Raw genomic sequence first — 57,671 nt, forward strand, 5'->3', positions numbered from 1 at the left:
AAAGGTCTTTGGGCTGTTTCGAATCAAGAGCCACGAGTGCGGTGCTTGCGCAGGCAGGTCCCGCAGTGGGCATCCTGCCCACGGCGGGACCCGGCGCACGTCCATGTGCGCCGCCCTTCGGGTGTCCCTGGTCTCGCGAGTTACTAGCTGCGCCCAGCAACGGCAACTGCAACTGCAACTGCAACTGCAACTGCAACTGCAATAGCAACAGCTTCAGCCTGCCTCCGCGCCCCTTCGCAAAATAAACTCATGATCGTGAGTACCACCCACGATGAACTCGTACTCACCCACCCGCTCAAACCCATAACGCGCATAAAACCGCTGCGCGCCGAAATTCTCCGACCACACCCCGATCCACAGCGTGCGCGGCCCATCGCGCAGCAACCATTCCAGCACCGTCTCGAACAAGCGCGCGCCCCAGCCGCCGTTCTGCGCCTCGCGCAGCAGGTACAGGCGCTTCAGCTCGCCGTCGCCCGGCGCCACCTGCGGATGCGGCAGGCCGCAGGGGCCCGCGGCGGCGTGGCCGACGACGACGCCGTCGCGCTCCAGCAGGAAGATCGCGTAGTCCGGATGCGACAGGATGATCGCCTGCTTCTCGATCGAATAACTGTCGCGCAGGAAAAACTCCAGATCCTCCGGCGGATACAGGGCACCGAAGGTCTCCACGAACGTGCGCGTGGCGATATCGGCCACGGTCGCGGCGTCGGCGACGCCGGCGCGGCGGATCGAAAACTGCGGGGTTTCGCTGCTCATAAGGCCTCGCATGGAACGAAATTCATCGACATGCCAACGGATCGGATCGAAACCGATCCCCCCAAATGCATCGACCCGGCGCGAAGCCGGGTCGATGCGCCGATCAAGCTCGGATCAAGCCTACCTCAGGCCGGATCTTTCTTCGGCCGCACCATCACATGCACTTCCGCCAGCTGCGCGTCCGGGATCATTGAGGGCGCGCCGGTCATCAGGCACTGCGCGGTGGTGGTCTTCGGGAACGCGATCACGTCGCGGATCGATTCGGTCCCGGCCATCAGCGCGGCGATGCGGTCGATGCCGAAGGCGATGCCGCCGTGCGGCGGCGCGCCGTACTTCAGCGCGTCGAGCAGGAAGCCGAACTTCGCCTCGGCCTCCTCCGCACCGATGCCGAGCAGATCGAACACTGCCGACTGCATCTGCGGACGATGGATGCGGATCGAACCGCCGCCGATCTCGTTACCGTTGAGCACCATGTCGTAGCCGCGCGACACCGCGGTCTTGGCGTTGGCGCGCAGGTCGGCGATGTCGTCCACCGCCGGCGCGGTGAAGGGGTGATGCAGGGCCACAAAGCGCTGCGCCTCTTCGTCCCATTCGAACATCGGGAAGTCGGTGACCCACAGCGGCTTCCAGCCGTCGCCGACCAAATTCAGATCCTTGCCCAACTTCAAGCGCAGCGCGCCCATGAAGTCGCTCGCGGTCTTGTAGTCGGCCGCGCCGAAGAAGATCGCATCGCCGCTCTGCGCGCCGGTGGCTTCGACGATCTTCGCCAGCGTCGCGTCGTCGAGGAACTTCGCGATCGGCGAGTTGATGCCGTCGCGGCCCTTGCCGGCGTCTTCGATCTTCATCCACGCCAGGCCCTTGGCGCCGTACTTGGCCGCGTGCGCGCCGGCTTCGTCGATCTGCTTGCGCGAGAACGCGCCCGCGCCCGGCGCGCGCAGCGCGATCACGCGGCCGTCGACATGGTTGGCCCAATCGGTGAAGACCTTGAATTCGCAGGTCTTGACCAGTTCGGCGATATCGACGAATTCCAGGTCGATGCGCAGGTCGGGCTTGTCCGAACCGTAGCGGCGCATCGCTTCGGCATAGGTCATGCGCGGGAACTGCGCGTCGAGTTCGACGTCGATGCTTTCCTTGAACACGACCCGGATCATGTCCTCGACCGTGTCCTGCACGTCGCGCTCGGACACCCAGGCGAACTCCATGTCGAGCTGGGTGAATTCGAGCTGGCGGTCGGCGCGCAGCGCTTCGTCGCGGAAGCAGCGCGCGATCTGGTAGTAACGGTCGAAGCCGGCCACCATCAGGATCTGCTTGAACAACTGCGGCGACTGCGGCAGCGCGTAGAACTCGCCCGGATGCATGCGCGCCGGAACCAGGAAGTCGCGCGCACCTTCGGGCGTGGCCTTGGTCAGGATCGGGGTTTCGATGTCCTGGAAACCGCGCGCGTCGAGCCAGCGACGCAGCGACTGCACCAGACGGATGCGGGTGCGCATCATCTTCTGCATTTCCGGGCGACGCAGGTCGAGGTAGCGATAGGTCAGACGGGTTTCCTCGCCGGCGTTCTCGTGGGCATGGAACGGCAGCGGCTCGGCCTTGTTGAGCACTTCGATCGACGTCGGCAGCACTTCGACCTTGCCGCTGCGGATCTTGTCGTTGGCCGCGCCGCGCGCGCGCACGGTGCCGGTGACGCGCACGCAGCTTTCCACGCTCAGGTCGCTGGCGGTCTTGAACAGGTCGGCCATGTCCGAATCGACCACGATCTGCACCACGCCTTCGTGATCTCGCAGATCGGTGAACACCACGTGGCTTTGGACGCGATTGGTGTTGACCCAGCCGCACAAGGTGACGGTCTGGCCGATCAGCGCCTCATCGACGAGGCCGCAGAAGTGGGTACGCATGGAAGCTCCGATAGGTGGATCTGTGAATCGTGGGGGATGCAGCAGGCTGATGGACCGGGCCGCGGCGGGTGGCCGGGCCGGATCGCCTCACCGGCCGGGGGCCGGGACCGGACATTCTAGAGCACCGGCAGCGCACCGGGGGTTCGGCCGATTTTGTAGGAGGGCCTTCAGGCCCGAGGCTTTCGGCTCCGATCGCCGCAGCGGATGGAAAAGCGTCGGGCCTGAAGGCCCTCCCACAAAAGACCTCGGCGGTCTCGCGGCCCTGGCGGCGTTTTGCGGAGAATGGCGGGAAACAAGGACCGGTCGCCCCAAAGCCGTCATTCCCGCGAACGACGAACTTGAAGGGATGTCGCTCAAAGGCAGGCCGAGCTGCCCCAAAACAGAAAAGGCGCCTTCCGGCGCCCTTTTTGAATCACATCGATGATTCAGCAGCGAAGGCTCAAGCCGCCCCGCCGCCCGCGGCCGGCTTGCTCGCCGGGGCCGATTCGGCCTTTTTCTCGGGCTTGCTGTCGGCCTTCTTCTCGGCCGGCTTGCTGTCGCCGCCGGAGGCCGCGGACGAACCGCCCGAGCTGCCCTCGCCAGCCAGATTGCGCTTCTTGTCGCCGTCCTTCTTGAAATCGGTCTCGTACCAGCCGCCGCCGGCCAGGCGGAACTGCGGCGCGGTCAGCTGGCGGCCGACCTTCTCGGCGCCGCATTCGGGGCACAGGGTCGGGTCGGCGTCGGACAGCTTCTGCAGGCGGTCGAAGCTGTGGCCGCAGGCGCTGCACTGGAAGGCGTAGATGGGCATGGCGATGGCTGTGTTCGGAACGACAGAGTGGGACAGTTTGGGGGCGGATCGGGCCGATGCAAGCGCTGTGGGGGCGTGGGCATCGCGGTTCGGGGGTTGCGCGCCCTCATCCGCCCCTTCGGGGCACCTTCTCCCGCAAGCGGGAGAAGGGAACAGCGGGGCCTTTTTCGCTCATCAAGCCGCGTCGTACAGCGCCATCCACTCCGCCTCGGCCTTGACCAGTTCGGCCGCGACCCGCTCGCGCTGCTTGGCCAGTTCGGCGGCGTTGTCGCCGCCGCCGGCGTACTTGGTCGGGTCGGCCAGATCCATGTCCAGCGTGTGCAGCCTGGATTCCAGCTCGGCCATGCGCTTTTCGGCTTCGGCCAGCTTGTGCGGATTGGCCTTGCGCGCGCCCTTGCCGGCCGGTGCCGCCTTGCCGGCGGCGGTGGCCTGCGCGGCGGCCTTGGCCGCGGCCGCGCCCTTGCCGTCGTTGCTGTTGTCGCGCGTGCGCAGCCACACCGCGTAGGCGTCGAGGTCGCCGTCGAACGGCTGCGCCACGCCATCGGCCACGCGCCAGAAGGTTTCGCAGACCAGGCCGATGAGGTGGCGGTCGTGCGAGACCAGCACGATCGCGCCGTCGAAATCCGACAACGCTTCGGCCAGCGCTTCGCGCACGTCCAGGTCCAAGTGGTTGGTCGGTTCGTCGAGCAACAGCACGTTCGGCTTGCGCCAGGCGATCATCGCCAGGGCCAGGCGCGCGCGTTCGCCGCCGGAGAAACCATCGACCGATTCGAAGGCGCGGTCGCCGGGGAAATTCCACTTGCCGAGGAAGTCGCGCAGTTGCTGCGTCGACACGCCCGGCGCGATCTCGGCCAGATGGTCGATGGGGCTTACGCCCTCGTGCAGCGATTCGACCGTGTGCTGGGCGAAGTAGCCGATGCGCAGGTCCGGATGGCCGCCGCGCTCGCCGGTCAGCAGCTCCAGCTCGCCGACCAGCGATTTCACCAGCGTGGATTTACCCGCGCCGTTGGGACCGAGCAGGGCGATGCGGTCGCCGGCTTCGAGGATGAAGCTGACATCGTCGAGGACGACATGATCGCCGTAGCCGCAATCGGCGTGGATCAGGCGCAGCAGCGCGTGCGGCAGCTTGGCCGGGGCGGGGAATTCGATGCGCAGCGCGCGTTCCTGCCGCACCGCCTCGGTGCCGACCATCTTGGCCAGGCGCTTGACCCGCGACTGCGCCTGCTTGGCCTTGGCCGCGCTGGCGCTGAAGCGGTCGATGAAGCTCTGCAGATGGGCGCGCTCGGCCTGCTGCTTTTCGTGGGTGATCTGCTGCAGGCGCAGGTGTTCGGCGCGCTGGCGCTCGAAGGCGGTGTAGTCGCCGGTGTAGAGCTTGGCCTTGCCGTCGTGCAGATGCAGGGTGTGGGTGGTGACTTCGTCGAGGAACTCGCGGTCGTGCGAGATCAGCAGCAAGGTGCCCGGGTATTTCAGCAGCCATTGCTCCAGCCACAGCACCGCGTCGAGGTCCAGGTGGTTGGTCGGTTCGTCGAGCAGCAGCAGGTCCGACGGCGTCATCAGCGCGCGCGCCAGGTTCAGGCGCACGCGCCAGCCGCCGGAGAATTCCTTGACCGCGCGCTCGTGGGTGTCGGCGCTGAAGCCCAGGCCGTGCAGCAGCTTGCCGGCGCGCGCGGTGGCGTCGTAGCCGCCCAGTTCCTCGAGCTGGTGGTGGGCCTCGGCGACCGCCTCCCAGTCCTCGCGCTCGACCGCTTCGCGCTCGGCGACGATGACCTTGTAGACGTTGGCGTCGCCGGACAGGACGAAGTCCAGCGCCGCGTCGTCCAGGGCCGGGGTTTCCTGCGCCACGCTGGCGATGCGCACCCGGTTGGGCACGTCGATATCGCCGCGGTCGGCCTCGACTTCGCCCTGGATCGCCGCGAACAGCGAGGACTTGCCGGTGCCGTTACGGCCGATCACGCCCACCCGCCAGCCGGCGTGCAGGGTCAGGTCTACGTTGGACAGCAGCAGGCGTTCGCCGCGCCGCATGGCGAAATCACGGAAAGAAATCATGCGGATATGGTCGCATGACTGATCGGTATTTGCTCATGAGGACAAGTTCGGCCGCGGCCGGGGCGGCCGTCGAATAATCGGAACGTCGGCCTCAGACCGCCCCCACGCGTCAACGAGCTCGCCTCCCGCGGTAAAGCGCCCCTCGCGCCGGCCGCGGCGGCGGCGCTCGCCCTGACGTCCCCCGTTCGACCGCCCGGAGTGTCCATGTCCCGCCGCCTGTCCCTGCTCAGCACCGCCGTATCGATCGCCCTCGCCAGCTCGCCCGCCTGGGCCCAGGACGCCGCCGCCCCCGCGGCCCCGGCCTCGAATCCGACCAACCTCGACACCCTGATCGTCACCGGCACCCGCGTGTCCGACCGCACCGTGGCCGAGTCCACCGCGCCGATCGACATCATCACCCCGCAGACCCTGGAGTCCACCGGCACGGTCGAGCTGGCCACCGCCCTGGCCCGCGCCCTGCCCTCGCTGAATTTCCCGCGCCCGGCCATCACCGACGCCACCGACGCGGTGCGCCCGGCGCAGCTGCGCGGATTGGCCCCGGACCAGGTGCTGGTGCTGGTCAACGGCAAGCGCCGCCACACCACGTCCCTGATCAACCTCAACGACAGCATCGGCCGCGGCTCCTCGCCGGTGGATCTCAACGCGATCCCCATCGCCGCGATCGAGCGCGTGGAAGTGCTGCGCGACGGCGCCTCGGCGCAGTACGGCTCCGATGCGATCGCCGGCGTCATCAACATCGTGCTGAAAGGTTCCGGCGAAGGCGGCAGCATCGCCGCGCGCTACGGCCAATTCAGCGCCGGCGACGGCAAGCAGTACCAGTTGTCCGGCGACGCCGGCTTCAAGCTCGGCGAGAACGGCAGCGTGCATCTGTCGGCGCAGGGCGGGCATAGCGACAACACCGACCGCGCGCGGCCGTACCTGGGCCCGGTCACGCCGACCAGCAATCCGCCGGGCAAGGTCGTGCATCGTTACGGCGATCCGGAAATCGATCAGGCCGCGGTGGCCTATAACGCCCAGTACAAGGCCGCCGAGGGCGTGGAGTTCTATTCCTTCGGCACCGCCAGCCGCCGCCGCGCGATTTCCAACGGCTATTTCCGCGCGCCCGGCAACGCGAACAACATCCTGTCGGTGTACCCCAACGGCTTCCTGCCGCAGATCGACAACCTCAGCAAGGACCGCGCCTTGGTGCTGGGCCTGCGCGGCCAGACCGGCGGCGGCTGGAATCTCGACCTGAGCTACAACTACGGCCAGAACCAGCTCGATTTCGACGTGCGCAACAGCTTGAATCGCACCCTGGGCGTCGCCTCGCCGCACGATTTCTATATCGGCGCGCTGGAAGTCACCCAGAACGTGCTCAACGCCGATTTCAACAAGGCCTTCGACGTGGGCTGGCTGAAGTACCCGCTGACCTTCGCCTTCGGCGCGGAATGGCGCGGCGAGAAATTCAACCAGAGCGCGGGCGAACTCGCCTCCTACGTGGCCGGCCCCGAACCCGGCGCGCCGGGCGCGCAGGTGTTTCCCGGCTTCACCCCGTCCGACGCCAGCCGCCGCGACCGCCACAGCTATTCGTTCTACGCCGACGTGGAAACCGACGTGACCGACAAGCTCTCGCTCGGCGCCGCCGCGCGTTACGAGAGCTACAGCGACTTCGGCGAAACCACCTCCGGCAAGCTGTCGGCGCGCTACGCCTTCAGCGACAAGGTCGCGTTGCGCGGCACGGTCTCGACCGGTTTCCGCGCGCCCTCGCTGCAGCAGCAGTTCTATCAGTCCACGCAGACGGTGATCGTGCTCGGCGATCCCAACCCGTTCCAGGTCCGCACCTTCGCCGTGGACGATCCGGCCGCGATCGCGCTCGGCGCCGAGCCGCTCAAGGCCGAGGAATCCACCAACATCGGCCTGGGCCTGGTGCTGCAGCCGGTGGAAGGCCTGTACATCACCGTCGATGCCTATCAGGTGGACGTGGACGACCGCATCATCCTCTCGGAAAACCTGCGCGGCCCGGCGGTGGCGAGCTTCCTGGAAGCGCGCGGCTATCCGGGCATCAACGGCGGGCGTTACTTCACCAACGCGGTGGATACCCGCACGCGCGGCATCGACATCGTCGGCAGCTACAAGTGGACGCTCGGCGACGGCACGCTGGATCTCACCGGCGGCTACAACCACAACAAGACCACGCTGGAACGCATCGCCGCCAATCCGCCGGAACTCACCGCCGGCGGCCTGAACCTGCAGCGCATCGGCCGGGTCGAACAAGGCCGCATCACCCAGGGCGCGCCGCGCGACAAGTTCTTCCTCGGCGGCAGCTGGAACACCGGGCCGTGGCGCTTCGACGCCACCGCGACGCGCTACGGCGAGTTCCACAGCTTCAACGACGATCCCAGCGGCGTGCGCGACCAGACCTACGCGGCGAAGTGGACGCTGGACCTGGCCGCCACCTACGCCATCGACGGTTGGGAGTTCACCGTCGGCGGCGACAACGTGCTCAACGAATACCCGGACGAATCCATTTACGCCAACAGCGAGAGCGGGCAGTTGCCGTACAGCGGCAATTCGCCGTTCGGGTTCAACGGTGCGTTCGCTTATGCGAAGGTCGGGTACAAGTGGTGAGGGATCGCGGCTAAGCGATCGAAACGCGAACGAATCAGGGCCGCCCAGTGCGGCCCTGATTCGTTTTTGCATGGGCCGCATCGCTCCAACGCCCGGCCACGAGGTCTTGTGTGAGAGGGAGACTTTTGTGGGAGGGAGCTTTAGCCCCGATGCTTTTGTTTCAGATCACCGCGCCGGATCGAAAAGCATCGGGGCTAAAGCTCCCTCCCACAAAAGACCTCGTTGCGCCGTTCCCGCGCCCTGCACACCGCCGCGGCTAGGATTTCGCGCAAACCGGTCGCTGCGCGCGCGATCGACGATGCGGGACTGAACCGGGATTCATCCAGACAGTGTCTGCCTGCAGTCCCCGCGGCCGGTCGCGGACGAAATGCGGCGCAGCCTGCCGGCCAGCATGAAGTCGTCGCACCAGGCCCGCGCCGGCCTCCGGATTTTCAACAAAAATCCCGCAGAAACAATCGCTTGCGATCGCCCGACAAACGAGAAAGACTTGCATCGGGCGCCCCCAGCACACATTCTCTAAGGACCAGACCACAGGAGATCCGATGCACCACACGTCCCTGATCGCGATCCTGGTAGCCGGCTTCGTCCTGGCCTTCATCTTCGGAATGATCGCGCAACGCCTGCGGCTGTCGCCGCTGGTGGGCTACCTCATCGCCGGCATCATCGCCGGTCCCTTCACGCCGGGTTTCGTCGGCGATCAAACCCTCGCGCCGCAGTTGGCCGAAATCGGCGTCATCTTGCTGATGTTCGGCGTCGGCCTGCATTTCTCGCTCGGCGATCTGCTCGAGGTCAAAGCCATCGCCTTGCCCGGCGCGATCCTGCAGATCGCGGTGGCCACCGCGTTGGGTTGGGGCATGGCGTGGTACCTGGGCTGGTCGCACGGGGCCGGACTGGTGTTCGGGTTGGCCTTGTCGGTCGCCAGTACCGTGGTGCTGTTGCGGGCGCTGGAAGAACGGCGGCTGGTGGAAACCGCCAAGGGCCGCATCGCGGTCGGCTGGCTGATCGTGGAAGACCTGGCGATGGTGCTGGCGCTGGTGCTGCTGCCGGCGTTGTCGGGACTGCTCAAGGGCGAGGACACCGAAGGCTCGGCGATCTGGAGCCAGTTGTTCGTCACCCTGGCCAAGGTCGGCGCCTTCGTCGCCTTCATGCTGATCGTCGGACGGCGGGTGATTCCGTGGATTCTCGAACGCGTCGCCGGCACCGGTTCGCGCGAGTTGTTCACCCTGTGCGTGCTGGCGATCGCGCTGGGCGTGGCGTTCGGCTCGGCCGAGCTGTTCGGGGTGTCGTTCGCGCTGGGCGCGTTCTTCGCCGGGATGATGCTCAACGAATCCGAATTCAGCCATCAGGCCGCCAACGAGACCCTGCCGCTGCGCGACGCGTTCGCGGTGCTGTTCTTCGTCTCGGTCGGCATGCTGTTCAATCCGATGATCCTGATCGAGGAGCCGCTGGAAGTGCTGGCGGTGTTCGCGATCATCGTCTTCGGCAAGTCGGCCGCCGCCTACGCGCTGGTGCGCGCGTTCGGCAAGCCCAATTCGACCGCGCTGATGATCTCGGCCAGCCTGGCGCAGATCGGCGAGTTCTCCTTCATCCTCGCCACCCTCGGCATCGAGCTGAAGATCCTGCCCAAGGAAGGCCAGGACCTGATCCTGGCCGGCGCGCTGATGTCGATCGTGGTCAATCCGCTGCTGTTCGCCTGGCTCGACCGCAAGCAGGCGCGCGACGCGGCCGCGCTGCAGGAAGCGCAGACCGATGCGGTGATCGCGCCGGTGCCGGCCGATATCGACAAGCACGTGATCCTGATCGGCTACGGCCGCGTCGGCAGCGAGCTGGCGCGCCTGCTGACCGAGCACAGCGTGCCGCTGGTGGTCATCGACGGCGAAGACAGCCTGATCGCCAAGGCGCGCGCGGCCGGCTTGCCGGCGATCCTGGGCAACGCGGTCAACGAGCGCGTGCTGCGCGAAGCCGTGCCCGAGCGCGCGACCACGGTGATGCTGGCGATCCCGCAGGCGCTGGAGGCCGGCGAGATCATCGCCAAGCTGCGCGAGATCAATCCGGCGCTGAGCATCGTCGCGCGCGCGCACAGCGACAACGAAGTGCGTCATCTCATCCAGCACGGCGCCGACGGCGCGGTGATGGCCGAGCGCGAATTGGCGCACAGTCTGGCCGAGATGGTGCTGGCCGCGCCGGTGTACCGCGGCGACCGTCGTCTGCCGCCATCGACGGCCTTGGTCTGAGCGCGCTAGGCTGATCCCGTCTTTCTGGAAACCCGCACGGCCATGAGCGCAATCGACACCTCCGAATCCGAATCCTCCGGCACCGAAAACACCGACGCCGACGCCGCACCGGAAAACCCCGCGCCGCAACTCAGCGCGACCGAGGCCCGCATCATCGGCAGCCTGATCGAAAAGGAAGCGACCACGCCGGACGCGTATCCACTGACCCTCAACGCCATCGTCACCGCGTGCAATCAAAAGACTTCGCGCGAGCCGATCACGGCGCTGGAACAAGGCGAGGTCGCCAACGCGCTGCGCCGGCTGGAACCGCGCGGCTGGGTGAAGTCGCAGCACGCCTCGCGCGCGGAGCGCTATTCGCACCGCGCCGGCGCGGTGCTGGACGTGACCCGTCCGCAGAGCATGCTGATCGCGCTGCTGATGCTGCGCGGCCCACAGACCACGCACGAGCTGCTGGTGCGCAGCGAGCGCATGGCCAAGTTCGAATCGGCCGGCGACGTGCAGTACGCGCTGGAGCGGCTGGCGCAGCATTCGCCGCCGCTGGTGCGGCTGCTCGGCCGCCAGCCCGGGCAACGCGAAGATCGCTACGGCCATCTGCTGTGCGGCGAGCCGGTGTGGAACGGCAGCGTCTCGGGCGGTTCGGAGGACGGCGGCGCATCGCCGGCGGCGCAATCGGCGCTGATCGGGCGCATCGAGGCGCTGGAGGCGAAGGTCGCCGAGCTGGAAGCGCGGTTGGAAGCGGCCGGGGCCTGAGTTTCGTCGCGAGGATGGGTGCGGTCGCGGTTACGAATTCGCCGCGTTGCGGGTGATGGGCTTGAACGCGCCCTTGGCGCGTTCGCGCGAGGCGTCGATGCCGGCGTCGTTATCGGCCTGCGCGGGCGGCGCAGTCGCGGCGGCGGGACGGTCCTTCACGGCGGGCATGGGCGGGCGCCTCGCGGCATGGGAGGGGATCGGTCGCCAGCGTCGCAGGCGCGGGCCCGGCCGGCGGTTCCTATCTTGCGCTTTCGCCGTCGGCCTTACTGCGCCAAGGCCCAGGCGACCAGCACGCCGGCTTCGGTCAACTCGGTCAAGGCGCCGCAGGTGTCGCCGGTCATGCCCTGCAGGCGGCGCATGCAGGCGCGGCGCCACAGCGCGAACAGCGCCAGCGCCACCAGCAACGCCAGACCGCCGCGCCAACCAGCGAGCGCGCACGCCGCGGCGCTGACCAACAAGGCGGCGATGCACGCCATGCGCGGCGCATCGACCAAGGCCTGCCCCAACCCGCCGCTGCGCACATAGGGCGTGGTCACGAACGCCAGAGTCAGCGCCGCGCGCGCCAGCATCGGCGCCAACAGCAGCGCCGCCCACGCCGGCGCCGGCAGGCTCGCCAGCGCGGCGAATTTCAGCAGCAGCGCCAGCACCACGGCGACCACGCCGATCGGGCCGCTGCGCGGGTCTTTCATGATCGTCAGAGTGCGCTCGCGCCGTTGCGCCTCGTCGCTGCCCATGCCGCCGACCCAGGCGTCGGCGCTGTCGGCCAGGCCGTCCAGGTGCAAGGCGCCGGTCAACAGCACCCACAGCGTCAGCGACAACGCCGCCGCCAACAGCGGCGGGCGGGTCTGCAGCAGCCAGGCCAGCGCGCACAGCAAGGCGCCGATCAACAACCCGGCCAGCGGATACCAGACCAGCGAACGCGTCTGCGCGCGCGGATCGGCGAACACCCGCGCCGGCACCGGAATCCGGGTGAGGAACCCGATCGCGGCCAGCAGCGCGCGCATCAGCCGCCGACCGGATCGGCCTGAGCCAGCGCGGCCTCGCTTTCGCGCGCCGGCTTCGGCGGCCAGTTCAGCGCATGCAGCGAGGCATGCGCGACATCGATATTGAGCAGGTCGGTGTAACGCCGTCCCGCCGCCAGACAGCGCAGCAGCCGGATCGCCCCGCCGTGGGTCACCACCAGCACGCGCTGGCCGGGATAGCCGCGCACGATGTCATCCGCGGCCGCGGTCAGGCGCGCGGCGAAATCGGCGAAGCGTTCCGCGCCCGGCGGCGGATGCGCGACCGGATCGGCCCAGAACCGCGCCAGCGCGTCGCCCTCTTCTGCGGCGATCGCGTCCACCGGTTTGCCCTGCCATTGGCCGAAGTGATACTCGCGCAGACGCGGCTCCAGGCTCAGCGGCAGGCCGCGCACCTGCGACAGCTCCTGCGCGAACGCCGCGCAACGCTGCAGCGGCGAGCTGACGATGGCGTCCCAGTCGCGGCCGAGCACGGCGTCGCGCATCTGCCGCCAGCCCAGTTCCAGCAGGCTGTCGTCGAGTTGGCCGCGGTAGCTGCGATGGCCGGTGTCGCCGTGGCGCAGCAGATCGATGGGGGCGGCGCTTGAGCTCATCGCGGCATCGTTCCTTGTGCGCGGTCGGCGATCGTGGGCCACGATGATGCCTGCTCGGCGTCCGCTCGGGAATGGGACCGCGAGCGCACTTGCGCAGGTCCATACACTTGCCCTTCGCGGCGCCGCCGAGGGTTCACGCGCTCGCGCCGGCCGAGACGCCGGCCTGGGCGAAGGTCGCCATGCCGTTGTGCAGATCGCAGGCCAGCCGCAGCAGCGGCACCGCCACCGCCGCCCCGCTGGCTTCGCCCAGGCGAAGTTGCAGATCCAGCAGCGGCTGCGCCTGCAGAGCGTCGAGCACCGCGGCGTGGCCGCGCTCGTGCGAGCGGTGCGCGTACAGCAGCCAATCGCGGCAATCCGGATTGAGCCGCAGCGCGGTCAGCGCGGCGACCGAGGCGATGAAGCCATCGACCAGCACCGGCAACCCGGCCTGCGCCGCGGCCACATACGCGCCGGCCAGCGCGGCAATTTCGAAACCACCCAGGCGGCGCAGGCGTTCCCAGTCGTCGCCGGCGCCGGCGTGCAACGCCAGCGCGCGTTCGATCACCGTGACCTTATGCGCGATGCCGGCCGCATCCAGGCCGGTGCCGGCGCCGGCCAGGTCGGCCGGCGCGCGTTGCAGCAGCGCACAGGCCAGCGCCGCCGCCGAGGTGGTATTGGCGATGCCCATCTCGCCGCCGATGAACACCTGCGCGCCGGCGTCCAGCGCCGCGCGCACGCTGGCCGCGCCGGCCGCGAGCGCAGCCTGCAACTGCGCCTCGCTCATCGCCGGCCCTGCGCAGAAGTTGTCCGTGCTCGGCGCGATGATGGCGCGATGCACGCCGGCCACCGGGCCCGGATCGTTGACCGTGCCCAGGTTGACCACGTCCAGATTCGCGCCGAGGCTGCGCGCGAGCACGCTGATCGCGGCGCCGCCGCTGGCGAAGTTGCGCACCATCTCGCCGGTGACCGCCTGCGGAAACGCCGACACGCCTTCGGCGGCGACACCGTGATCGGCGGCGAACACGCTGATCCACACCCGCTGCGCCGACGGCGTCGGCGTGCGCTGCAACCCTGCCAACCGCACCGCCAGCGCTTCCAGCGCGCCCAGCGATCCCGGCGGCTTGGTCAGCTGCTGCTGCCGCGCCAGCGCCTGCGCGCGGATGTCCGCGTCCGGGCGCATGCACTCGCCCCGCCACCACTTGCCTTGCTCGTTCAAATCCACGTCTCCTTCGATCGCCGTACTCACAACGCGGGCCCTTTCAACACCAGCGGCAAACCCGCCGCGACGAAGACCACCCGCTCGCACACCTGCCCCAGCGCCTGATGCAGGCGCCCGGCTTCATCGACATAGCGCCGGGTCAACTCGCCCATCGGGATCACGCCCAGGCCGACTTCGTTGCTGACCAACAGCACCGTGCCGTCCAGCCCCGGCAAGGCCGACAACAAGGCGTAGCGTTCGCGCTCCCACACGCCTTCATCCGCCGCGCCAAGCAGATTGCTGAGCCACAGCGTCAGGCAGTCCACCAACAGGCAGCGCCCCGGCGCGGCTTGCGCGCGCAAAGTCTCGGCCAGGGCGAACGGCTCTTCGATGCAGGCCCAGTGCACCGGCCGGCGCGCGCGGTGATGGGCGATGCGTTCGCTCATCTCCCCGTCCAGCGCCTGCGCGGTGGCGATATAGACCACCTCATCGAACGACGACGCCAGCCGTTCGGCCAACGCGCTCTTGCCCGAACGCGCGCCGCCGATAATCAGACTGTGCATGCGCCCGGCTCCAATCCGAACAACCTCGCCAATGCCTCGGTATCCAGATGCGCTTGCACCGCATCGGCCAGCCGTTCGATGCTGGCCTCGCGCAGACCGCGCAGATCCAGCGCCTGCGCCTGCTCCAACCCGGCCCAGCGCAACAACGCGGCCAGGGCCTGCGGTTCGTCGAACACGCCATGCAGATAGGTGCCGAGGATCTGGCCGTCGGCCGAAATCGCGCCGTCGCGGCGGCCGTCTTCCAGATGCACCGCCGGCCGCTCCAGCGCGGCGCCGGTGCTGATGCCGCAATGGATTTCGTAACCGCCGACCGCCGCCTCGCCGAACGCGAGCCGGCCGCGCACGTTGCGCAGTTGCTTGTGCGCGTCCAGGGTGGTCTCCAGATCGAACCAGCCCAGGCCGGTGCTGGAACCGGCTTCGCCTTCGATGCCGAGCGGATCGTGCACGGCGCGGCCGAGCATCTGCCATCCGCCGCAGATGCCGATCAGCTTGCCGCCGTAGCGCAGATGACGGGAAATCGCCGAGGGCCAACCCTGCCGGCGCAGCCAGTCCAGATCGGCGCGGGTGGATTTCGACCCGGGCAGCACGATCAGATCGCACACCGGCGGGGTTTCGCCCGGGCCGACGAACACGCACTCGACCTGCGGATGCGCGCGCAGCGCATCGAAGTCGTTGTGATTGCTGATCCGCGGCAAGGCCGGCACGGCCACGCGCAACCGCGCGCCCTGCTTGCTCTGGTCGGCGCGCGGCAAGGCGTCCTCGGCCTCCAGGTGCAGGCCGTGCAGATACGGCAATACGCCCAGCACCGCCTTGCCGGTTTCGCGCTGCAGCCAGTCCAGCCCGGGTTGCAGCAGGCCGATGTCGCCGCGAAAGCGGTTGATGACGAAGCCTTTCACGCGCGCGCGTTCGCTCTCGGACAACAGCGCCAGGGTGCCGACCAGATGCGCGAACACGCCGCCGCGGTCGATGTCGGCGATCAGCAGCACCGGGCAATCCACCGCTTCGGCATAGCCCATGTTGGCGATGTCGTTGGCGCGCAGATTGATCTCGGCCGGGCTGCCGGCGCCTTCGACCACCACCGCGTCGAACAGATCGGTGAGGCGCTGATGCGAGATCAACACCGCTTCCATCGCCACGCGCTTGTAGTCGTGGTAATCGCGCGCGTCCAGATTGGCCACGGCGCGGCCGTGCACGATCACCTGCGCGCCGGTGTCGCTGTTGGGCTTGAGCAGGATCGGATTGAAATCGGTATGCGGCGCGAGCCCGGCCGCCTGCGCCTGCACCGCCTGGGCGCGGCCGATCTCGCCGCCGTCCTCGGTCACCGCCGAATTCAGCGCCATGTTCTGCGGCTTGAACGGCGCGACCGCGACGCCGCGGCGCCGCAGCCATCGGCACAGGGCCGTGACCAGCGCGCTCTTGCCCGCATCCGAGGTGCAGCCTTGCACCATCACTACCCGCGCCGTCATGTATCGCTCCCGTCGTGATCGCGCATCGTCGCATCCGCGCGGATTTGCGCCAGCGCCTCGTCCAACCGCAGCCATTCGTGTTCCGCGCCCGGCAGACCGAAACGCAGGCTCGGCGGGTGTTCGAACAGGCGGGTCAGGATGCCGCGCTCGGCCAGGGCCTGATGCCATTGCGGCGCGCGGCGGTCGCGCCGCCACTGGAAGAACGCGCTGCCGCCGCTGGGCGCCAGCCCGTGCGCGCTCAGCAACCGCGCCAGTCGCGCGCCTTGCTCCAGCAGTTGCGCGCGCATCGACGCCTGCCAGTCGCGATCGGCCAGGGCATGACGCAGGGCGTACCGCGCCGGCCCGGTCAACGTCCACGGGCCGAGCCGATCGCGCAATGATTCGAGCAGGGCCGGCGCGGCGCAGACGAAGCCGGCGCGGGCGCCGGCCAGGCCGAAGAATTTTCCGACCGAGCGCAACACGATCAGGCCTTCGCGCGCGCTGTCCGCGCACAGGCTGCGCTCGGGCTTGGCGTCGATGAAGGCTTCGTCGATCAACAGCCAGCCGCCGCGCGCGGCCAGTCCGGCGTGCAAGGCCAGCAGCGCGTCGCGTTCGAAAGCATCGCCGCCGGGATTGTTCGGATGGATCAGCACGATGACTTCGAACGCATCGGCCTGCGCGAACAACTCCGCCGCCGAATGCGTCGTCACCCGATGCCCGGCGCGCCGCCACGCATGCGCATGCTCGGCGTAGCCGGGCGCGAGCATGCCCACGCGCGAGGGCGCGCGCAGTTCGGGCAAGGCCTGGATCGCCGCCTGCGAACCGGCGACCGCGAGCAGATCGCCGGCGCCGTAGTAATCGCGCGCGACATCGAGCAAGCCGTCGTCGTCTTCCGGCAAGCGATGCCAGGCGCGCGCGGGAATCGCCGGCACCGGCCAGGCGCTCGGATTGATGCCGGTGGACAGGTCCAGCCAATCCTGCGCGGGAATGCCGTAGCGCTGCGCCGCGCGCAGCAGGCGGCCGCCGTGTTCAAGCATGAAGGTCGCCTCCGCGTGCGAACCGTTGCAGTCGTGTGGTGCCGACGCGGCCGGCCTCATGCATCCGCATACAGCCACCAGCCGAAGGCGAGCAATAGAAATCCGCACAGCCAGTACGCGGTGCCGCGCACCACCAGACTCAGCGCGCGCATGATCGAATCCGCATCCGGCGCCGCGCCCTCGCCCAACAGCGGCCGCGATTCCCACACGCCGTGATACGGCGCATCGCCGCCCAGCCGCACCCGCAGCGCGCCCGCGCCGGCGGCCATCACCGGGCCCGCGTTCGGGCTGTCCCAGGCGCGCGCCTGGGTGCGCCAGCAACGCAGCGCGCTGCCGGTGTGGCCGAGCGCGGCGTAGGTCATCGCGGTCAAACGCGCGGGAATCCAGTTGAGCGCGTCGTCGATGCGCGCCGCCGCCCAGCCGAAGCGTCGATAGCGCGCGGTGCGATAACCCCACATCGCATCCAAAGTGTTCGCCAGCCGATACAGCACCGCGCCGGCCGGGCCGAGCACGGCGAACCAGAACAACGCCGCGAACACCGCGTCGCTGCCGTTCTCCAGCACCGATTCGGTCGCCGCCGCGGCCACGCGCTCGGCGTCGAGCGCTTGCGTATCGCGGCTGACGATGCGCCCGACCGCTGCGCGCGCGGCCGCCAGATCGCCGGCGGCCAGCGCGGCGGCGACCGGCGTGGCGTGCTCGCTCAGGCTGCGCAGGCCGATGGCGAAATACAGGGCCGCGGCGGCACAGGCGCAACCGGCCCACGGCGACCATTCAAGCAATTGCCGCTGCAACCACCACACCGCGGCGCTGAGCGGCACCACCGCGAGCAACCAGGCCATCACGCCGCGCACGTGGCTGTCGCGATGCAGGATCGATTCGATCGCCCGCGCCAGCCGTCCGAACGCCACCAGCGGATGCGCGCGCCGCGGCTCGCCCAGCAGCGCATCCAGCAGCACGCCGGCCAGCATCGCCAGGGCCAGCGGCATGAGATTCATGGCAGAAACAGTGACAGGGCCGCGGCAGGGTTGGACGGAAAATAGAAGTGAACGAAGCTCGCGGTCAGGCGCTTGCGCCGATACACTGCTTCGCGGCTGGGGCCGCCGTTGGGGTTGCTCGAATCGGCGATCGCCTCGGCCTGGATTTCGGCGCGCGCGTAGTGGAAGGTATGTCCGCGCAGTTCGCCTTCGGCCAGCGTCACCGCCTGCAAGCCCAGCGCCGCCAGACGCGGCTGGATCGTCGCGCTGCCGCGCAGCAGACCGGCCATCGCGGCGCTGGCGCCGTCGCGGTCCTGCAAAGTGTCGAGCGCGTACAACAGGCCGCCGCATTCGGCCAGCACGGGCTTGCCGGCATCGACGTGCGCGTGCAGTGCGTCGCGCAGGCCGTGATTGGCCGACAGCGCCGCCAGATGCAGTTCCGGATAACCACCGGGCAACCAGACCGCATCGCATTCGGGCAGGCCGTCGCCGGCGATCGGCGAGAAGAACGTCAGCTCGGCGCCGGCGGCGCGCAGCAGCTCAAGATTCGCCGGGTACAAAAAACACATGGCCGCGTCGCGCGCGATCGCGATGCGGCGGCCGGCGAGCGCGCGTTCCACCGCGGCTTGCGCGGCCGGCGCGAACGTCACCGGCGGCGGCAATTCGATATCGGCATGCTCGGCCCAGGCATCGGCGAGCGCGTCCAGGCGCGCGTCGATATCGCCCAGTTCGCCGACCGCGACCAGACCCAGGTGACGCTCCGGCAACGCCAGCGCGGGATCGCGCGGCAACGCGCCGAGCCAGCGCAGATCGGCGGGCAGACTCTCGCGCAGCAGTTGCGCGTGATAAGCGCTGCCGATGCGGTTGGCGGCGACACCGTACACGCGCACGCCGTCGCGATAACGCGCCAGGCCGGTGGCGAGCGCGCCGAAGGTCTGCGCCATCGCCGAACCGTCGATCACCGCCAGCACCGGCACGCCGAGTCGCTCGGCCAGATCGGCGCTGGACGGCGTGCCGTCGAACAAACCCATCACCCCTTCGATCAGGATCAGATCGGCCTCGCCCGCGGCCGCGTGCAGACGCGCGCGCACGTCGGCTTCGCCGCACATCCACAGATCCAGTTGCTGCACGCGATGGCCGCTGGCGCGTTCGAGCACCATCGGATCGAGAAAATCCGGCCCGGTCTTGAACACCCGCACGCGCCGGCCCTGGCGCGCATGCCAGCGCGCGATCGCGGCGGTGACGCTGGTCTTGCCTTGGCCGGAGGCCGGGGCGGAGACGAGCAGCGCGGGGCAATCTACGGGAATCGGGAATGGGGAATCGGGAATCGGAACGGCAAAAGCCTGCGTCGTCTTGGCTGTTGCGATTCCCGATTCCCCATTCCCGATTCCCGCCATCACAACTCAATCCCCTGCTGCGCCTTGATCCCGGCCTTGAACGCATGCTTGATCACGCGCATCTCGGTGACGGTGTCGGCCGCTTCGATCAAGGCATCGGGCGCGCCGCGGCCGGTGATGACCACGTGCTGGCGCGGCGGCCGCGCCGCGACCGCGGCCAGCACGTCGTCGAGGGCGACATAGCGGTGGGCCAGGGCGATGTTGAGTTCGTCCAGCAGGACGAAGTCGTAGGCTTCGTCGCTCATCATCCTGGCCGAGATCGCCCACGCCGCCTGCGCCGCGGCGATGTCGCGCTGCTTGTCCTGGGTCTCCCAGGTGAAACCCTCGCCCATCACGTGGTAATCGAGTTCCTCGAAACGGCGGAAGAAGGCTTCTTCCCCGGTCGAAAAACTGCCCTTGATGAACTGCACCACGCCGCACTTGAAGCCGTGGCCGAGCGAACGGGCGAGCATGCCGAAACCGGAGGAACTCTTGCCCTTGCCGTTACCGGTGTTGACCACCAGCACGCCGCGCTCGATGGTCGCCTTGGCGATCTTGCGATCGATCAGCTCCTTCTTGCGCTGCATGCGCTCGCGGTGTTTTTCCTCGCTCAGGCCGGCATAGCCGGCGCGGTCCGCGGCCTGCGCGTCGTCGCCGGGCGCGCTCATGCCGCCGCTCCGAAGCGATCGCGGGCATCGACCAGACGCGCGACCGCGTAGACCGCGAAACCCACGCCGACATAACCGGCCAACGTGCCCAGAGTGCGCGGGTAGTACTGCGGGATGCGATCGATGAAGCCGGCCAGCGAGGCGTCCGGATAGCGTCCGGAGAGGAAATAGAAACCGCCCTTGGAGATCAGGTACGCCACCACCGAAGTCGCCAGCAGCACCAGCACCAGTCGCGGCACGCTGCGCCAATGATCGTGATGCATGCGCGCATAGAAGCGTCCGCCCATCCACAGCGCGCCGTAGGCCAACGCCAGCGCCCAGTACGCCGGCGACAGGCACCAGTCGGTGACCCGGCCCAGCGCCAGGCTGGCCAGGTCCAGCAGCGAGGACAACACGAACAAGGCCGGAAACACCCAGCCCGGCCGCAGCATCGCCCCGGCCAGGAAGAACACCGTCCACGACGCGCTGGGCAGGGCGTCCACGGTGGCGAAATGCTGGCCGCGCGTGCAGATCATCAACACGGCCAACAGCGCGGCGGTGGCGATCTGCGCGTTGCGCGAGCGCAAGGGCAGGACCGCATCGCTGGGGGCAAGCAGGATCGACATGTTCGAACTCCCGAATCGACTGGCAAAACCGATAAGCGTCACCGCGGGCGGTCAGACCCGGGTGCGCGACTGCGCCGCGTGCGCCGGCGCGAAGCGCGCGATCAGCGCATGCACCAGGAACCCGCTGGCGATGTAGATCATGGTGGTGCGCACGAACAGCGGCCCCCATCGCCACAGGCGCGCCAGATATTCATCGAGGTTCGGATGCGGATAACGGCCGCCGAACCAGTAGAAGGCGCCGTTGGAAATCAGGAACGACACGGTCGCCGCGACCAGCGCCAGGCCCAGCCCGATCGCCACCGCGCGCCCGTTCGCGGCCATGCGCGGCGCGTACATCCGCCCGGCGTACCACAGCACCGCGTAGGCCAGCAGCAAGGACGCGTACGACGGCGTCACGCAGTAGTGCTGGTAGAAGCTCAGGCCGCGGCCGGTGATGGCGACGTAGTCGATCGCCACCGCCAACAGCATGAAACCGGCGAACAGCGCATGCCGGCGCAGATATACGCCGCCGAGGAAGAACACCGCCATCGACGCGTCGGGCAGGTGCAGCGCGCTGCCGAAGTGATGGAAGCGCGTGGCGATCATCAGCGTCAGCAAGATCGCGACGATGCTGGTTTTCACGGGCACGGACAGGTCGTTCATCTCAGGCTCTCGGTCGAAGCCGGCCGCGCGGACGCGGCCGGGGTGGCGCGGTGGCATCAGCGAAGGGGACGGTAACGCAGCGTCAGCAGATAGTTGCGGCCGGGCTGATTGTAGAAGGCCGCGGTTTCGTAGTGCCGGTCGAACAGGTTATTGGCCGAAAACTGCAAGCTCCAGGCCGCGTCGAAGGCATAGCTCAGGCGCAGGTCGGTCAGAGCATAGCCGCCCAGGCTGCGGGCGTTGGCCAGGTCGTCGTAGCGCTGGCCGGCGGCGTAGACGCTGGCGCCGAACGATACGGCGCGGGCGGCGCCCAGCTCGAAGCGGCGGTCCAGGTCGATGCGCGCGCTGCGGCGCGCGCGGCGCGGCAGGTAGTGGTCGTTGTAGCTGCTGCGGCTGTCGTTGCGCGGGTCCAGCCAAGTCGCGCTGGCGCGCAGGTCCCACTCGGCCAGGCGCGTGTCGAGCGCCGCTTCCAGGCCGCGGATGCGCGCGCGATCAACGTTGCCGGGCACGCCGCGCGATGCGTCGTAGGCGATCAGATCGTCGATCCGGGTCTGGTAGGCGTTGAGCGACCACACCTGCCGGCGCTCCCCGCCGAAGCTGCCGCGCAGCCCGAGCTCGAAACTGCGCGAGGTTTCCGGCGAAAGCTCCGGATTGCCGTAACCGGGGAAGTACAGCTCGTTGAAGGTCGGCGCCTTGAACGCGGTGCCGTAGCTGGCGGTCAGGCGCAGCGATTCGGCGAAATCCCAGCCCCACAGCACGCTGCCGGTGGTTTCCCCGCCGAACTGGCTGTCGTCGTCGCGGCGCAGGCTGGCCTGCAGCGCATGCGCGCCGAAGTCGCGCTGCCATTGGCCGAAGGCGCCGCGCAGGATGCGATGGTCGCGCGCATAGCGAGTGTTGCTTTCGATCTCGTCGCGCTGCCAGTCGAAGCCGGCGCTCAGCAGATTCTGTCCGAGGCTGAAATCGCCCTGCACCGAACCCAGTTGGCGACGCGTATCGAAGGTGCTCGAATACTTGCCGTTCTTGTAGTTGTCGCTCAGATCCGCGCTGCGCCCGGCGTTGAGGGCGATGCTGACGCGGTCGCTGGGCGTGTAGCGCAGCTTGGCGCCGGCCACTTGCTGCACCGCGTCGGTCTGATTGTTCTGGCTGCCGTCGTAGAGGTTGTTGCTCTGGGCGCGGAACACGCGCGCCTCGGCGTCCCACTGTTCGTTGAAGCGGTAGCCGCCCTGCACGGTCAGCGAACTGTTGCGGTAACCATCGCGATCGGGCGAATAGGTGAAGCAGCCCGCGCCGCCCGGCGAGGGCTTGCCGCGGCAGGCGTTGATGCCGTCGGTGTCTTCGTGCGCGGCGTTGATCGAATACCAGCCGCGCTCGCCCTTGCCGGCGACGCCGGCGGAGCCGCGATGGGTCTGGTTGCTGCCCAGCGACAGGCTGAAGTTCGGCGCGAACGCGCCTTGTGGGCGGCGGGTGAAAATCTGCACGACGCCGCCGATGGCTTCGGAGCCGTACAGGCTGGAGAACGGCCCGCGCACGATTTCCACGCGTTCGATCTGCTCGACCGGAATGTCCTGCAGCGAAGCCCCGCCGCTGGTGGCCGAGCCGAGCTTGATGCCGTCTATCAGCACCAGCACGTGATCGGATTCGGTGCCGCGCAGGAACAGCGAGGTGGATTTGCCCGCGCCGCCGTGATTGGCCAGCGATGCGCCCGGCGTGCCGCGCAGCAGGTCCGGCAGCGAGGCCGGCTGCAGGCGTTCGATGTCGGCGCGATCGATCACCGTCACCGCGGCCAGGGTCGCGTCCTGGGTCTGGGCGGTGCGGCTGGCGGTGACCACGACCTGATCGATATCGACGGCGGTATCGGCGCTGGCGCCGAAGGCGGCGCCGGCCAGGGCGGCGCACAAAGCGGGATTGAGGACAAGCCGCGCGGGGCGCGACGCAAATGCAACGGCAACTACAGACGCAATCACTGGCAGGTCTCCACGGCCGCGCCTCACCCGCGCGGTCCAGACTAGGTCGAGACACACGAAGAGCGGCAAGGGAGGCAGGCGCGAGCGCAGGATTCCCCAGACACGGCCCTCCGCCTGTCGGTTCGCGCTCCGGGCCGGTCTCCGGGCTCGCGAGCGGAAGCGATCGGCACGAACACCGACCGCGGTTCCCGCAACGCGCCTTCCCGTGCATCAGCACAGTGGCCAAGAGCGTTGCGTTGACTCGCCTACCGTTGCGGGGGCAGCTCCGGCTTGAGCGTTCGGCATGAGCCGCGCGCCACCGGATTCCCGTTTCAATCGCCCGACTGTGTCGGCGATCACCTTGAGCGCGGGCATCTTAACAGTGCCGGCCGGTGGCGGCGCCAGGGCATGGGCCGCTCAGGGGCGCATGCCCGGCCCCTCAGGCACATTTCAGACGCGTCTGATTCATTCGCGGGCGCGGTCCGTGGAGCATGCACTCATCCGCCGCGACCCAATCCCGCCCATGAACGCCACCGACTTGCGCCTGAGCCCCGCCCCGAGCGTCCGCAGCCTGATCCTCGGCGCGCAGTCGGGTATCGGCCGCGCCCTGTCGGCACGCCTGTCGCGCCGCCGCGGCCAGCTGACCCTGGCCTGCGCCGATCTGCGGCAGCTGGACGCCACCGCCGACACGCTGCGTCCGCTGGCCAAGTCCAGCATCGACACCTATCAGGCGCAGTTGGACGACGCCGACAGCTTGCGCCGCCTGTTCGAACGCGCCGGCCAGATCGACCACCTGATCATCGCCGCCAGCGCCCCGGCGCCGGCCGGCCCCCTGGCCGAACTGGACCTCGATCAGGCGCGGCAAGCGTTCGAACGCAAACTGTGGGGTTCGATCCAGGCCGTGCAGCTGGCCCTGCCCTATCTCAGCGGCCACGGCAGCGTGACCCTGACCAGCGGCATCGTCGCGCGCAAGGCCACGCCCGGCGCGCTCGCCCGCACCGTGATCAACGCCGCGCTGGAAGCCAGCGTCAAAGTGCTGGCGCGCGAACTGGCGCCGCTGCGCGTCAACGCCATCAGCCCGGGCCTGACCGACAGCGACGGCTACCACGGCATGGAATCGTTCGCGCGCATGTCGGCGCTGGCGCGCGCCGGCGAGAAACTGCCGGTCGGCCGCATCGGCCGCACGGACGAAATCGCTTCGGCCTATCTGTTCGCGATCGACAACGCCTACGTCACCGGCACGGTGATCGACGTCGATGGGGGCGCGTTGATCGCCTGAGCCGCCCCGCGGCGCATGTCGCCGCACCCTCTTCCGGACGCCGGGATCGCGATTGATGCGACCCGGCGTTTTTTTTGGGTCGGGATATTGGGGACTCGGGACTCGGGACTCGGGACTCGCGAAAAGCGTAGCGCGGCGATCGGGTTCCCTCGCGGCGGATCTGTCTGAGGCTCGACGGTCGCGGTGAGGTCGTCCACTCCAAGTCTCGGCCGAGTCCCGAGTCCCGAGTCCCGAGTCCCGAGTCCCGAGAGCCAAAAGTGCGGCGTTTACCACTTTTTGGCTACTTGCGTTAGGCACAGCTTGGCCGCTTTATTGACCCGCTTGTTATAAGCGTGTTAAACCCGATTGCCATCGATGTCACCCCCACCAGGAGTCTTCATGCACGCCAGTCGCAAGCTCACCGGACCCCTTCACCCACTGGCCCTGGGCCTGCTGATCGCATTCGCCGCGCCCGCCGCCTTCGCTCAGGACGCCGCGGCTCCGCAAGGCGATCCCAAGACGCTGGATCAGGTCATCGTGACCGGCACCCGCGTGTCCGACCGCACCGTCGCCGAATCGACCGCGCCGATCGACATCATCACGCCGGAAACGCTCGAAGCCAGCGGCACGGTCGAACTGGCCACCGCGCTGGCGCGTGCCCTGCCCTCGCTGAACTTCCCGCGCCCGGCCATCACCGACGGCACCGACGCGGTGCGCCCGGCGCAGTTGCGCGGGCTCGCGCCCGATCAAGTGCTGGTGCTGGTCAACGGCAAGCGCCGTCACACCACCGCGCTGATCAACCTCAACGGCAGCCAGGGCCGCGGCTCCTCGCCGGTGGACCTCAACGCCATTCCGATCGCCTCGATCGAGCGCGTGGAAGTGCTGCGCGACGGCGCCTCGGCGCAGTACGGCTCCGACGCCATCGCCGGTGTGGTCAACATCGTGCTCAAGGGCAGCGATTCGGGCGGCAGCATCGCCGCGCGCTACGGCCAGTACAGCGCCGGCGACGGCGAGCAGTACCAGTTGTCGGGCGATGTCGGCCTCAAGCTCGGCGAAAACGGCAAGGTGCATCTGGCCGCGCAAGGCGGACATCAGGACCAGACCAACCGCGCGCGCCCGTTCCAGGGCGTGGTCGAACAGCGCTACGGCGATCCCGAGATCGACAGCGGCGCGGTGTCGTACAACGGCGAATACAAGCCGACCGACTACCTGACCTTCTATTCCTTCGGCAGCTACAGCAAGCGCGACGTGCTTTCCAACGGCTATTTCCGCTTCGCCGGCGATGCGCGCAACATCCCGTCGATCTATCCGAACGGTTTCCTGCCGCAGATCCACAACATCAGCAAGGACCGCGCCGCGGTGGTCGGCCTGCGCACCGAGACCGCCGGCGGCACCCAGATCGACTTCAGCTACAACTACGGCCACAACGGCCTGACCTTCGACATCGAGCACACCCTCAACCGCAGCCTGGGCCCGACCTCGCCGACGCAGTTCTACGCCGGCGCGCTGGAAGTGACCCAGCATGTGTTGAACCTGGACTTCACCCGGCCGGTGGATTTCGGCTGGCAGTACCCGGTGACTTTTGCCTGGGGTGCGGAATGGCGCGGCGAGGAATTCAGCCAGCGCGCCGGCGAACCGCTGTCCTACGCCAACGGCGGCGTGCCCGCCTCCAACGGCCAGATCATCCCCGGCGCGCAGGTGTTCTCCGGTTTCCGCGCCAGCGATGCCGGCGAGTTCGACCGCCACAGCTATTCGCTTTACGCCGATGTCGAAGCCGACCTGACCGACAAGTTCTCCGCCGGCCTCGCTGCGCGCTACGAGAGCTACAGCGATTTCGGCGACACCACCTCGGGCAAGCTGTCGGCGCGCTACGCCTTCACCGACAAGGTCGCGCTGCGCGCCACCGCCTCCACCGGCTTCCGCGCGCCGTCGCTGCAACAGCAGTATTTCCAGTCGATCGCGACCAATTTCATCAGCGGCATTCCGTATGAAATCGGCACCTTCCGCGTCGATAACCCGGCCGCGGTCGCGCTGGGCTCCGAGGCGCTGAAGGCCGAGGAATCGACCAACTACAGCCTGGGCCTGGTGCTGCAGCCGTCGGACGGCTTGTACATCACCATCGACGCGTACCACATCACCGTGGACGACCGCATCCTGCTGTCGGAAAACCTGACCAGCGCCGCGGTGCGCAATTACCTGCAGGCCAACGGCTATCCGGGCATCGGCGGCGGGCGTTACTTCACCAACGCGGTCGACACCAAGACGCAGGGCGTGGACATCGTCGCGACCCAGGCCTGGGATTGGGCGTCGGGCAAGTTCAACCTGACCCTGGGCTACAACTACTCCAAGACCGAGATCGAGAAGATCGCGCCCAACCCGGCCCGCCTGGCGGCGATCGATCCGAGCGCGGTACGCATCGGCCGCACCGAGATCGGCCGCATCACCAAGGGCGCGCCGAAGGACAAGTTCTTCCTCGCCGGCGACTGGAAAACCGGCAACTGGAGCTTCAACGCCACCGCCACGCGCTACGGCGAATTCACCGAACTGCATGCGATCGATCCGCTGCAGGACCAGACCTACGGCGCGAAGTGGACGCTGGATCTGGCCGCGACGTATCGCTTGAACAACTGGGACTTCACCGTGGGCGGCGACAACGTGCTCAACGAATATCCCGACGAGCAGAAGCTGGTCCTGGGCACCCGCAACTACCTGCCGTACAACACCGCCTCGCCGTTCGGCTTCAACGGCGCCTTCGCTTACTTGAAGGTCGGCTACAAGTGGTGAGTTGAGACGCAGGCAACCGGCACGACCCGACGGCCCGGACTTCCGGGCCGTCGTTTTTTGCGGGATTTTGCATTCTTCCGGCACATACCCGGGCGGCCCGGATCGGCTATATACCAAGCCTGCCGCCGCACGCACCGGCCGTCGCCGGGCCCGGGCAAAGTGCGCGGCTCCGCACATCGCCCCTACGCAAAGCCGAGGCCCACGCCATGCGCATGACCGCTCCGCTGTTGCTGTCGCTCGTCCCGATGATGCTCGCCCTGGCCGTGTCCGACGCCCTCGCCGCGCCGGGCAAGCGCGAACAGACCGTGCTGATGCAAGGCAAGCCCGCCGGCCAGCAGAGCGTGGACACCGCCGCCGACGGCAGCGCCCAGGCCGAATTCCAGTACCACGATCGCGGCCGCGGCGATCACATCAAGAGCCGCTGGACCCTGGACGCCGCCGGCATCCCGACCCAGTACGACGCCGAAGGCAACAACTACCTGAAAGTGCCGATACGCGAGCATTTCAGCGCGCAAGGCGATAAGGCCAGCTGGAAGAACGACAGCGAACAGGGCGAGAAAACCCTGAGCGCGCCGGCCTTCTTCCTGCCGCTCAACGCGACGCCGGAAATGCAGGCCGTGCTGGTGCGCGCCCTGCTCAAGGCGCCGGGCCGCAAGTTGGCGCTGTTGCCGGCCGGCGAGGCGCGGCTGGAAGACGCCGGCACGTTCGACATCGCGAGCAAGAGCGGGCCGCGGCGCTTGTCGCTGTACCGCGTCGCCGGCATGAACTACACGCCCGACTCGGTGTGGCTGGACGCGAACGGCGACACCGCGGCGGTGATCTTCTCCTCCGGCTGGGTATCGGTGATCGCGCCGGAGTTGGCCGATTCGCTGCCCAAGCTGATCGAATTGCAGGACAACGCCGGCGCGCAGTGGTCGTTGCGCATGGCGCGCGAACTCACCCACGCGCCCAAGGGCCCGCTGCTGATCCGCAACGCGCGCCTGTACGATCCGCGCGACCTCACGGTGACGCCGAACACCAGCGTGCTGGTCGAAGGCGAACGCGTCATCCGCGTCGCTGCGGACGCGGCGATGAAAGCGCCCGCGAACGCGGAGATCTTCGACGTCGGCAATCGCTTCCTGATGCCGGGACTGTGGGACGTACACAAGCATTACTCCGATTCCGACGGCGCCATGGACATCGCCAACGGCATCACCAGCAGCCGCGATCTGGCCAACAACACCGACGCGTTCCTGGAAAAGATCAAGCGCTTCGACGCCGGCACCGAGATCGGCCCGCGCGTGCTCGCCGCCGGTTTCATCGACGGCCCCGGCCCGTATGCGGGGCCGACCAAGATGCTGGTCGCCACGCCGGAAGAAGCGATCAAGGCGGTGGACTGGTACGCCGACCACGGCTACATGCAGATCAAGAGTTACTCGTCGCTCAAACCCGAGTTGGTGCCGGTGATCGCCGACCGCGCCCACGCCCGCGGCCTGCGCTACAGCGGCCACGTGCCGGCGTTCATGTCGGCGAAGCAGTTCATCGAAGGCGGCGCCGACGAGTTGCAGCACATGCTGTTCGTCGAACTCAACTTCATGTACCCGCGCGTGCAGGACACCCACACCATGGCGCGCCTGACCGAAGTCGGCGCGCACGCGGCCGAGTTCCCGCCGGACAAGCCGGAAGTGCGCGAGTTCATCGAGTTCCTCAAGCGCCACCACACCGTGATCGACCCGACCATGGGCATCGAAGAGGATCTGTTCGCCGGCAATCCGCAGGACAAGACGCCGCCTGGCCTGAAGACCGTGGCCTCGCGCCTGCCGCCGCAGGCGCAGCGCAATCTGAGCTGGGGCGCGCTGAAGGCGCCGAAGGGCGAGGAAGAGGCTTACGCGAAATCGTTCCCGGCGATGATGCGCCTGCTCAAGGCGCTGTACGACGCCGGCGTGACCATCATGCCCGGCACCGACGCGCTGGCCGGCTACATGCTGCATTCCGAACTGGTGTCGTACTCGCGCGCCGGCATTCCCAACGCCGAGGTGCTGCGGCTGGCGACCTTGACGCCGTCGCAGGTGCTGGGCGTGGACAAGGACCGCGGCGTGATCGCGCCGGGCAAGTTCGCCGACCTGGTGCTGATCGACGGCGACCCGATCAAGAACATGGAAGACATCCGCAAGGTCGAGGCGGTGTTCAAGGGCGGCAAGCGCTTCGATCCGGCGCAGATCGAGAAGGCCTTGGGGATCGTGCCGCGCAAGGAGGCTGGCGGGAAGTAGCGCCGGCGCATGAGGTTCGATTCGCCTGCTACGCAACCGCGCAAACCACCACAGCGCATACGCACGGCCGGTCGAGCAACCACGGTCGCAAGTTCGCTCACGATCGCGCATCCTGCATCTGCATCCGTACCACGACGATCCAAGGCGATGGGATGAGCTACGACTTGATGCTGTTCGACCCAAGCGCCGCGCCCAGGGACCGAGCCGAGTTCCTGCGCTGGTACCGGGCCCAGGTACAGTGGTCCGAGCCGCACGACTATCGCGACCCCGCGACGACCTGTGCCCCGCTGGCCGCCGTGTATTTCGACCTGCTGCATGAATTCCCGAACCTGCACGCCATCGATTCCGACGGCCTGGACGAGGGCAACCTGAAGATCGCGGAATACTCGTTCGGATACGCGATCGTCTACATCGCGTTCCGCTGGCCGGTCGCCGACGCGGCGTACTCGACAGTGTCCGCGCTCGCCGAGAAACACGGGGTCGGCTTCTTCGACGTGACCGCGGACTATTACCCGCTGATATGGTTTCCGCCAGCGGCGCAGGACGCCCCATAACGACCGAGCCATACTGAGGCGCAAGTACGGCGGATGCGGCAATGACAGCCGCGTATAGCAGAACGACCCGCAAGCGCGGGCCGTTCTCGTTTCATCCGATCGCGATCGGATCAGGCCTTGCGGAACAACAGATGCCCCGCTTCGGCCTCGACCTGGATCGTGTCGCCGCTGACGAACTCGCCGCCAAGAATCTTCTGCGCGAGCGGATTCTCCAACTGCTGCTGCACCGCGCGCTTGAGCGGACGCGCGCCGTAGACCGGGTCGAAACCGACGTTGCCGATCAAGGTCAGCGCCGCATCCGACAAGGCCAGCTTCAGGCCGCGTTCGCCCAGGCGCTTTTCCAGGCCGTGCAGCTGGATCTTGGCGATCTCGCGGATCTGGCTCTTGTCGAGCGGATGGAACACGACGATGTCGTCCAGCCGATTGATGAACTCCGGACGGAAGTGCGCCTGCACCACGCCCATCACCGCCGCCTTCATCTGGGTGTAGCTTTCCGGCGTGTCGTCGCTGTTGAGCTCCTGGATCATCTGCGAGCCCAGGTTCGAGGTCATCACGATCACGGTGTTGCGGAAATCCACCGTGCGGCCCTGGCCGTCGGTCAGGCGGCCGTCGTCGAGCACCTGCAGCAGGATGTTGAACACGTCCGGATGCGCCTTCTCGACTTCATCGAGCAGGATCACGCTGTACGGACGGCGGCGCACGGCCTCGGTCAGGTAGCCGCCTTCTTCGTAACCGACATAGCCCGGAGGCGCGCCGACCAGACGGCTGACCGCGTGCTTCTCCATGAACTCGCTCATGTCGATGCGGATCATCGCATCGGACGAATCGAACAGGAATTCGGCCAGCGCCTTGCACAGTTCGGTCTTGCCCACGCCGGTCGGGCCCAGGAACAGGAACGAACCGCTGGGGCGATTGGGATCGGACAGGCCCGCGCGCGAACGCCGCACCGCGTCGGACACCACCCGCACCGCTTCGTCCTGGCCGACCACGCGCGCGTGCAGCGCCTGCTCCATCTTCAGCAGCTTGTCGCGCTCGCCTTCGAGCATCTTCGACACCGGGATGCCGGTCCAGCGCGCGACCACTTCCGCGATTTCCTCCGCGGTGACCTTGTCCTGCAGCAGCGTGAAGCCCTTGGTCTCGACTTCCTGCGCGGCCTTGAGCTGCTTTTCCAGCTCGGGCAGGCGGCCGTACTGGATTTCGCTCATGCGGCCGAAATCCTGCGTGCGCTGCGCCGCTTCGAGCTCGAGCTTGGCCTGCTCGATCTGCTCCTTGATCTTGGTCGCGCCCTGCAAGGTGGCTTTTTCCGCCTTCCAGATTTCTTCCAGGTCGTTGAACTGGCGCTCCAGGGTGGATATCTCGGCTTCCAGATCGGCCAGGCGCTGCTTGGATTCGGCGTCCTTCTCCTTCTTCAGCGCCTCGCGCTGGATCTTGAGCTGGATCAGCCGGCGTTCCTTGCGGTCGAGTTCTTCCGGCTTGGAGTCGATCTCCATGCGGATGCGCGAGGCCGCTTCGTCCATCAGGTCGATGGCCTTGTCGGGCAGCTGGCGGTCGGCGATGTAGCGATGCGACAAGGTGGCCGCGGCGACGATCGCCGGATCGGTGATCTCCACGCCGTGGTGTACCGCGTAGCGCTCCTTCAGGCCGCGCAGGATCGCGATGGTGTCTTCGACCGTGGGCTCGCCGACGAACACTTTCTGGAAGCGGCGTTCCAGCGCGGCGTCCTTCTCGACGTACTTGCGGTATTCGTCCAGCGTGGTCGCGCCGATGCAATGCAGCTCGCCGCGCGCCAGCGCCGGCTTGAGCATGTTGCCGGCGTCCATCGAGCCCTCGGCCTTGCCCGCGCCGACCATGGTGTGCAGTTCGTCGATGAACAAGATCACCTGGCCTTCGTTCTTGGACAGGTCGCTGAGCACCGCTTTCAGGCGCTCCTCGAACTCGCCGCGGAACTTGGCGCCGGCGATCAGCGCGCCCATGTCGAGCGAGAGCACGCGCTTGCCGCGCAGGCCTTCGGGCACCTCATTATTGATGATGCGCTGGGCCAGGCCTTCGACGATGGCGGTCTTGCCCACGCCGGGTTCGCCGATCAGCACCGGGTTGTTCTTGGTCCGGCGTTGCAGCACCTGGATGGTGCGGCGGATTTCCTCATCGCGGCCGACCACCGGATCGAGCTTGCCCGACTCGGCGCGCGCGGTCAGGTCGATGCAGTATTTCTCCAGCGCCTGCCGCTGTTCCTCGGCGTTTTCCGATTGCACGCTCTCGCCGCCGCGCAGCTTGTCGATGGCCGGTTCCAGCTTGGCCTTGGTGGCGCCGGCGGCCTTGAGCGCGCGGCCGACATCGCCGCCGTCGTCGAGCGCGGCGAGCAGGAACAGTTCGCTGGCGATGAAGGCATCGCCGCGTTGCTGGGCCAGCTTGTCGGTGACGTTGAGCAACCGCGCCAGATCGTTGCCGACCGAGACGTTGCCGGCCTGCCCCGAGACCTTGGGCAGCTTCTCCAGCGCTTCGCCCAGACGCTCGCGCAGCAGCGGCACGTTGACCCCGGCCTGGGCCAGCAGCGGCTTGGTACTGCCGCCGCTCTGGTCCAGCAGCGCGGTCAACAGATGCGCCGGTTCGATGACGCTGTGATCGCGCCCGACCGCCAGCGACTGCGCATCCGACAGGGACTGCTGGAAGCGCGAGGTGAGCTTGTCCATTCGCATGGAGGTTTCTCCGAAAGGTGTGGCGGCCGGGCGCGAGTGTCGCGCAGGGGCCGCGAATGACCTGTTAATGCGGGTCGGGGCGCAATCTTTCAAGCGAGCGCGGGCTGTGGCCGCCTTTGCAAAGGGGCGGCGCGCGGGGCTGGTGGAGGATGGGACGGTGCTTGGAGCGCGGGGGATTGGGGGCGGGTCGCGGTGATGCGGCTTTTGGAGCAACGGCAAAAGCGAATCCCCCCTATCCCCCCTTTTTCAAAGGGGGGAACGCTGGCGCGGCGGCTGGAAACACCCACGCACGCTAACTGTCGCCCACTTTGAAAAAGGGGGCGAGCGCCCGGCGTGGGTTCGAGGTTTGATCGACTCGATAGCGCGGGGGATTTGCTGTTGAGCGCAGAAGCAAAAGCGAATCCCCCCTACCCCCCCTTTTTCAAAGGGGGGAACGGCTCGCGGGGTGAATCAGGCCAGATCGGTTGGCTGCAGAATCTCGACCCAATACCCGTCCGGGTCCTTGATGAAAGCGATGTGCTTCATGCGCCCATCGCTCAAACGCTTCTGAAACTCGGCCCCCAACCGCTCGAAACGCGCGCAAGCCGCCTGCACATCCGGCACCGATACGCAGATATGCCCGAAGCCGCGCGGTTCGCTGTTGCCATGGTGATACGCGAACGCCGCATCGTCCTCGGTGCCATGGTTATGCGTAAGTTCCAGCACCCCGCGCTGACTCAACAACCATTCGCCGCGCGCCGGCTCTTCCGCGGGAATCTGCGCGGGATCGTTCACCAGCACCAGGAAGAACAGGCTGAACTGGGCCTCGGGAAAATCGCGCTTGCGCACCAGGGTGAAACCAAGCACGCGGGTATAGAAATCCAGCGACTTAATCGGATCCTTGATCCGCAGCATGGTGTGGTTGAACACGAAGTCGCGCGTGGCGGCTTCCGGTTGCGCGGTCACGCCGGGCACTGCGTTGAGTTCGTTCTGCAAGGACATGGCGTGGGGCCGTTCGAAAAGGGAATGGTGGATTTGAGGCCGCGGCGGCGCAGTCTCAAGCCGGCGGCGGCGCCGGCACCGGGTCGCGCTGGAAAGACAGCAGAACCAGCAAGACAGCCAGGCCGATATACGCGCCGATGAACTGCCAGGCGATGGTGCGCGACAACCCGTCCAACGCCCACGGCAGATACACGCCGCCGCGCGGATCGACCGAATGGATGATGCCGAACAAGGCCAGTCCCGCGCCCGCGAGCAGGAACGCCGCGGCGCGGCGCAGGCGGCCGTCGACCATCGCCGCGACCGCCGAGGTCCAGATCATCGAGGTCATGATGAAACCGTTGCCCAACGTCACGATCACCGCCAATTCCGGCAGGCCGTGGCCGTCGAGCGCGCTCATCAGCTGGGCGTGGTGATCCGGCGCGATCCAGCCCGGGTTGCCGGTCTTGATCGCGAGCATGTACGCCACCGACGGCAGGAAGCCGAACACCATCGCGGTGGCGTGCTTGCCCGGCGTCGCCTGAAACGCCTGGGTGGTGATGTCGAGCGCGACGTAGACGATGATCGGCGCCAGCACCGCCAGCGGCAGCCACTGCACCAGGCCCGAGACGATGCCGAGCATGCCGCCCAGGCCGATGAACAAACCCGTCAGCAATGTGTAGCCGCTGCGCGCGCCCATGTGCTTGTACGCGGGCTGGCCGATGTAAGGCGTGGTCTGGGCGACGCCGCCGACCAGGCCGGCGACCAAGGTCGAGAACGCCTCGGCCAGCAGGATATCGCGCGTGCGGTAATCGTCGCCGGCCGCGCGCGCGCTTTCGCTGACGTTGATGCCGCCGACCACCATCAGCAGGCCGAACGGCAGCAACAGCGGCAGATACGGCACGGTGTACGGCAGACCGTCGATGAAGCCCAGCGTCGGCAGCGGCAGGACGAAGTTCAGCGGCTGCGGCGTGGGGAAGGTGAAGCCGGGCGCGCCCAGGCCCAGCGCGCCGAAGCCGTAGAACAACACGGTGCCGAACACGAAGGCGACGAATACGCCCGGCAATTTGATCGGCAAGCGCCCCTTGGCGATCAACACGTACAGCAACAGCCCGAGCGTCATGAACCCGACCATCGGCGAGCGCAGGGTTTCGATCAGCGGCAGAAAGCCCATCAGCACCAGCGCCACGCCGGCGATCGAGCCCAGCAGGCCGGCGCGCGGAATCAACCGCGTCACCGCGTCGCCGAAGAACGACAGCACGAACTTGAGCAGGCCCATCACGATCAGCGAGGCCATGCCGAGCTGCCAGGTCGCGGTCGCCGCGGCGGTTTCGTCCATGCCCGCCTGCTTGAAGCCGACGAAGGCCGGGCCGAGCACCAGCAAGGCCATGCCGATGCTGGTCGGCGCGTCCAGGCCCAGCGGCATCGCGGTGACATCGTCGCGGCCGGCCTTGGCGGCGAGGCGCCGCGCCATCCAGGTGTAGATCAGATTGCCCACCAGCACGCCGAACGCGGTGCCGGGGAACATGCGCGTGTAGATGACTTCGGCCGGAAACCCGAAGATGCCGATCAGCGCGGCCGAGATGAAGCCCAGGATCGACAGGTTATCGACGACCAGGCCGAAGAAGCCGTTGAGATCGCCGGCGACGAACCACGAGCGCTGTTTGGTTGCGGTCCCGACGTTCACCAGCCGCGTCCCCCGTCCATAGCGCCGCCCGCCGACTCAGCCTGACGAAGAAACACAAGAACCGACAGCGGCGCGACCACGAAGTCGGAACACAGGGCTGAAGGAAACAAACTCACGACACTCATGGGCGGCACTCGGAATGCGGGAAGGGACGCCTCCTTGCTGATGGAGCCCGCGTTCCTTGTGCGGGGACGTGCCGGAGGAACGGGAATTCGGACCTCAGCAGAACGAGGTTCGCGGCCACTTGCAATTCGTGGTCGCCACCCAAGTCGCGAAGCCGCCGCGCTGCGAATGAAATCCGCGGAAATCCGCCGATTTCGCCGCTCCCGACACCGTCGCCACGCAGCATAGAACGTTGCAAGCCCGCCGCGCACCCGCGATGCGGAAACGCAGCGGCCCAAAACCCGCGCCGGAACGCCGCCGCGGCCCGCCTCGCTCAGCCCTCGACGTCCAGCCAGCCCTGGTAATGCACCAGCAGGCCGATGCCCGGCAGCGCCGCGCGCACGTCGAAGCGGTAACGGCCGTCGCGCTCGAACTCGCGCGCGCGCACGCCGCCGAACCAGCCCAGCGGCAAGGGCAGGCCGAGCGCGCGCACGCGCACCAGCCGCCAGGTCAGGCCGGGCTCGTTCGCGCCGTCGTCGGCGCCTTCGCTCATCGACAGGTGGCCCATGCCGGCCGACATCGGCAAGTGGTTCAACGCGGACGACACCGTCACCGCCGCGCCGGTCTGCAACGACAGCACGCCCGAGGCCGCCGCTTCCGGCAGCTCGCCGCTGAGTTCCAGCGCGAACGCGAAACGCATCGGCCCCAGGCGTTCGAACACTAAACCGTCGCGTTCGAGCAGGCGCGAGCGCATCGCCGATTTGCCGAAACGCCGCGTCCAGGTTTCGCCGCGCGGGCCGGCGTCGATCTCCACTTCGATCGGCCCGGCATGCGCCTTCGGCAAGCCGGCGATGCGCGCGAACAAGCGCGAGCACAGGCCCGGGCCGCGTTCGACCTCGGCTTCGCCGCGATAGCGCTGGCGCCCGCCGCGCCCGTGCAGCAGGCGCAGGGTTCGCGGCAGCAATACGAAACGCACGCCCAGCACGCGCGGATACAGTCCCTCGCGCGTTTTCAGGCGCTCCGGCGCGTTCTTCATGATCCGTGCTCCAAAAACTTACAGGCCGCGCAGGTCGGCCGGCACGGTGTATTCGCGGCCGTCGAAGGCCAGACGCGCGACGCGCTGGTGCTTGGACACCGGCAGATCGGCGCAGTCCTCGCCCTTGGCCACGTTGCGCCGGGCTTCTTCGACGCTGGCGACGCGCAAGCCGGCATAGCCGCGATCGCGCTTGGCGTCGATGGCGACGGTGCGCTTGACGGTCTCGAACTCGCCGGCGCAGTTGGTGTCCCATTCGCCGCGGTCCAGCGCCACTTCCAGCTTGCGCAACACCGGCCGCAGCGTGTCGCCGTCGGCGACATACAGATTCAACTGGGTGCTGCCGTAAGGATTGGCGCGCGAGGAACCGCTGTATTCGACCCGCACGCCGAACGCGGTGGTGGTTTCGTTGAGGCGGTAGCGCGCGGTGTCCAGCGTCAGCGCGCTGATGCGGATCGCGTCGGACTGCAGCGCCTCGTCTTCGCGATAACGCTGCAAGATGCGCGGCTGCTTCGAGTCGGCGACCAGCACTTCGAGATCGGCGGTCTCCGTATCGTTATCGGCGGCTTCATGACGCAACCTCACCGCGAGCAAGGTCTTGTCGGGCGAAGCCGGCCAGACCCTGCAGGCCACCTCGTCGGCCTTGATCCAGCGCGCGTTCTTTCCGGCGGTGCGCAGGAACTCGCCGTTGTCGCCGGTCTCGTCCGCGGCGCCGGGATAGGCGGCCTTGAGCAGGTCGTACACGCGCTCGTCGCAATCGGCCGCGGCCGCCTGCGCGCTGAAGACGGCGGCGAGGGAAAGCGAAAGCGACAGGACCGTCCGTTGGGCCTTGAGCGTCATGGTTGCATCCATATCAGAGTCGCCATGCGGCCGGTGCGGCGGTCGCGGCGGTGGGAATAGAAACGGTCGGGTTCGGCGATCGTGCACAAGCCGCCGCCATGCATATGATCGGCGGGCAGACCGGCCTGCGCCAGACGCATTCGCGCCAACGCGTACAAATCCACCAGCCAGTGCCCCGGCCGCGTCGCGACGAAGGCCGCGTCCGCGCCCGGATCGCGGGCGAGGAAGGCACCGCGCACTTCCGCACCGATCTCATAACGCTGCGGCCCCGCCGCCGGTCCGAGCCAGGCACGCAGGCGCTGCGGTGAGGTGCGCATCGCCGCGACCGTGGCTTCAAGCACGCCGTCGGCCAGACCGCGCCAGCCCGCGTGGGCCGCGCCGATCTCGCTGCCGTCTTCGGCCGCGAACAGCACCGGCAGGCAATCGGCGGTGAGGATGGCGAGGACGACGCCGGGCACCGATGTCGCCGACGCGTCGGCTTCGGGTTCGTGCGACTGCGGCTGGCGATCGGCGGCGCTGTCGTCGAAACGCAGCACGCCGGCGCCATGCACCTGATGCAGCCAGCGCGGCGCCGATGGCAATGTCGCGCGTTGCGCCAGCAGTTCGCGATTGCGCGTCACCGCGGCCGGATCGTCGCGATCGTTGCCGTAGCGCGTGCCGAGGTTGAAGCGATCGAACGGCGGCTGCGATACGCCCAGGCCGCCGCGCTCGGTGGTGAAGCCGTGCACGCGGGCCGGCAGCGGCCAGTCCGCGGCGAGCCACGGCGCCTGCCCGGCCGCCGCGCTCATCGGCCGGCGTCCACCGCCGCGCGCGTGTCGGCGCGCAGTTCGGCGAGCAGATGCAGCATGTCGGCCGGCACCGCGGCGCTGCAACGCACCGGTTCGCCGCTGACCGGATGCACGAACTCCAGGGTTTCCGCGTGCAAGGCCTGGCGCTTGAATCCGCGCAGCGCCTCGACCAGACCGTCGGTCGCGCTCTTAGGCAGCTTGAGCGGGCCGCCGTACAGCGGGTCGCCGATGATCGGGTGCTTGAGGTGCTGCATGTGCACGCGGATCTGGTGGGTGCGCCCGGTTTCGAGCCGGCATTCCAGCAAGGTGTGGGCGCGGAAGCGTTCGCGCAGGCGGTAATGGGTGACCGCGTCCTTGCCGTCGTCGCGCACGCCCATGCGCAGGCGGTCGCGCGGGTGGCGGTCGATCGGGGCGTTGGCGGTGCCGCCGGAGACCAGCGCGCCGACCACCACCGCCAGATACTGGCGATGGACTTCGCGTTCGGACAGCTGATCGACCAGCGAGGTGTGCGCCGGCAGGGTGCGGGCCACGACCATGACGCCGGAGGTGTCCTTGTCCAGGCGGTGGACGATGCCGGCGCGCGGCAGCGAGGCCAGCGAGGGGTCGTGGTGCAGCAGCGCATTGACCAGGGTTCCGGCCGGATTGCCGGCGCCGGGGTGCACGACCAGCCCGGCCGGCTTGTCGATGACGATGACTTCGGCGTCCTCGTAGAGCACGTTCAGGGCGATGTCCTCGGCCTCGGCGTGGGTCTGGGTGTCCAGGACCACGTTCAATTCCACGCTCTCCCCGCCCCGGACCGGGTCGCGCGGGCGGACCTCCTGGCCGTTCAGGCGGGCATCGCCGCTTTTGATCCAGGCCGCGAGCCGCGAGCGCGAATAATCGGGGAACAGCTCGGCGAGCACGGCGTCGAAGCGGCGGCCGGCCGCGCTGTCGGGCACGGTCGCGGTCAGGGTCTGGCGGGGTTCGCTCATCGGGTCGGGTCTGCGCAATCTATGAAAAAGGGGCCGCAAGCAGGAGCTGCGGGGGGCCGGTCGGCGCGGGGGCGACCGGCGAGGAGGTACGGGATCGGTTAAGGGGCTCGACCCGCGGACTGCTATTATCGGCTCTTCGTGCCTCCGGCGCCCGTCGATGCCTGCCATGACTGTACGTTCTGCCCCGTCCCGCATTGTTCGCCTGTTTTGCCTGCTGTTGCTTGTCGCCGTCGCCGCCACCGGCTGCAAGAGCGTCGGCAAGATGTTCAAGAAGGACAAGGACGCGGATGAAGGCCAGCCGGTCGAGGCCATCTACGAGAAGGCCCACAAGTCGATGACCAACGGCAACTGGGCCTCGGCCGAGGTCAGCTTCAAGCGCCTGGTCGCCCAGTACCCGTATGGTCCGTACACCGAGCAGGCGCTGATCGAGACCGCCTACGCCCAGTACAAGTCGGGCAAGCACGACGACGCGATCAGCAGCATCGACCGCTTCATCCGCACCTACCCGACCCATCGCAACATCGCGTATCTGTACTTCCTGCGTGGTCTGGTCAACTCCAGCCGCGACACGGTGTTCCTGCAGAAGGTCTGGCGCCTGGACGTCAGCCGCCGCGATCTGGCCACGCCGATGCAGGCCTACAACGATTTCCTGATCGTGGTCGAGCGCTACCCGAACAGCCGTTACGCCGAGGATTCGCGCAAGCGCATGATGGCGCTGCGCGACACCTTCTCGCGCCATGAGCTGGACGTGTCGCTGTATTACCTGCGCCGCACCGCCTACGTGGCCGCGGCCGACCGCGCCAAGTACCTGCTGGAAACCTACCCGCAGAGCCGTTACCAGAACGACGCGGTGGCGGTGCTGGTGAAGTCCTATGAGGGCCTGGGCAACGACAAGCTCGCCGCCGACGCCAAGCGCGTGCTGCAGCAGAACGACGCCGGCCACCCGGCGCTGTCGGGCGACTGGCCGGACTACCCGAGCAACCTGCGCAAGCTCAACCCGTTCGCGGGCGAGAAGTCGGCGGTGGATAATCGCGACAAGGAAGAAGCCAAGCGCAAGAACTGAGCGCCTGGGTTCGGCCTGCTGCATTGAAAACGCCGCCTTCGGGCGGCGTTTTTGTTTTGGAGCGGGTGGTGTGGAATCCGCGGCAATGATCGAACGTCCGCTTCCTCGAACAGGCACGTCAATTCGCCCCCTTTGAAACAGGGGGCCGGCGCCCGGCGCTTGCGCGAAGGCGGATCGGGCTGACCTGCGCGGGGGATTTGCTTTGCTTGTGGTACGCGGCGATTGGACGGTTAAGAGCAAATCCCCCCTAGCCCCCCTTTTTCAAAGGGGGGAACAGTTACGTGGGGCGCGGGAAGTTGCGCGGCTTGCTGTGACGCAGCGCATCCAGGCGAACGATATCCGCCCGACGCGCGCTCAGGCCGAGTAGCCGTTGGTGATCGGGTACCGCCGCTCGCGCCCGAACGCGCGGTGCGAGACCTTCGGTCCCGGCGCGGCCTGATGCCGCTTCCATTCGCTGATCCGCACTAGGCGCAGCACCCGGTCCACCGTCGCCGGCTCGAAACCGGCGGCGACGATCTCGTCGCGCGACTGCTCCTGATCGACATGCCGCAGCAAGATCGCGTCGAGCACGTCGTAGGGCGGCAGCGAATCCTGGTCTTTCTGGTTTTCGCGCAATTCGGCCGAGGGCGGACGGTCGATCACCGCCCACGGGATGACCGGAGCGCCGGCGATCGCGTTGCGCCAGCGCGCGAGCGCGAACACTTCGGTCTTGTACAGGTCCTTGATCGGCGCGTATCCGCCGCACATGTCGCCGTAGATGGTGGCGTAGCCGACCGCGTATTCGCTCTTGTTGCCGGTGGTCAGCAGCAGGCCGCCGAATTTGTTGCTCATCGCCATCAGCAACGCGCCGCGGGTGCGCGATTGCAGGTTCTCCTCGGTCACGTCCACCGCCTTACCGGCGAAGGTTTCCGCCAAGGTGTCCAGATAGCCCTGGAACGGTTTTTCGATCGGCAGCGCGAGCAGGCGCACGCCCTGGGTCTGGCATTGCTCGGCGGCCAGATCGTTGGACATGTCGGCGGTGTAGCGCGACGGCATGCGCACCGCGATCACGTTCTCGGCGCCGAGCGCATCGACCGCGATGGCCATGACCAGGGACGAGTCGATACCGCCCGACAATCCGAGCCAGACCTTTTCGAAACCGTTCTTGCGGCAGTAATCGCGGGTGCCGCGCACCACGGCGCGCCAGGCCAGCGCATCGCGGCCTTCGTCGGCTTCGTTCGGCCACGACACCGGGGTGAAGCTGCGGGTTTCGTCGTGGTAGTCGGCGGTGAGCCAATGATCTTCGAACGCGGTCGCGGCCGGATGCACGGTGCCGTCGCCGTCGGCCAGCACCGAGGCGCCGTCGAATACCAGCGCATCCTGGCCGCCGACCACGTTGAGATAGGCCAGGGCCACGCCGGTCTCCTGCACGCGCGTTTCCAGCAAGGCATCGCGCTGGGCGTGCTTGTCGCGTTCGAACGGCGAGGCGTTGGGGACCAGCACCAGGCTGGCGCCGGCCTTCGCGGTCGCCGCCAGCGGCTCGGCGAACCACAGGTCTTCGCAGATCACCACGCCGACCTGCACGCTGGCCTGCGACTGGCGGCCGCGGACTTCGAACACGCAGGCCTCGCCGTCGGGATCGACGTCGAAGTAGCGGCGTTCGTCGAACACCGCGTAGTTGGGCAGTTCGCGCTTGCGATAGGTGGCTTCGACCTGGCCGTCGCGCAATACGCTGGCGGCGTTGTAGACGACAGCGCCGGCCGCCTGCGGCCAGCCGACCACCGCAACGATGCCGCGCGCCGCGCCGGCGATGCGCAGCAGCGCGGCTTCGCAATCGGCGAGGAAGCTCGGCCGCAGCAGCAGGTCTTCCGGCGGATAGCCGCTGACCGCCAGTTCCGGGAACAGCACCACGTCGGCGCCGTGCTCGTCGCGCGCCTGCGCGATCATCGCCGCGATGCGCTCGGCGTTTTTTTCGACCGCGCCGACGGGGAAGTCGAATTGGGCCAGGGCGATGCGCAGGGTATTGGGCATGGGGGCAGTCAGTAGATGAGTCAGTCCGGGCCGACGACGCCGCGGGCCAGGGTGGCGTGGATCTGCTCCAGCACCGCCTCGGTCCGCGTCAGGACGTCATTGTTCCAGAATCTGAGGATGCGGTAGCCGTGGGATCGTAAATAGCAGGTTCGACATTCATCGGCCCGGACGTCGGAATGTTGCCCGCCGTCGGCCTCGACGATCAGGCCGCGCTCGAAGCAGACGAAATCGGCCACGTAGGGGCCGATGGGTTGCTGTCGGCGGAATTTGCAGCCCATCAAGGCTCGGTTTCTGAGGTGGAACCAGAGTTTGCGCTCGGCGTCGGTCAGGTTCCGGCGCAGTCGGCGGGCGAAGTCGCGTTTTTGGCCTGGACGCATCCTTGCGTTCCTTTTGTTGGAGATGCTCAGTGTCCATGCGAGCGCTTCAATGCCGTGTAGGGAAAGCGGCCCTCACCCCAACCCCTCTCCCGCAAGCGGGAGAGGGGCTTTTCCTCAACTGTGAGTAAGGGGTTCGGCAGTTGTCGCCAACGAGGTTTCGAAAAGCAAAAAACCGCGGCATCCCCTCCCTGGCGCATCGAGCCCCTCTCCCGCTTGCGGGAGAGGGGTTGGGGTGAGGGCCGCGACAAGCCCCAGAAAGCAGAAAGGCCGCCCGAAGGCGGCCTTTCCGGCAAGCATCGCGAACGAAGCTTACTTAGCCAACCGCTTGGCGATCGCCGCGCCCAGATCGCCCGGCGACTTCACCGTGGTGACGCCGGCCTTTTCCATCGCCGCGAACTTGCCTTCGGCCGTGCCCGAACCGCCCGAGGCGATCGCGCCGGCGTGGCCCATGCGCTTGCCCTTCGGCGCCGAGGCGCCGGCGATGAAGCCGACGACCGGCTTGGTCACGTACTGGCTGATGAACTCGGCCGCTTCTTCCTCGGCCGAACCGCCGATCTCGCCGACCATGATGATGCCTTCGGTCTGCGGATCGTCCTGGAACCACTTCAGCGCGTCGATGAAGTTGGTGCCGTTGATCGGATCGCCGCCGATGCCGATGCAGGTCGATTGGCCCAGGCCCACGTCGGTGGTCTGCTTGACCGCTTCATAGGTCAGCGTGCCCGAACGCGAGACGATGCCGATCTTGCCCGGCTTGTGGATGTGGCCCGGCATGATGCCGATCTTGCACTCGCCCGGGGTGATGACGCCGGGGCAGTTCGGACCGACCAGGACCACGTCGTCGTAACCGTTGAGGGTGTTCTTGACGCGCAGCATGTCCAGCACCGGAATGCCTTCGGTGATGCACACGATGACCTTGATGCCGGCAGCGGCGGCTTCCAGGATCGCGTCGGCCGCGAACGGCGGCGGCACGTAGATCACCGACGCGTCGGCGCCGGTTTCATCGACCGCGTCGCGCACGGTGTTGAAGACCGGCAGGCCCAGGTGCTGGGTGCCGCCCTTGCCCGGGGTCACGCCGCCGACGACCTTGGTGCCGTACTCGAGCATCTGTTCGGCGTGGAAGGTGCCCTGCGAGCCGGTGAAGCCCTGCACGATCACCTTGGTGTTCTTATTGATCAAAACGGACATGTCATCAGCCCCTTACTTGCCAGCGACGGCAGCAACCGCCTTCTTAGCGCCGTCGTTGATGTTGTCGGCCGGGGTAATGGCCAGACCCGAATTCTTCAGCAGTTCCTTGCCGGCTTCCACGTTGGTGCCTTCCAGGCGCACGATCACCGGCACCTTGACGTCCACTTCCTTGACCGCGGCGATGATGCCCTCGGCGATCATGTCGCAGCGGACGATGCCGCCGAAGATGTTGACGAAGATCGCCTTGACCTTGTCCGAGCTCAGAATGAGCTTGAACGCCTCGGTCACGCGCTCCTTGGTGGCGCCGCCGCCGACGTCGAGGAAGTTGGCCGGCGAGCCGCCTTCCAGCTGGATGACGTCCATGGTCGCCATCGCCAGGCCGGCGCCGTTGACCATGCAGCCGATGTTGCCGTCCATGGTGACGTAGTTGAGGTCGTGCTGGCTGGCCAGCACCTCGGTCTCGTCTTCCTGGCGGATGTCGCGCATCGCGGCCAGGTCCTTGTGACGGAACGTGGCGTTGTCGTCGCTGTTGACCTTGCCGTCGAGCACGGCCAGGTTGCCGTTGGTGAGGATCGCCAGCGGGTTGAGCTCGACCAGCGCCAGGTCCTTCTCGTTGAACAGCTTGTACAGGCCCAGCATGATCGTGGTCAGCTGGCCGGCCTGCTTGGCGTTGAGGCCCAGGTCGAAGGCGAGCTCGCGGCACTGGTAGGCCTGCAGGCCCTGCACGTAGTTGACGTGCACGGTCTTGATCGCGTCCGGAGTTTCCTCGGCGACCTTCTCGATTTCCACGCCGCCTTCGGCCGAAGCGATGAAGGTGACCGACTGGGTCGAGCGATCCACCAACACCGACAGATACAGTTCCTTGGCGATGTCGGTGCCTTCGGAGATCAGCACCGTATCGATCGGCAGCGCCACGCCGGCCGACTGGTAGGTCTCCATCTTGGTGCCCAGCATGGCCTTGGCGTACTGCTTCACTTCGTCGAAGTTCTTCGCCAGCTTGACGCCGCCGGCCTTGCCGCGGCCGCCTGCGTGGATCTGGGCCTTGACCACCCAAAGATCGCCCGGAATGGCCTTGGCGGCCGCGACCGCTTCATCGGGAGTGCGCGCAACGCGCCCGGCCGGCACCGCGATGCCGTAGTCGGCAAACAGCTGCTTTGCCTGATATTCGTGGAAATTCATGCGTCACCGAGGGGAGTGAAAGACGTCCCGCGCGTGTACCCGGCCAAGGGCCGGCGAACGCGCGAGGGGGCCGCATTGTCGCCGATCGCAGCGGGCCGAGCAAAACCCGATTGCAGCCGGCCCGGCCGCCGGCCCCAGCCTGGACCGGCTCTGTGGCCGGCCGATGCCAGCCCCGGCCGCCTTCGGCCCGGGTCCGGCAGCGCCGGCGCGCCCCGCGGCCGCCGTCTACCGGCAAGCCGCGGATGGCCTCAGGCCCGATCCGGCAAGCCCGCGCCGGCCCCGCGGGACGGCCCGGGAGCGCGCCGACGCGCGTCGCGAATGCGTCCGGGCAGCGGTCGCGCCGGTTCGCGGCGGTCAGCCGCCCTATACTGGCCGACACTCCGCCCGCGCATGGAAACCCGTTTGCCGCCAGGTCTCGCTCCCGTCAGTCCAGCCGATGCGGACCTCGCGCTGCGCCGCGAACTGTATTTCTTCACCCTCTACCGCCTGCTCGAAGCCGCGTTACTGGTGCTGTTCCTGTTCGGGCCGATCGAGAACATGATCGTCGCGCCGCGCCACGACCTGTTCGCGCGCTCGCTGTCGCTGTCTTATCTGTTCATCGCCACCTTGCTGTTCGTGTTCGGCCGCCGCGGCGAACTGCGCAGCCAGGTCCTGGCCGGCATCGCCTGCGACCTGTTCTTCGGCATCCTGGCCATCCACGCCCTGCCCGGCGCCGGCACCGGCATCGCGCTGATGCTGATGTTCAACGTCGGCGCCGCGGCCTTGCTGCTGCGCGCGCGCTACGGCATCGGCGCGGCCGTCGTCGCCTGCCTGGGGCTGATCGGCGAATGGCTGTGGACCGAGCTGGGCAACGAAAGCACCGGCCGCACCATCGCCGAGCCGATCATGTTCGCGCTGGGCTATGTGTCGATCGCGCTGCTGACCAACATGCTCGGCCGGCAGATGCGCGAGAGCCAGGAACTGGCCGAGCGCCGCGGCGCCGAGGCCGCCAACTACGCCGAGATCAACGAACTGATCATCCGCCGCATGCGCACCGGCGTGCTGCTGGTCGATGGCGAAGGCCGCCTGCGCCTGGCCAACGAAGCGGCGATGCTGCTGCTCGGCGACAGCGGCGAGTACGACGGCACCCGCCACGGCCACCGCATCCTCGCCATCGCTTCGCCCGAGCTCGCGCGCCGCCTGAGCCGCTGGCGGGTCGAAGGCCGCCCCGACGAAAGCCCGCTGCAACTCGCGCCGGACTTGCCCGAAGTGGTGCCGCGCTTCACCCGCCTGCTCGCCGGCAGCGACCAGACCCTGATCTTCCTCGACGACACCTCGCTGGTCTCGCGCCGCGCCGAATCGATCACCCTGGCCGCGCTCGGCCGCTTCTCCGCCAGCCTCGCCCACGAGATCCGCAATCCGCTCGCGGCCATCAACTACGCGGTGCAGTTGCTGGAAGAGTCGCGCGACATCGCCATCTCCGACCGGCGCCTGCTGGAAATCGTGCGCCAGCAGGGTTCGCGCATGAACGGCATCGTCGAGAACGTGCTCGGCATGGCCCGGCGCGAGCCGGCCAAGCCCGAGCACGTGGAGCTGATGGGCTTCGTGCGCCAGTTCGTGGACGAATACCGCGTCAGCCACCCGATCGAACAAGACACGCTGCGCGCGACCGGCTCGCACAGCCAGGCCTCGGCGCTGGTCGATCCGCGCCAGCTGCACCAGGCCCTGACCGTGCTGGTGCACAACGCGCTGACCTACGGCCGCATCCCCGGCGAACCGGCGCGCGTGACCGTGCACGTGTACTTCGACGAAGTCGGCCTGCCGGCGATCGATGTGCTCGATCGCGGCCCGGGCATTCCCGACTCCGTCGCCGAACGCCTGTTCCGCCCGTTCTTCACCACCTCCAGCCACGGCACCGGCCTGGGCCTGTACATCGCGCGCGAGCTGTGCCGGGCCAATCAGGCCGCGCTGGATTACGTGCCGGTCCCCGGCGGCGGCGGCTGTTTCCGCATCCGCCTGGCCGGCGCAAGCGCGTTGTCCTCGCCCTGAACGACGGCATCGCAATCGACGTCATAAGCAGAATCTGTGCCACAAGCGTCTTGGCCGCGGCAGGTTCGTTAAGCTATCGTGGGCGGTGGAGGGCGTAATGGCTGAAACCCGTAGTGCATTGGTAGTCGATGACGAGCGCGATATTCGCGAGCTGCTGGTCATGACCTTGGGCCGGATGGGCCTGCGTTGCGACACCGCGTCGGGCCTCGGCGAGGCTCGCAGCCAGCTGCTGCGCAACAGTTACGACTTGTGCCTGACCGACATGCGCCTGCCGGACGGCTCGGGCATGGACCTGATCGCCGAGATCAGCCAGAAGTACCCGAACACCCCGGTCGCGATGATCACCGCCTTCGGCAATGTCGAAGCCGCGGTCGATGCGCTCAAGGCCGGCGCCTTCGATTTCGTCGCCAAGCCGGTCGATCTGGCGGTGCTGCGCGATCTGGTGCGGCACGCGCTGGAACTCAACGACACCCGCCGCAGCGCCAGCGAGGCCGTGGGCTCGCGCCTGTACGGCGAATCGCCGGCGATGATCAAACTGCGCCAGACCATCGGCAAGGTCGCGCGCAGCCAGGCGCCGGTGTACATCGCCGGCGAGTCCGGCGTGGGCAAGGAGCTGGTCGCGCGCACCATCCATTCCGAAGGCGGCCGCGCCGACGGCCCGTTCGTGCCGGTCAACTGCGGCGCGATTCCGGCCGAGCTGATGGAAAGCGAATTCTTCGGCCATAAGAAAGGCAGCTTCACCGGCGCCCATGCCGACAAGCCCGGCCTGTTCCAGGCCGCCGACGGCGGCACCTTGTTCCTGGACGAAGTGGCCGAACTGCCGCTGCCGATGCAGGTCAAGCTGCTGCGCGCGATCCAGGAAAAGTCGATCCGCCCGGTCGGCGCGCAGGCCGAACTGGTGGTCGATGTGCGCATCCTGTCGGCGACCCACAAGGACCTGGCCGCGCTGGTGGCCGATGGCCGATTCCGCCAAGACCTTTATTACCGCATCAACGTCATCGAGCTGCGCGTGCCGCCGCTGCGCGAGCGCCTCGACGACCTGCCCGGCCTGGCCGGCAAGATCCTGCACCGCCTGGCCGGCAACCAGGGCCGTCCGGTCCCACGCCTGGGCGAGGACGCCCTCGACGCGCTGCGCGCCTACGGCTTCCCCGGCAACGTGCGCGAACTGGAGAACATCCTCGAACGCGCCCTGGCCCTGGCCGAAGGCGAAGTGCTCAACGCCACCGACCTGCGCCTGCCGCGCCTGTCCACGCAACCGCCGCCGCTGCCGGCCAACCTCGCCCAGACCGGCAACCCGCCGCCGCAAGCCGGCGCCGTCGATCCGCGCACGCTCAACCCGCGCGACACCGCGACCAGCGCCCTGCCCTCGTACATCGAGGAAATAGAACGCGCCGCGATCCAGCAGGCGCTGCAGGAAAACCGCTACAACAAGACCCGCACCGCGGCGGCGCTGGGGATTACGTTTCGTGCGCTGCGGTACAAGCTCAAGAAGCTTGGGATTGATTGATCGCGGCGCTTGCGGCGCTGCGCTGAACTAACCGATAAGGACGCCGGCTCGACAGAGCCGGCGTTTTCGTTTGCGCGAGCGAAACGGGAAACCTCGCGGCACAACCGCGTAGTAACCGATCTTGGCGCTAAGCGCGCACCACACTGACGCCGGCTGACGCGCGTTCTGGCGGATCGGGTCGCGCGCGCGCCGAACTCTGCCGGGGTAATAGTCACAATGGCCGCACCGCCCCGATCAACGTCCGCGCTTGAGTACGAGGTAAGCGGCGCTTAGCCATCGCCGTCGAATGCGATCTATCGCCACATCGTTTTGCGGCGGGTCGCACGCACGGCTCTTCAAGAGCTTCCTGAATCCGCATTTGCCTGAGCCACCATCGCGCGGGACGCGGCAGGCGAGCGCTTCGGGCGAAAATCCGATGCAAACACCGTAATGCACCCAACAGTTAGTTTATATGCACTTTTTCATCAAACTTTAAATGCTTCCTATCAGTATTTTTGGCACGCATTCTTCCTGACTAACCCGAGAGCTGGCGCGCTCAAATCACTGGCACATTAAATACTCATATATTCAATTATTTCTCCACAGAAAAACCACTTACTATCATATTGGCACGGGTCATGCGTGATTCCGGGAGCGTCTGCAACTCGCACGACCGCCGAACGTTCGGCGATCGCTGCCTGCCAACGCGAGAAACAACCGACTCTCCTAGGGGAACACCATGAAAAAGCAGAAAGGCTTCACCCTCATCGAACTGATGATCGTCATCGCTATCCTGGGCATCCTGATCGCCATCGCTCTGCCGGCGTACCAGGACTACACCGTCCGCGCCAAGAACGCTGAGTGCCTGAATATCGCCGCCGCAGCCAAGCTGGCCGTGTCGGAAACCGCTCAGGATCGTGGGAACTTAAACAAAATCACCGCTCAGTCGATCACCGGTTATAAGTTCGAGCCAAGCAAGTACTGCAAGGACGTGAAGATTGTCGCTGACGGCATCATCCAGACCGAAGCGCAAGACACCGGCGCCACCAAGGAAGCCAAGTTCCAATTGGAGCCGACCTACACTAGCGGCCGCATCGATTGGGAATGCACCGAAACCAACGGCGCGAAGAAGTCGCAGCTTCCGGCCGAGTGCCGCAAGTAATCAGGCTCGCGGGATGCTAATTACGATCTCTATAGTCTGCTGAGCCTAAGCGCCGAATTGACGCACGCGCTCATCTGCATCGAAAAAGCCGGCTCCAGGAGCCGGCTTTTTTTCGTCGATACAATACCTGGGCCTTTAACCACGCTATCGATTCGGCCCGGCGGCGCTCGTACCCGGTGTTGACAGTCTTCATGCATCGCCGATAGCCGCTGACGCGCGCACGGCGACTGAGCGCGAGCTTCACTACGTCGCTGACTCCAGGCGGGCGCTTCCGACGTCCTCCAGCTCCAGCGGACTGCGCGACACGCGTTGCTCGCCCCGGCTTCCGCGCGGCCGAACTCCATAGCTGCCCCAGCCGCGTCACCGGGCGATCGCTTCGCCGTACGACTCTATATATGTCGCCGCTGGGCATCGATCGCTTGCCCAGTTGTAGCGCACGATCCCTTACTGATCTCGTGGCGCCACTGCCGACCACGCCCAAGAAGGCGGCGACCTATACCGCCCGCACCCCGGCAGTCGCCGCCACCGCTCGCTCAATGACGACACCCGATCGGCATCGGCCGCACCCGATCGCCAAACTCGGGCGACCTCATCGCGACAAACACCCCCAAAAATGCCTCGTCGAGATTTTGATGAATCTCACGCTTTCGCACTCGCGCCATTCAACCTGACACTTTTGGTCACCAGTCCCGCCCGCGGACTGCCGCTCAGCGTCACCCCACGCCCTCCCTAAAGGCCCGGATGCGTGACTGCATTTGCAGTTTCGCTCCCCCCTCCTGCGCGGCACATACTTGGCACGTGTTGTGCGTACTTCTTACGTGCACGTGCAGCACGCACGGCATGCCGAAGGATCGAATTCCGATGCCTGTTGGCACGTGAAGCAACTCAATCACTCCTAGGGGATACATCATGAAGAAGCAGCAAGGTTTCACCCTCATCGAACTGATGATCGTCATCGCGATCCTGGGCATCCTGATCGCCATCGCTCTGCCGGCGTACCAGGACTACACCGTCCGCACCAAGAACGCCGAGTGCCTGAACATCGCCGCCGCCGCCAAGCTGGCCGTGTCGGAAACCGCTCAGGACCGTGGCAGCCTGGCCGCGATCACCAACCAATCGATCACCGGCTACACGTTCACGTCCAGCGACTACTGCAAGACCGTCGCCATCGCCGCGAACGGCATCATCAATACCGAAGCTTCCGGCACCGGCGGCACCCCGCTCGCCAAGTTCAAGCTTGAGCCGAACTTCAGCGCTGGCCGCATCGACTGGAAGTGCACCGACACCGCTGGCGCCAAGAAGTCGCAGCTGCCGGCCGAGTGCCGCAGCTAATAGCTTCGCGTAACGGCTAGTGCAGTAACAGAAACCCCGGTCCGCCGGGGTTTCTTCTAAGTCGGCGGCGCGCCCCGTCGCCGAGCTTTTATCGGATCACCCCCCTGACGATCCATTCGATGTAACGTTCCGAATACTGCTAGGTTCTACAGGGGCACCATCATGAAATCGCAATCGGGCTTTACCCTAATCGAGCTGATGATTGTGATCGCGATCCTCGGCTTGCTGATCGCAATCGCGCTGCCGGCATATCAGGACTACACCATTCGCACTAAAAATGCGGAATGTTTGTCCGTATCGGCAGGCGCGAAACTTTCCGTAACAGAAGCGGCCCAGGACTTGGGCCAGCTCGCGCTCGTTACATCTTCCAGTACGGCTTATAAGTTCGCCCCGAGCAAGTACTGCGCCTCGGTGGATATCGGGCAAGGAGGGGTGATCACCATGCTCACCAGGGATACCGGCGGAGAAATCGCCAAGATCCAGCTCGACCCCGGAGAGGGGCAGGGCCGCGTGGAATGGGGATGCAAAGAACTCAATGGAATTCCGAAGAGCCAGCTTCCTGCCGAATGCAGGCACTGACTCCGAAGCAAGGCTCATGGATGCTATAAGAACCCCGGCCCGCCGGGGTTCTTCTTTTCTGCAGCGGCCGCTTCCTCCCTTCAGTACGGCAGATCATGTCCCGCCTCAGCTCACGACTGTTCTTCTACGCCGCCGCGCTCGTCACCATTGGATTGTATTGGTCCGGCCTCAAGGGGCCGTTTATCCTCGACGACGCCTTCAACATCGATCCCTTGCAGAACTGGATCAGCGGCCAGGCCAGTGTGGCCGAAGTCATCTTCGGCAACGCCTCCGGGGTGCTGGGCCGCCCGGTCTCGATGGCTACGCTGTGGCTGAGCGCGGCCACCGGCGGCATCCATCCTTTTCCGTTCAAATTCGGCAATCTGCTGATTCACCTGGTGTGCGGCGCCCTCGCCTGGCAGGTCGTCCGGCGCATGCTGGCGCGGGATCGGCTGCTCGCGCCGCATGCGGAAAAGATCGGGGTCCTGGTCGCGGCGATCTGGCTGATCCATCCGATAAACGTGAGCACCGTGCTCTACGCCGTGCAACGCATGGCACAACTGAGCAGCCTGTTTACGCTGGTCGCGATCTGGATTTACCTATCGGGCCGGACAAAACTCGAAGCAGGCGAACTGCGCGGGGGAGCCGCGCGTTTGTTCCTGGCGTTCCCGGTCGCGCTCTTGCTCGGCGTGTTGAGTAAAGAAAACGCCGCGGTAGCGCCCGCGCTATGCCTCATCCTGGAAATCGCGTACTTCCGCAGTTGGCGCCAGAGTTCAAGAGTCCTGACGGGTTTTTATCTCGCGTTCCTGGCCCTGCCCGCGCTCGCTGCATTCGCCATGATTCTGCGCTCGCCCGACCACTTCCTGGTCGGATACGCTTCGCGCGATTTCACCTTGTTCGAGCGGCTGCTGAGCCAACCGCGAGCCCTCATGGAGTACATCGGCCTGATCGCGTGGCCGCGAGGCGGACTCATGGGCGTCTTCGTGGACGACTTCAGAGCCTCGCATGGCCTGTGGTCGCCGCCCTCGACTTTCTTCGCATTGCTCGCCTTGCTTTCGATCAGCATCGCGGCAATCGCCCTGCGCCGGCGCGCGCCCAGCGTGTTCGCCGGCTGGTTCTTCTACCTGGTCGCGCAAGGCGTGGAGTCCAGCATTCTGCCGCTTGAACTGTATTTCGAGCACCGCAACTACCTGCCCAGCATCGGCCTGTTGGTGGCGCTGGTCGGGCTGCGCGATCTGCTGCCTGAATCCTGGTCGTTCGCTCGCCCATCGAAAACGCGAGCGCTCTATCTGGCATTCGCGCTGGCCGCGGCGGCCCTGTCCTGGATCACCTGGAACCAAGTCCAGGTATGGCGCAGCGAAGCGAGCCTGATAGAGCAGACGCTGGCGAACCGTCCCGGCTCGACCCGGGCGATGATCGTCAAGGCAGCGGTCGCCCTGCGCGAAAGCAGATATCAGGAAGCGCGCGCGACGACGATGAAAATCGCGCTGGACAAGGATCAGCCGGCGCGCCTGCAAGGCTACTTCAGCACCATCATCGTGGATTGCTGGTGGTCCACGGGCGGCGAGGCCAAGTACCTGCAAGAAGGTGCGACCAGTTTCAAGCCGCCGATCCACCTGTCCGATGCACTCACCTCCAACAACTTGCTCGATGCCATCGATCAAAAGCGCTGCGGGCCTGAAATCACCTATGCCCGCGTAGCCGATGCCTTGGACAAGATCCTTGCCGCGGCGCCGACTCAACCGGAAACCAGCCGCGCCAAATGGATGCTCAGGACGATGGCCGCGACCGCGAACCTGCGCGCCGACCGCTGGCAGCAAGCTCAAGCGCACGCGGAAAAGGCATGGAACCCTTCCGCCGATCCCGCCGTCGGCGGCCTGCTCGCGCGCATTTACATCCACAACGGACGAAAAGCCGAAGCGCAGCGCACGTTGGACGAAGTGACTGCGCGAGTCAGGAGCTTCGAACGGATCGCAAACAGTGAACTGAGCGGGCTGCGCGAGGCGATCCAAAAAATGCCGTCCCCAGGCACCACCGACAAGGCGACGAAGACACCATGACCCGGCTGAAAAAGCGCGACGGCAAGAGGATGCCGTCGCGCTTCGGGAGCTGACTCAAACCGCCCAAAACGACAGCGGGCACCGGGCCATACACAAGCCATTGCCAGCTCCAGCGCATATCGAACGATGCCGACCCATGATGATCCGGCCGTAAAACGTTCGACAGGCCTACTATCAACCGCAAGCAGCGCTAATACCTATCTCGACATGCAGACACCATCCGGCCCGAGCACGCCAGCAAACAAGAACGCCGTATCCAAGGTCACCTGGTCCGGCTTGACGCTCTTCGTCAGCACGTTGCTGGTGTTCTTGCTCGGATTCCGTTTCGATGGCGGTCCGGCCAGCTACGACATCGACCCATCCTGGGCCGCGGTCGTCACGTGGGGAGCCGAACACGGCGCGCATTGGGGACGCGATATCGTTTTCACCTATGGCCCGCTTGGACTGCTGAGCCCTCAATTCAGTTACACCGCATCGATGCTGCTCGCCGCTGCGGTTGGCCAAGTAGCGTTCTCCGCGCTTTACGCGGTGCTTTTTTTGATCGCGTGCTCAGCGCTCGCTTTCTCTTCGCGCCTGACGACATTGCTGATCGTGGTTTGGTTTGGAACCGTATGGGCTGGCGACGTCCTGTGGCTCACGATCTATCCTGTCGCCCTGATGGCGCTCTGGCGAATCCGGGAGAGCGAAGGAAAGTATCTGGACCTTCTGATTGCAATCGCGGCGGGAGTCGCCTGCGCCGTGCCATGGCTGATCAAGTTCAGCCTATTTCCACTTTGGATCGTCTGGCTGATCTGTGCGCCCATCGCGCTGGCGCGATACGGTCGACAGGGCCTGCTGGCCTCGGGCTCAAGCGTCGTCGCCGCATTAGTGTTGTGGTGCGTCACCGGGCAGGATTTCGCCGATATCGGTCTTCATATCAACAAAGGCTTTCAGGTCGCGATCGGCTACAGCCACGCGATGCAGCGCCCCGGCCCCGAACGGACCGACACGATCGGATTCATCGCGCTGGCGCTCGCCGTCGCGGCGATGGCCTCGGTTTTCCTGCGATCGCGCTTGCGCGTCACCGAGCGCGCCGCATTGATCGCGCTCGCGCTGGCCACGACGGCCTTGTCGTTCAAGGCCGCATTCACGAGAGTCGATGCCGTCCATTTGCTGATTTTCTTCCCGACCGCCGGAGCCGTTGTCGCTCTGGCCGGCACGTTGGCCGAGAGCGTCTCGATCCGTCGGCTGACCGCATTCGCAGCGGTGGCCTGCGCGGCGATCGCCTTCGCATTACCTTCCATACCTGCGGATCGAAAACTGTTTCTAGCCACAGGCTTCCCCGCCCTCGATACATCGACACAGCGCGCACTCGATCTGATCCTGTTCCGCGCGCGGGCCGAACAGCTCAACAACGCCGATCGCACCGTGCGAGCCAACGCGTCGATGCCTCAAACCAGGCAACTGGTCGGCCGTGACCCGATAGACATCATCTCGGTTGGGCAGGGCGTCCTTTTTCTCAACCAACTCAATTATCGGCCGCGCCCGATCTTCCAGGGCTACTCGGCCTATACGCCCGAGCTGGCGGCGATGAATCGCGATTTCATCGTTTCATCGCGCGGCCCGCGGTGGGTCATGTTGGACCTCAGGGCAATCGACGGTCGCCTGCCGATGAGCGAGGACCCGCTGGCGATGCTGCAGGTCGTCCAGACCTACCGTCCGCGCCTGAGCGAACGCGGCCTGCTGCTCATGCAGCGCAATGCCAGTGCCCGAACGACCACGAAGCCGCTGGCAGAAGCGCAAGGCCGCCTCGATGAGTTCCTCGTGGTTCCTTCCAGGCCCGGTCAGGCGCTCGCTTTAAGCATCGACATCGAACCCACCGCCTGGGGCCGGGCCGCCGGGACGCTGCACAGATCGCCTCGCTTGTACATCGACCTGGAACTCGGCGATGGAACGCAACGCAGCTATCGCATCGTTCCGGGCGCGGCGCGAGCGGGATTCCTGCTGTCGCCGCTTGTCGAAAATACTCAGTCGCTCTGGAGCTGGCTCGCCACCGACAAAAGCGAGCGCGTAACCCGGTTGCGCCTGCGCGGTGAATCCTGGCTTGGGCATCCCGGGTTCCAGCAAGACTATCGGCTGAGCTACAGCGAACTGACGGTACCGTCGTCGCCTCATGATCCGGCGCCGGCGCCCTAGCGGAACTGGGATGCCCGAGGAACGGCCAAGGCTTTCACGAACGCCGCCAACGCCGGGCTTATTCGCTCCTGCCCGGCGCGAAAGAAAGGTACTTGTGTCCGAAGTAGCTCGTGACGACGGGAACCGCGATGCCGATGGCGTGCGCGATCGTTTCCGTGTGAGCGTGAACCCCGACCGCCGGCAGCACCACGCGAACCAGTAGCAAACTGATCGCGATCGTCTGCAGCACCGCGGCGATGTTGACCGCGACGAACCAGCCGATCTGACGATGCAGCCGCGCCGCGCCGTCGGCCTGGAAAACGAAGACCTTGTTGAGGATGAACGCCGTCGCCATGCCCAGGCAATACGCGACCGTTATGGCGGGGACATAGTCCATCCAAGTGCTCAGCGCGATCCGCGAGCAGAAGTTGACGGCGGCCGCGGCCCCGCCCGCCAGAACAAAAAGAATGAAGCGGCGCGAAATCAAGGTGCTTGCCTCATCCGACGGCGGCGACGAGGGCGAGTGTGCGTCCCACCACGATGCTCTCGTTGATCGATCGATCCTCGGGGTAGTAATACGAAGTATCTGCCATGTAAAAACCTTCCACCGGCGTCTTCATCGGCGGCAGCATGGCCTGGAAGCCCGGCGGGCAAATGGTCTGGGCGAAGTCGTAGCGATGGCAATAACGGGCGACAATCCAGTCGGGCCGGAACGCGGGATTGATCTTCGACAGATAGCTCACGACTTCGTCGATCAACTGCTCGTTGCTCCGGGACCACTTGGGATGGGTCTTGGGCATGTAGAACGGCGCGTACACGATGCGTTCGCCCTCGCCCGTGCCGGGATTGAGGTTGGAGTACTCGATGACACCGGGGATTTCGATATCCGGATCGCTGATGTTCATCCAGAAGTTCGCGCTCAGCGCATGGCGCAACTTGAGAATGACGCAGGCCACCGGGATGTTCTCGATCCGGCGTATGCGATCGGCGAATTCGCGCGGCAGCGCCGGAACCATGTCCGGCACGTACTGGATCGGAGCGGTCGACAGCACGGCGTCGCAGGCGCGGTCGTCGCCGGCGACGCGCACGCCAGTGACCCGGCTTCGATCGACGTTGACTTGATCGATGCCCTGCTTGAGATGGATCTTGCCGCCGCGTTCGAGGATGAAGCGCTCCATCGCTTCCAGCACGGTCTCCGAGCCGCCTTCGATATAACCCAGGCTCTCGCTCAGCAGACTGCGCCGGGACAGGGCGATGCGCTTGATCCGGGTGCCGATCCACGAGGCCGACAGGTTGTCGGTGTATTCGAAGAATTTGAGATGGAAGGTGCGGCGCCAAAGCACGTCGTAACCCCGCTCGCCCAGCCAACGACGCAGCCATGCGGTAGCGTTGACTCGATCCAGCGCGGTCCAGTCCTTGACGCCCTTGGTCACCATCACATGCAGGGCGTAACGAAACTTGCTGATGAGCCCGAGCTTCGGGAACGCCAGCAACGCGAAGGGCGTGCCCCACTTGTACAGCTTGCCGTCGTAGTAGTAACCCATCTTGGTGTCGGTCCACTTTAGCCGGTTCGACAAACCCAGCGAATCCAGCAGTTCGAACAAGGCGTGGTCGGTCTTGCAGATGAAGTGATAGTAGCGTTCGATCTTGAGGCCATCGAAATCGAAGCTGGCCGACATGCCGCCGACGCGATCGTCGCGCTCGTAGATATCGACCTGGTGACCCTGCTTGAGCAGTTCCATGGCCGCCATCAATCCCATCGGGCCAGAGCCGACGATCGCGAAACGTTTCGGTACGGTGGTCATCGAGGCTCGGCGTATTCGGGGTTAGAGTGATCGGCCCTCGGGTGCGAACCGAAGGGAACGGACGCTTTAGCGCTTGAGAACGATTTTAGAGTAGGTCGGATCGCAGTAGCTCTCGCGTACCGCGTCGTCGAAGGCGTGCTGGGCGACTCCGAACACCGCCTGAGTGTCCACGCCCTTGAAGTCGTCGCCGGCCGACAGAGCTTTGAGCTGATCCGCGGTAAACGGCGGTTTGCGACTGAACA

At 66.9% G+C, this 57,671-nt stretch carries 46 protein-coding genes and 1 riboswitch (1 of these 47 running past the window's edge); of the genes, 15 read left to right on the forward strand and 31 right to left on the reverse strand.

Features of this window, described 5'->3' with window-relative positions; all coding sequences use genetic code 11:
• Positions 1 to 213: 213 nt before the first annotated feature.
• From J7J50_RS21275 to J7J50_RS21290, 4 genes are all read right to left on the reverse strand, one after another.
• Positions 214 to 753: a GNAT family N-acetyltransferase gene (locus tag J7J50_RS21275; RefSeq protein ID WP_215059661.1), complete on the reverse strand. Its 540-nt coding sequence runs from the start codon at positions 751 to 753 to the stop codon at positions 214 to 216.
• A gap of 125 nt (positions 754 to 878) precedes the next feature.
• Complete coding sequence (aspS, locus tag J7J50_RS21280; RefSeq protein WP_215059663.1) at positions 879 to 2,648, reverse strand: aspartate--tRNA ligase; 1,770 nt, start codon at positions 2,646 to 2,648, stop codon at positions 879 to 881.
• A gap of 439 nt (positions 2,649 to 3,087) precedes the next feature.
• The gene (locus J7J50_RS21285) at positions 3,088 to 3,435 is read right to left on the reverse strand and encodes a zinc ribbon domain-containing protein (RefSeq protein WP_215059666.1); all 348 of its coding nucleotides are present in this window, start codon (positions 3,433 to 3,435) and stop codon (positions 3,088 to 3,090) included.
• A 174-nt stretch (positions 3,436 to 3,609) separates the two neighbouring features.
• A complete protein-coding gene (locus J7J50_RS21290; RefSeq protein WP_215059668.1) occupies positions 3,610 to 5,481 on the reverse strand; it encodes an ATP-binding cassette domain-containing protein in 1,872 nt (623 codons plus the stop codon).
• Between the two features lie 204 nt (positions 5,482 to 5,685).
• Here J7J50_RS21290 and J7J50_RS21295 point away from each other — a divergent pair, with 204 nt between their 5' ends.
• The 3 genes from J7J50_RS21295 to J7J50_RS21305 all read left to right on the forward strand — a co-directional run bounded on the left by J7J50_RS21295 (position 5,686) and on the right by J7J50_RS21305 (position 11,072).
• Positions 5,686 to 8,088 carry a TonB-dependent receptor gene (locus J7J50_RS21295; protein WP_215059670.1) on the forward strand — a complete coding sequence of 801 codons (2,403 nt, stop codon included), beginning with the start codon at positions 5,686 to 5,688 and terminating at the stop codon, positions 8,086 to 8,088.
• 542 nt (positions 8,089 to 8,630) lie between these two features.
• Complete coding sequence (gene ybaL, locus J7J50_RS21300; protein WP_215059672.1) at positions 8,631 to 10,322, forward strand: YbaL family putative K(+) efflux transporter; 1,692 nt, start codon at positions 8,631 to 8,633, stop codon at positions 10,320 to 10,322.
• Positions 10,323 to 10,364: 42 nt separating this feature from the next.
• A complete protein-coding gene (locus J7J50_RS21305; RefSeq protein ID WP_215059674.1) occupies positions 10,365 to 11,072 on the forward strand; it encodes a YceH family protein in 708 nt (235 codons plus the stop codon).
• A gap of 30 nt (positions 11,073 to 11,102) precedes the next feature.
• Here the strand turns inward: J7J50_RS21305 and J7J50_RS21310 are convergent, their stop codons facing one another.
• From J7J50_RS21310 to btuB, 13 genes are all read right to left on the reverse strand, one after another.
• Entirely contained in the window at positions 11,103 to 11,240 is a 138-nt protein-coding gene (locus tag J7J50_RS21310) for a hypothetical protein (RefSeq protein ID WP_215059676.1), read from the reverse strand.
• A gap of 95 nt (positions 11,241 to 11,335) precedes the next feature.
• A complete protein-coding gene (locus J7J50_RS21315; protein ID WP_215059781.1) occupies positions 11,336 to 12,079 on the reverse strand; it encodes an adenosylcobinamide-GDP ribazoletransferase in 744 nt (247 codons plus the stop codon).
• Complete coding sequence (locus J7J50_RS21320; RefSeq protein ID WP_215059678.1) at positions 12,076 to 12,684, reverse strand: histidine phosphatase family protein; 609 nt, start codon at positions 12,682 to 12,684, stop codon at positions 12,076 to 12,078. Before J7J50_RS21320 ends, J7J50_RS21315 begins: the two co-directional genes overlap by 4 nt.
• Positions 12,685 to 12,817: 133 nt before the next feature.
• The gene (gene cobT, locus J7J50_RS21325; protein ID WP_285222323.1) at positions 12,818 to 13,879 is read right to left on the reverse strand and encodes a nicotinate-nucleotide--dimethylbenzimidazole phosphoribosyltransferase; all 1,062 of its coding nucleotides are present in this window, start codon (positions 13,877 to 13,879) and stop codon (positions 12,818 to 12,820) included.
• A gap of 26 nt (positions 13,880 to 13,905) precedes the next feature.
• Positions 13,906 to 14,424, reverse strand: coding sequence for a bifunctional adenosylcobinamide kinase/adenosylcobinamide-phosphate guanylyltransferase (gene cobU / locus J7J50_RS21330; RefSeq protein WP_215059680.1), 519 nt, complete (start codon positions 14,422 to 14,424; stop codon positions 13,906 to 13,908).
• Positions 14,412 to 15,890, reverse strand: a complete 1,479-nt coding sequence (locus J7J50_RS21335) for a cobyric acid synthase (RefSeq protein WP_215059682.1) — start codon at positions 15,888 to 15,890, stop codon at positions 14,412 to 14,414. The genes cobU and J7J50_RS21335 overlap by 13 nt, the downstream gene beginning before the upstream one ends.
• On the reverse strand, positions 15,887 to 16,906 hold the full coding sequence (gene cobD, locus J7J50_RS21340) for a threonine-phosphate decarboxylase CobD (RefSeq protein ID WP_215059684.1): 1,020 nt from the start codon (positions 16,904 to 16,906) through the stop codon (positions 15,887 to 15,889). Before cobD ends, J7J50_RS21335 begins: the two co-directional genes overlap by 4 nt.
• Positions 16,907 to 16,962: 56 nt before the next feature.
• On the reverse strand, positions 16,963 to 17,892 hold the full coding sequence (gene cbiB, locus J7J50_RS21345; protein WP_215059785.1) for an adenosylcobinamide-phosphate synthase CbiB: 930 nt from the start codon (positions 17,890 to 17,892) through the stop codon (positions 16,963 to 16,965).
• Positions 17,893 to 17,897: 5 nt separating this feature from the next.
• Positions 17,898 to 19,277, reverse strand: coding sequence for a cobyrinate a,c-diamide synthase (locus J7J50_RS21350; RefSeq protein ID WP_215059687.1), 1,380 nt, complete (start codon positions 19,275 to 19,277; stop codon positions 17,898 to 17,900).
• Positions 19,277 to 19,924, reverse strand: coding sequence for a cob(I)yrinic acid a,c-diamide adenosyltransferase (gene cobO / locus J7J50_RS21355; protein ID WP_215059688.1), 648 nt, complete (start codon positions 19,922 to 19,924; stop codon positions 19,277 to 19,279). Before cobO ends, J7J50_RS21350 begins: the two co-directional genes overlap by 1 nt.
• Positions 19,921 to 20,439 (reverse strand): hypothetical protein, encoded by a 519-nt coding sequence (locus J7J50_RS21360; RefSeq protein WP_215059787.1) that lies wholly within the window; start codon positions 20,437 to 20,439, stop codon positions 19,921 to 19,923. The genes cobO and J7J50_RS21360 overlap by 4 nt, the downstream gene beginning before the upstream one ends.
• A 141-nt stretch (positions 20,440 to 20,580) precedes the next feature.
• Entirely contained in the window at positions 20,581 to 21,171 is a 591-nt protein-coding gene (locus J7J50_RS21365; protein ID WP_215059690.1) for a hypothetical protein, read from the reverse strand.
• A 56-nt stretch (positions 21,172 to 21,227) separates the two neighbouring features.
• Positions 21,228 to 23,066, reverse strand: a complete 1,839-nt coding sequence (gene btuB, locus J7J50_RS21370; RefSeq protein ID WP_251047331.1) for a TonB-dependent vitamin B12 receptor — start codon at positions 23,064 to 23,066, stop codon at positions 21,228 to 21,230.
• 180 nt (positions 23,067 to 23,246) lie between these two features.
• Positions 23,247 to 23,490, reverse strand: a riboswitch (cobalamin riboswitch).
• Between the two features lie 144 nt (positions 23,491 to 23,634).
• On the opposite strand from btuB, the gene J7J50_RS21375 reads away from it, so the two are divergent.
• The 4 genes from J7J50_RS21375 (at position 23,635) to J7J50_RS21390 (ending at position 29,956) form a co-directional block, all read left to right on the forward strand.
• A complete protein-coding gene (locus J7J50_RS21375) occupies positions 23,635 to 24,390 on the forward strand; it encodes an SDR family oxidoreductase (protein ID WP_215059694.1) in 756 nt (251 codons plus the stop codon).
• A 378-nt stretch (positions 24,391 to 24,768) separates the two neighbouring features.
• A complete protein-coding gene (locus J7J50_RS21380; protein ID WP_215059696.1) occupies positions 24,769 to 27,153 on the forward strand; it encodes a TonB-dependent receptor in 2,385 nt (794 codons plus the stop codon).
• Positions 27,154 to 27,359: 206 nt separating this feature from the next.
• Complete coding sequence (locus J7J50_RS21385; protein ID WP_215059698.1) at positions 27,360 to 29,402, forward strand: amidohydrolase family protein; 2,043 nt, start codon at positions 27,360 to 27,362, stop codon at positions 29,400 to 29,402.
• A gap of 152 nt (positions 29,403 to 29,554) precedes the next feature.
• A complete protein-coding gene (locus tag J7J50_RS21390) occupies positions 29,555 to 29,956 on the forward strand; it encodes a hypothetical protein (protein WP_215059700.1) in 402 nt (133 codons plus the stop codon).
• A 110-nt stretch (positions 29,957 to 30,066) separates the two neighbouring features.
• Here J7J50_RS21390 and clpB read toward each other — a convergent pair whose 3' ends face one another.
• From clpB to rluD, 7 genes are all read right to left on the reverse strand, one after another.
• A complete protein-coding gene (clpB, locus tag J7J50_RS21395; protein WP_215059702.1) occupies positions 30,067 to 32,652 on the reverse strand; it encodes an ATP-dependent chaperone ClpB in 2,586 nt (861 codons plus the stop codon).
• 450 nt (positions 32,653 to 33,102) lie between these two features.
• Positions 33,103 to 33,633 (reverse strand): lactoylglutathione lyase, encoded by a 531-nt coding sequence (gene gloA, locus J7J50_RS21400; RefSeq protein ID WP_215059704.1) that lies wholly within the window; start codon positions 33,631 to 33,633, stop codon positions 33,103 to 33,105.
• Positions 33,634 to 33,688: 55 nt separating this feature from the next.
• Positions 33,689 to 35,296 (reverse strand): hypothetical protein, encoded by a 1,608-nt coding sequence (locus tag J7J50_RS21405; protein WP_215059706.1) that lies wholly within the window; start codon positions 35,294 to 35,296, stop codon positions 33,689 to 33,691.
• 436 nt (positions 35,297 to 35,732) lie between these two features.
• Complete coding sequence (locus tag J7J50_RS21410) at positions 35,733 to 36,434, reverse strand: DUF4166 domain-containing protein (protein ID WP_215059707.1); 702 nt, start codon at positions 36,432 to 36,434, stop codon at positions 35,733 to 35,735.
• Positions 36,435 to 36,452: 18 nt separating this feature from the next.
• Positions 36,453 to 37,271 carry a hypothetical protein gene (locus J7J50_RS21415; RefSeq protein WP_215059709.1) on the reverse strand — a complete coding sequence of 273 codons (819 nt, stop codon included), beginning with the start codon at positions 37,269 to 37,271 and terminating at the stop codon, positions 36,453 to 36,455.
• Positions 37,268 to 38,059 carry a peptidoglycan editing factor PgeF gene (gene pgeF / locus J7J50_RS21420; protein WP_215059711.1) on the reverse strand — a complete coding sequence of 264 codons (792 nt, stop codon included), beginning with the start codon at positions 38,057 to 38,059 and terminating at the stop codon, positions 37,268 to 37,270. The genes J7J50_RS21415 and pgeF overlap by 4 nt, the downstream gene beginning before the upstream one ends.
• On the reverse strand, positions 38,056 to 39,030 hold the full coding sequence (rluD, locus tag J7J50_RS21425) for a 23S rRNA pseudouridine(1911/1915/1917) synthase RluD (RefSeq protein ID WP_215059712.1): 975 nt from the start codon (positions 39,028 to 39,030) through the stop codon (positions 38,056 to 38,058). The genes pgeF and rluD overlap by 4 nt, the downstream gene beginning before the upstream one ends.
• A gap of 166 nt (positions 39,031 to 39,196) precedes the next feature.
• Here rluD and J7J50_RS21430 point away from each other — a divergent pair, with 166 nt between their 5' ends.
• Entirely contained in the window at positions 39,197 to 40,093 is an 897-nt protein-coding gene (locus J7J50_RS21430) for an outer membrane protein assembly factor BamD (RefSeq protein WP_215059714.1), read from the forward strand.
• 354 nt (positions 40,094 to 40,447) lie between these two features.
• Here the strand turns inward: J7J50_RS21430 and J7J50_RS21435 are convergent, their stop codons facing one another.
• From J7J50_RS21435 to sucC, 4 genes are all read right to left on the reverse strand, one after another.
• The gene (locus J7J50_RS21435; RefSeq protein ID WP_215059717.1) at positions 40,448 to 42,103 is read right to left on the reverse strand and encodes an NAD+ synthase; all 1,656 of its coding nucleotides are present in this window, start codon (positions 42,101 to 42,103) and stop codon (positions 40,448 to 40,450) included.
• A gap of 20 nt (positions 42,104 to 42,123) precedes the next feature.
• Positions 42,124 to 42,480: an endonuclease domain-containing protein gene (locus tag J7J50_RS21440; RefSeq protein ID WP_215059719.1), complete on the reverse strand. Its 357-nt coding sequence runs from the start codon at positions 42,478 to 42,480 to the stop codon at positions 42,124 to 42,126.
• 309 nt (positions 42,481 to 42,789) lie between these two features.
• A complete protein-coding gene (gene sucD / locus J7J50_RS21445) occupies positions 42,790 to 43,665 on the reverse strand; it encodes a succinate--CoA ligase subunit alpha (protein ID WP_215059721.1) in 876 nt (291 codons plus the stop codon).
• 12 nt (positions 43,666 to 43,677) lie between these two features.
• A complete protein-coding gene (sucC, locus tag J7J50_RS21450; RefSeq protein ID WP_057944087.1) occupies positions 43,678 to 44,844 on the reverse strand; it encodes an ADP-forming succinate--CoA ligase subunit beta in 1,167 nt (388 codons plus the stop codon).
• A gap of 402 nt (positions 44,845 to 45,246) precedes the next feature.
• On the opposite strand from sucC, the gene J7J50_RS21455 reads away from it, so the two are divergent.
• The 7 genes from J7J50_RS21455 (at position 45,247) to J7J50_RS21485 (ending at position 55,645) form a co-directional block, all read left to right on the forward strand.
• On the forward strand, positions 45,247 to 46,872 hold the full coding sequence (locus tag J7J50_RS21455; protein WP_251047330.1) for an ATP-binding protein: 1,626 nt from the start codon (positions 45,247 to 45,249) through the stop codon (positions 46,870 to 46,872).
• A 97-nt stretch (positions 46,873 to 46,969) separates the two neighbouring features.
• Entirely contained in the window at positions 46,970 to 48,379 is a 1,410-nt protein-coding gene (locus J7J50_RS21460) for a sigma-54 dependent transcriptional regulator (RefSeq protein ID WP_215059725.1), read from the forward strand.
• A gap of 718 nt (positions 48,380 to 49,097) precedes the next feature.
• Complete coding sequence (locus J7J50_RS25180; protein WP_215059727.1) at positions 49,098 to 49,520, forward strand: prepilin-type N-terminal cleavage/methylation domain-containing protein; 423 nt, start codon at positions 49,098 to 49,100, stop codon at positions 49,518 to 49,520.
• Between the two features lie 909 nt (positions 49,521 to 50,429).
• On the forward strand, positions 50,430 to 50,852 hold the full coding sequence (locus J7J50_RS25185) for a prepilin-type N-terminal cleavage/methylation domain-containing protein (RefSeq protein ID WP_215059729.1): 423 nt from the start codon (positions 50,430 to 50,432) through the stop codon (positions 50,850 to 50,852).
• A gap of 162 nt (positions 50,853 to 51,014) precedes the next feature.
• On the forward strand, positions 51,015 to 51,431 hold the full coding sequence (locus J7J50_RS21475) for a prepilin-type N-terminal cleavage/methylation domain-containing protein (protein WP_215059731.1): 417 nt from the start codon (positions 51,015 to 51,017) through the stop codon (positions 51,429 to 51,431).
• A 95-nt stretch (positions 51,432 to 51,526) separates the two neighbouring features.
• Complete coding sequence (locus tag J7J50_RS21480) at positions 51,527 to 53,470, forward strand: tetratricopeptide repeat protein (RefSeq protein WP_215059733.1); 1,944 nt, start codon at positions 51,527 to 51,529, stop codon at positions 53,468 to 53,470.
• 207 nt (positions 53,471 to 53,677) lie between these two features.
• Positions 53,678 to 55,645: a hypothetical protein gene (locus J7J50_RS21485; RefSeq protein ID WP_215059752.1), complete on the forward strand. Its 1,968-nt coding sequence runs from the start codon at positions 53,678 to 53,680 to the stop codon at positions 55,643 to 55,645.
• Between the two features lie 58 nt (positions 55,646 to 55,703).
• Here J7J50_RS21485 and J7J50_RS21490 read toward each other — a convergent pair whose 3' ends face one another.
• The 3 genes from J7J50_RS21490 to J7J50_RS21500 all read right to left on the reverse strand — a co-directional run.
• On the reverse strand, positions 55,704 to 56,111 hold the full coding sequence (locus J7J50_RS21490) for a GtrA family protein (protein ID WP_215059755.1): 408 nt from the start codon (positions 56,109 to 56,111) through the stop codon (positions 55,704 to 55,706).
• Between the two features lie 10 nt (positions 56,112 to 56,121).
• Positions 56,122 to 57,429: an NAD(P)/FAD-dependent oxidoreductase gene (locus J7J50_RS21495; protein WP_215059757.1), complete on the reverse strand. Its 1,308-nt coding sequence runs from the start codon at positions 57,427 to 57,429 to the stop codon at positions 56,122 to 56,124.
• 66 nt (positions 57,430 to 57,495) lie between these two features.
• Positions 57,496 to 57,671: the 3' portion of an NAD-dependent epimerase/dehydratase family protein gene (locus J7J50_RS21500; RefSeq protein ID WP_215059759.1), read on the reverse strand. The gene runs 778 nt beyond the window's last position; 176 of the gene's 954 nt are visible here — the last part of the coding sequence; the start codon falls outside the window, past its right edge; it ends in the stop codon at positions 57,496 to 57,498.

The sequence above is a fragment of the Lysobacter sp. ISL-50 genome, from assembly GCF_018612875.1.
Lineage (GTDB): Bacteria > Pseudomonadota > Gammaproteobacteria > Xanthomonadales > Xanthomonadaceae > Lysobacter.

Bases quoted from the DNA above. Each gene is read 5' to 3' on its own strand.
- J7J50_RS21275 (WP_215059661.1), bottom strand. From the start codon at position 753: ATGAGCAGCGAAACCCCGCAGTTTTCGATCCGCCGCGCCGGCGTCGCC.
- aspS (WP_215059663.1), bottom strand. From the start codon at position 2,648: ATGCGTACCCACTTCTGCGGCCTCGTCGATGAGGCGCTGATCGGCCAG.
- J7J50_RS21285 (WP_215059666.1), bottom strand. From the start codon at position 3,435: ATGCCCATCTACGCCTTCCAGTGCAGCGCCTGCGGCCACAGCTTCGAC.
- J7J50_RS21290 (WP_215059668.1), bottom strand. From the start codon at position 5,481: ATGATTTCTTTCCGTGATTTCGCCATGCGGCGCGGCGAACGCCTGCTG.
- J7J50_RS21295 (WP_215059670.1), top strand. From the start codon at position 5,686: ATGTCCCGCCGCCTGTCCCTGCTCAGCACCGCCGTATCGATCGCCCTC.
- ybaL (WP_215059672.1), top strand. From the start codon at position 8,631: ATGCACCACACGTCCCTGATCGCGATCCTGGTAGCCGGCTTCGTCCTG.
- J7J50_RS21305 (WP_215059674.1), top strand. From the start codon at position 10,365: ATGAGCGCAATCGACACCTCCGAATCCGAATCCTCCGGCACCGAAAAC.
- J7J50_RS21310 (WP_215059676.1), bottom strand. From the start codon at position 11,240: ATGCCCGCCGTGAAGGACCGTCCCGCCGCCGCGACTGCGCCGCCCGCG.
- J7J50_RS21320 (WP_215059678.1), bottom strand. From the start codon at position 12,684: ATGAGCTCAAGCGCCGCCCCCATCGATCTGCTGCGCCACGGCGACACC.
- cobU (WP_215059680.1), bottom strand. From the start codon at position 14,424: ATGCACAGTCTGATTATCGGCGGCGCGCGTTCGGGCAAGAGCGCGTTG.
- J7J50_RS21335 (WP_215059682.1), bottom strand. From the start codon at position 15,890: ATGACGGCGCGGGTAGTGATGGTGCAAGGCTGCACCTCGGATGCGGGC.
- cobD (WP_215059684.1), bottom strand. From the start codon at position 16,906: ATGCTTGAACACGGCGGCCGCCTGCTGCGCGCGGCGCAGCGCTACGGC.
- cbiB (WP_215059785.1), bottom strand. From the start codon at position 17,892: ATGCCGCTGGCCCTGGCGATGCTGGCCGGCGTGCTGCTGGATGCGCTG.
- J7J50_RS21350 (WP_215059687.1), bottom strand. From the start codon at position 19,277: ATGGCGGGAATCGGGAATGGGGAATCGGGAATCGCAACAGCCAAGACG.
- cobO (WP_215059688.1), bottom strand. From the start codon at position 19,924: ATGAGCGCGCCCGGCGACGACGCGCAGGCCGCGGACCGCGCCGGCTAT.
- J7J50_RS21360 (WP_215059787.1), bottom strand. From the start codon at position 20,439: ATGATCTGCACGCGCGGCCAGCATTTCGCCACCGTGGACGCCCTGCCC.
- J7J50_RS21365 (WP_215059690.1), bottom strand. From the start codon at position 21,171: ATGAACGACCTGTCCGTGCCCGTGAAAACCAGCATCGTCGCGATCTTG.
- J7J50_RS21375 (WP_215059694.1), top strand. From the start codon at position 23,635: ATGAACGCCACCGACTTGCGCCTGAGCCCCGCCCCGAGCGTCCGCAGC.
- J7J50_RS21380 (WP_215059696.1), top strand. From the start codon at position 24,769: ATGCACGCCAGTCGCAAGCTCACCGGACCCCTTCACCCACTGGCCCTG.
- J7J50_RS21385 (WP_215059698.1), top strand. From the start codon at position 27,360: ATGCGCATGACCGCTCCGCTGTTGCTGTCGCTCGTCCCGATGATGCTC.
- J7J50_RS21390 (WP_215059700.1), top strand. From the start codon at position 29,555: ATGAGCTACGACTTGATGCTGTTCGACCCAAGCGCCGCGCCCAGGGAC.
- clpB (WP_215059702.1), bottom strand. From the start codon at position 32,652: ATGCGAATGGACAAGCTCACCTCGCGCTTCCAGCAGTCCCTGTCGGAT.
- gloA (WP_215059704.1), bottom strand. From the start codon at position 33,633: ATGTCCTTGCAGAACGAACTCAACGCAGTGCCCGGCGTGACCGCGCAA.
- J7J50_RS21410 (WP_215059707.1), bottom strand. From the start codon at position 36,434: ATGAAGAACGCGCCGGAGCGCCTGAAAACGCGCGAGGGACTGTATCCG.
- J7J50_RS21415 (WP_215059709.1), bottom strand. From the start codon at position 37,271: ATGACGCTCAAGGCCCAACGGACGGTCCTGTCGCTTTCGCTTTCCCTC.
- pgeF (WP_215059711.1), bottom strand. From the start codon at position 38,059: ATGAGCGCGGCGGCCGGGCAGGCGCCGTGGCTCGCCGCGGACTGGCCG.
- rluD (WP_215059712.1), bottom strand. From the start codon at position 39,030: ATGAGCGAACCCCGCCAGACCCTGACCGCGACCGTGCCCGACAGCGCG.
- J7J50_RS21430 (WP_215059714.1), top strand. From the start codon at position 39,197: ATGACTGTACGTTCTGCCCCGTCCCGCATTGTTCGCCTGTTTTGCCTG.
- J7J50_RS21435 (WP_215059717.1), bottom strand. From the start codon at position 42,103: ATGCCCAATACCCTGCGCATCGCCCTGGCCCAATTCGACTTCCCCGTC.
- J7J50_RS21440 (WP_215059719.1), bottom strand. From the start codon at position 42,480: ATGCGTCCAGGCCAAAAACGCGACTTCGCCCGCCGACTGCGCCGGAAC.
- sucD (WP_215059721.1), bottom strand. From the start codon at position 43,665: ATGTCCGTTTTGATCAATAAGAACACCAAGGTGATCGTGCAGGGCTTC.
- sucC (WP_057944087.1), bottom strand. From the start codon at position 44,844: ATGAATTTCCACGAATATCAGGCAAAGCAGCTGTTTGCCGACTACGGC.
- J7J50_RS21460 (WP_215059725.1), top strand. From the start codon at position 46,970: ATGGCTGAAACCCGTAGTGCATTGGTAGTCGATGACGAGCGCGATATT.
- J7J50_RS25180 (WP_215059727.1), top strand. From the start codon at position 49,098: ATGAAAAAGCAGAAAGGCTTCACCCTCATCGAACTGATGATCGTCATC.
- J7J50_RS25185 (WP_215059729.1), top strand. From the start codon at position 50,430: ATGAAGAAGCAGCAAGGTTTCACCCTCATCGAACTGATGATCGTCATC.
- J7J50_RS21475 (WP_215059731.1), top strand. From the start codon at position 51,015: ATGAAATCGCAATCGGGCTTTACCCTAATCGAGCTGATGATTGTGATC.
- J7J50_RS21480 (WP_215059733.1), top strand. From the start codon at position 51,527: ATGTCCCGCCTCAGCTCACGACTGTTCTTCTACGCCGCCGCGCTCGTC.
- J7J50_RS21485 (WP_215059752.1), top strand. From the start codon at position 53,678: ATGCAGACACCATCCGGCCCGAGCACGCCAGCAAACAAGAACGCCGTA.
- J7J50_RS21495 (WP_215059757.1), bottom strand. From the start codon at position 57,429: ATGACCACCGTACCGAAACGTTTCGCGATCGTCGGCTCTGGCCCGATG.